Source organism: Cnuibacter physcomitrellae (genome assembly GCF_014640535.1).
Lineage (GTDB): Bacteria > Actinomycetota > Actinomycetes > Actinomycetales > Microbacteriaceae > Cnuibacter > Cnuibacter physcomitrellae.
In genome coordinates, this window is record NZ_BMHD01000002.1 from 226,217 (window position 1) to 281,138 (window position 54,922).

The 54,922-nt window shown below is 71.7% G+C and carries 54 protein-coding genes and 1 tRNA gene (1 of these 55 only partly in view); 26 read left to right on the top strand and 29 right to left on the bottom strand.

Annotation, left to right across the window (positions count from 1 at the left end; all coding sequences use genetic code 11):
• Window positions 1-368, bottom strand: the 5' portion of a protein-coding gene (locus tag IEX69_RS17920; protein WP_085018937.1) for a DUF1684 domain-containing protein. It extends 346 nt beyond the left edge of the window; 368 of the gene's 714 nt are visible here — the first part of the coding sequence; it begins with the start codon at window positions 366-368; its stop codon lies beyond the left edge, outside the window.
• A gap of 99 nt (window positions 369-467) precedes the next feature.
• Between IEX69_RS17920 and hrpA the strand changes: the two genes are divergently transcribed.
• From hrpA to IEX69_RS17935, 3 genes are all read left to right on the top strand, one after another.
• On the top strand, window positions 468-4,391 hold the full coding sequence (hrpA, locus tag IEX69_RS17925) for an ATP-dependent RNA helicase HrpA (protein ID WP_085018936.1): 3,924 nt from the start codon (window positions 468-470) through the stop codon (window positions 4,389-4,391).
• A gap of 58 nt (window positions 4,392-4,449) precedes the next feature.
• Complete coding sequence (locus tag IEX69_RS17930; protein WP_085018935.1) at window positions 4,450-5,655, top strand: MFS transporter; 1,206 nt, start codon at window positions 4,450-4,452, stop codon at window positions 5,653-5,655.
• A gap of 72 nt (window positions 5,656-5,727) precedes the next feature.
• A complete protein-coding gene (locus IEX69_RS17935) occupies window positions 5,728-6,537 on the top strand; it encodes an aldo/keto reductase (RefSeq protein ID WP_085021373.1) in 810 nt (269 codons plus the stop codon).
• A 28-nt stretch (window positions 6,538-6,565) separates the two neighbouring features.
• Here the strand turns inward: IEX69_RS17935 and IEX69_RS17940 are convergent, their stop codons facing one another.
• Entirely contained in the window at window positions 6,566-6,760 is a 195-nt protein-coding gene (locus IEX69_RS17940) for a hypothetical protein (RefSeq protein ID WP_085018934.1), read from the bottom strand.
• A gap of 209 nt (window positions 6,761-6,969) precedes the next feature.
• Between IEX69_RS17940 and IEX69_RS17945 the strand changes: the two genes are divergently transcribed.
• Entirely contained in the window at window positions 6,970-8,058 is a 1,089-nt protein-coding gene (locus IEX69_RS17945; protein WP_157127113.1) for a DUF4349 domain-containing protein, read from the top strand.
• Between the two features lie 20 nt (window positions 8,059-8,078).
• Here the strand turns inward: IEX69_RS17945 and IEX69_RS17950 are convergent, their stop codons facing one another.
• On the bottom strand, window positions 8,079-9,233 hold the full coding sequence (locus IEX69_RS17950) for an acyl-CoA dehydrogenase family protein (RefSeq protein ID WP_085018932.1): 1,155 nt from the start codon (window positions 9,231-9,233) through the stop codon (window positions 8,079-8,081).
• Between the two features lie 9 nt (window positions 9,234-9,242).
• Window positions 9,243-9,770 carry a gamma carbonic anhydrase family protein gene (locus IEX69_RS17955; protein ID WP_085021372.1) on the bottom strand — a complete coding sequence of 176 codons (528 nt, stop codon included), beginning with the start codon at window positions 9,768-9,770 and terminating at the stop codon, window positions 9,243-9,245.
• Between the two features lie 98 nt (window positions 9,771-9,868).
• Between IEX69_RS17955 and IEX69_RS17960 the strand changes: the two genes are divergently transcribed.
• Window positions 9,869-10,267, top strand: coding sequence for a DUF3592 domain-containing protein (locus IEX69_RS17960; RefSeq protein WP_085018931.1), 399 nt, complete (start codon window positions 9,869-9,871; stop codon window positions 10,265-10,267).
• Window positions 10,264-11,532 (top strand): low temperature requirement protein A, encoded by a 1,269-nt coding sequence (locus tag IEX69_RS17965; protein WP_217348679.1) that lies wholly within the window; start codon window positions 10,264-10,266, stop codon window positions 11,530-11,532. Before IEX69_RS17960 ends, IEX69_RS17965 begins: the two co-directional genes overlap by 4 nt.
• Before the next feature lie 6 nt (window positions 11,533-11,538).
• On the opposite strand, the gene IEX69_RS17970 is transcribed toward IEX69_RS17965, so the two are convergent.
• The gene (locus IEX69_RS17970) at window positions 11,539-13,230 is read right to left on the bottom strand and encodes an AMP-binding protein (RefSeq protein ID WP_085018930.1); all 1,692 of its coding nucleotides are present in this window, start codon (window positions 13,228-13,230) and stop codon (window positions 11,539-11,541) included.
• 32 nt (window positions 13,231-13,262) lie between these two features.
• On the opposite strand from IEX69_RS17970, the gene IEX69_RS17975 reads away from it, so the two are divergent.
• Window positions 13,263-13,415, top strand: coding sequence for a hypothetical protein (locus IEX69_RS17975; RefSeq protein WP_157127112.1), 153 nt, complete (start codon window positions 13,263-13,265; stop codon window positions 13,413-13,415).
• 26 nt (window positions 13,416-13,441) lie between these two features.
• Here the strand turns inward: IEX69_RS17975 and IEX69_RS17980 are convergent, their stop codons facing one another.
• From IEX69_RS17980 to IEX69_RS17995, 4 genes are all read right to left on the bottom strand, one after another.
• The gene (locus IEX69_RS17980) at window positions 13,442-13,645 is read right to left on the bottom strand and encodes a hypothetical protein (RefSeq protein ID WP_085018929.1); all 204 of its coding nucleotides are present in this window, start codon (window positions 13,643-13,645) and stop codon (window positions 13,442-13,444) included.
• A gap of 72 nt (window positions 13,646-13,717) precedes the next feature.
• Window positions 13,718-14,488, bottom strand: a complete 771-nt coding sequence (locus IEX69_RS17985) for a hypothetical protein (protein WP_085018928.1) — start codon at window positions 14,486-14,488, stop codon at window positions 13,718-13,720.
• A gap of 108 nt (window positions 14,489-14,596) precedes the next feature.
• Window positions 14,597-15,838 carry an FAD-dependent monooxygenase gene (locus IEX69_RS17990; protein WP_174604413.1) on the bottom strand — a complete coding sequence of 414 codons (1,242 nt, stop codon included), beginning with the start codon at window positions 15,836-15,838 and terminating at the stop codon, window positions 14,597-14,599.
• Between the two features lie 20 nt (window positions 15,839-15,858).
• A complete protein-coding gene (locus IEX69_RS17995; protein WP_085018926.1) occupies window positions 15,859-17,382 on the bottom strand; it encodes a DUF7059 domain-containing protein in 1,524 nt (507 codons plus the stop codon).
• 65 nt (window positions 17,383-17,447) lie between these two features.
• Between IEX69_RS17995 and IEX69_RS18000 the strand changes: the two genes are divergently transcribed.
• Window positions 17,448-18,992, top strand: a complete 1,545-nt coding sequence (locus IEX69_RS18000; protein WP_085018925.1) for a carboxylesterase/lipase family protein — start codon at window positions 17,448-17,450, stop codon at window positions 18,990-18,992.
• An 89-nt stretch (window positions 18,993-19,081) separates the two neighbouring features.
• Entirely contained in the window at window positions 19,082-19,846 is a 765-nt protein-coding gene (locus IEX69_RS18005) for an HAD-IIB family hydrolase (protein ID WP_085018924.1), read from the top strand.
• Window positions 19,847-19,868: 22 nt separating this feature from the next.
• Here the strand turns inward: IEX69_RS18005 and IEX69_RS18010 are convergent, their stop codons facing one another.
• A complete protein-coding gene (locus IEX69_RS18010; protein ID WP_229756452.1) occupies window positions 19,869-21,467 on the bottom strand; it encodes a cation:proton antiporter in 1,599 nt (532 codons plus the stop codon).
• A gap of 73 nt (window positions 21,468-21,540) precedes the next feature.
• Here IEX69_RS18010 and IEX69_RS18015 point away from each other — a divergent pair, with 73 nt between their 5' ends.
• Complete coding sequence (locus IEX69_RS18015) at window positions 21,541-22,305, top strand: sulfite exporter TauE/SafE family protein (RefSeq protein ID WP_217348678.1); 765 nt, start codon at window positions 21,541-21,543, stop codon at window positions 22,303-22,305.
• Window positions 22,306-22,366: 61 nt separating this feature from the next.
• Here the strand turns inward: IEX69_RS18015 and aceB are convergent, their stop codons facing one another.
• Together aceB and aceA are read right to left on the bottom strand one after the other, a co-directional pair.
• Window positions 22,367-24,016 (bottom strand): malate synthase A, encoded by a 1,650-nt coding sequence (gene aceB / locus IEX69_RS18020; RefSeq protein WP_229756453.1) that lies wholly within the window; start codon window positions 24,014-24,016, stop codon window positions 22,367-22,369.
• 22 nt (window positions 24,017-24,038) lie between these two features.
• The gene (gene aceA / locus IEX69_RS18025; protein ID WP_085018920.1) at window positions 24,039-25,325 is read right to left on the bottom strand and encodes an isocitrate lyase; all 1,287 of its coding nucleotides are present in this window, start codon (window positions 25,323-25,325) and stop codon (window positions 24,039-24,041) included.
• 163 nt (window positions 25,326-25,488) lie between these two features.
• Between aceA and IEX69_RS18030 the strand changes: the two genes are divergently transcribed.
• Entirely contained in the window at window positions 25,489-26,958 is a 1,470-nt protein-coding gene (locus IEX69_RS18030; RefSeq protein WP_085018919.1) for a helix-turn-helix transcriptional regulator, read from the top strand.
• Between the two features lie 43 nt (window positions 26,959-27,001).
• Here the strand turns inward: IEX69_RS18030 and IEX69_RS18035 are convergent, their stop codons facing one another.
• Together IEX69_RS18035 and IEX69_RS18040 are read right to left on the bottom strand one after the other, a co-directional pair.
• Complete coding sequence (locus tag IEX69_RS18035) at window positions 27,002-27,265, bottom strand: type II toxin-antitoxin system RelE family toxin (protein ID WP_085018918.1); 264 nt, start codon at window positions 27,263-27,265, stop codon at window positions 27,002-27,004.
• Complete coding sequence (locus tag IEX69_RS18040; protein WP_217348677.1) at window positions 27,265-27,549, bottom strand: type II toxin-antitoxin system Phd/YefM family antitoxin; 285 nt, start codon at window positions 27,547-27,549, stop codon at window positions 27,265-27,267. Before IEX69_RS18040 ends, IEX69_RS18035 begins: the two co-directional genes overlap by 1 nt.
• A gap of 128 nt (window positions 27,550-27,677) precedes the next feature.
• On the opposite strand from IEX69_RS18040, the gene IEX69_RS18045 reads away from it, so the two are divergent.
• From IEX69_RS18045 to IEX69_RS18055, 3 genes are read left to right on the top strand one after another with little or no spacing between them, the layout of a single operon-like run.
• Window positions 27,678-27,935, top strand: coding sequence for a BatC protein (locus tag IEX69_RS18045; RefSeq protein ID WP_085018917.1), 258 nt, complete (start codon window positions 27,678-27,680; stop codon window positions 27,933-27,935).
• The gene (locus IEX69_RS18050; protein ID WP_085018916.1) at window positions 27,932-29,188 is read left to right on the top strand and encodes a cupin domain-containing protein; all 1,257 of its coding nucleotides are present in this window, start codon (window positions 27,932-27,934) and stop codon (window positions 29,186-29,188) included. Before IEX69_RS18045 ends, IEX69_RS18050 begins: the two co-directional genes overlap by 4 nt.
• On the top strand, window positions 29,185-30,120 hold the full coding sequence (locus IEX69_RS18055; protein WP_217348675.1) for a ferredoxin family protein: 936 nt from the start codon (window positions 29,185-29,187) through the stop codon (window positions 30,118-30,120). Before IEX69_RS18050 ends, IEX69_RS18055 begins: the two co-directional genes overlap by 4 nt.
• A 118-nt stretch (window positions 30,121-30,238) precedes the next feature.
• On the opposite strand, the gene IEX69_RS18060 is transcribed toward IEX69_RS18055, so the two are convergent.
• The gene (locus IEX69_RS18060) at window positions 30,239-31,621 is read right to left on the bottom strand and encodes an NtaA/DmoA family FMN-dependent monooxygenase (RefSeq protein WP_085018915.1); all 1,383 of its coding nucleotides are present in this window, start codon (window positions 31,619-31,621) and stop codon (window positions 30,239-30,241) included.
• A gap of 57 nt (window positions 31,622-31,678) precedes the next feature.
• On the opposite strand from IEX69_RS18060, the gene IEX69_RS18065 reads away from it, so the two are divergent.
• The 5 genes from IEX69_RS18065 to IEX69_RS18085 all read left to right on the top strand — a co-directional run bounded on the left by IEX69_RS18065 (window position 31,679) and on the right by IEX69_RS18085 (window position 35,644).
• The gene (locus IEX69_RS18065; protein WP_085018914.1) at window positions 31,679-32,272 is read left to right on the top strand and encodes a helix-turn-helix domain-containing protein; all 594 of its coding nucleotides are present in this window, start codon (window positions 31,679-31,681) and stop codon (window positions 32,270-32,272) included.
• Between the two features lie 77 nt (window positions 32,273-32,349).
• The gene (locus IEX69_RS18070; RefSeq protein ID WP_085021368.1) at window positions 32,350-32,826 is read left to right on the top strand and encodes a hypothetical protein; all 477 of its coding nucleotides are present in this window, start codon (window positions 32,350-32,352) and stop codon (window positions 32,824-32,826) included.
• Window positions 32,823-33,449, top strand: coding sequence for a dihydrofolate reductase family protein (locus IEX69_RS18075; RefSeq protein WP_085018913.1), 627 nt, complete (start codon window positions 32,823-32,825; stop codon window positions 33,447-33,449). Before IEX69_RS18070 ends, IEX69_RS18075 begins: the two co-directional genes overlap by 4 nt.
• 75 nt (window positions 33,450-33,524) lie before the next feature.
• On the top strand, window positions 33,525-34,385 hold the full coding sequence (locus IEX69_RS18080) for an Fpg/Nei family DNA glycosylase (protein ID WP_085018912.1): 861 nt from the start codon (window positions 33,525-33,527) through the stop codon (window positions 34,383-34,385).
• Between the two features lie 77 nt (window positions 34,386-34,462).
• Window positions 34,463-35,644 carry an SGNH/GDSL hydrolase family protein gene (locus tag IEX69_RS18085; protein ID WP_157127111.1) on the top strand — a complete coding sequence of 394 codons (1,182 nt, stop codon included), beginning with the start codon at window positions 34,463-34,465 and terminating at the stop codon, window positions 35,642-35,644.
• A gap of 24 nt (window positions 35,645-35,668) precedes the next feature.
• Here IEX69_RS18085 and IEX69_RS18090 read toward each other — a convergent pair whose 3' ends face one another.
• From IEX69_RS18090 to IEX69_RS18110, 5 genes are all read right to left on the bottom strand, one after another.
• Window positions 35,669-37,366, bottom strand: a complete 1,698-nt coding sequence (locus tag IEX69_RS18090; RefSeq protein WP_174604412.1) for a LuxR C-terminal-related transcriptional regulator — start codon at window positions 37,364-37,366, stop codon at window positions 35,669-35,671.
• A gap of 198 nt (window positions 37,367-37,564) precedes the next feature.
• Window positions 37,565-37,735, bottom strand: coding sequence for a CsbD family protein (locus IEX69_RS18095; RefSeq protein WP_085018909.1), 171 nt, complete (start codon window positions 37,733-37,735; stop codon window positions 37,565-37,567).
• A gap of 80 nt (window positions 37,736-37,815) precedes the next feature.
• Window positions 37,816-38,205, bottom strand: coding sequence for a VOC family protein (locus IEX69_RS18100; RefSeq protein WP_085021367.1), 390 nt, complete (start codon window positions 38,203-38,205; stop codon window positions 37,816-37,818).
• An 11-nt stretch (window positions 38,206-38,216) separates the two neighbouring features.
• Window positions 38,217-38,498 (bottom strand): ArsR/SmtB family transcription factor, encoded by a 282-nt coding sequence (locus IEX69_RS18105; protein WP_085018908.1) that lies wholly within the window; start codon window positions 38,496-38,498, stop codon window positions 38,217-38,219.
• An 82-nt stretch (window positions 38,499-38,580) separates the two neighbouring features.
• Window positions 38,581-38,883, bottom strand: coding sequence for a GNAT family N-acetyltransferase (locus tag IEX69_RS18110; RefSeq protein WP_174604411.1), 303 nt, complete (start codon window positions 38,881-38,883; stop codon window positions 38,581-38,583).
• A 628-nt stretch (window positions 38,884-39,511) separates the two neighbouring features.
• Between IEX69_RS18110 and IEX69_RS18115 the strand changes: the two genes are divergently transcribed.
• Window positions 39,512-40,174, top strand: coding sequence for a hypothetical protein (locus tag IEX69_RS18115; RefSeq protein WP_157127110.1), 663 nt, complete (start codon window positions 39,512-39,514; stop codon window positions 40,172-40,174).
• Window positions 40,175-40,336: 162 nt separating this feature from the next.
• On the opposite strand, the gene IEX69_RS18120 is transcribed toward IEX69_RS18115, so the two are convergent.
• The 7 genes from IEX69_RS18120 to galU all read right to left on the bottom strand — a co-directional run bounded on the left by IEX69_RS18120 (window position 40,337) and on the right by galU (window position 46,879).
• Window positions 40,337-40,409, bottom strand: a tRNA-Ala gene (locus IEX69_RS18120).
• 36 nt (window positions 40,410-40,445) lie between these two features.
• Window positions 40,446-41,780, bottom strand: a complete 1,335-nt coding sequence (locus IEX69_RS18125) for an acyltransferase family protein (protein ID WP_085018906.1) — start codon at window positions 41,778-41,780, stop codon at window positions 40,446-40,448.
• Window positions 41,781-41,912: 132 nt separating this feature from the next.
• Window positions 41,913-42,869, bottom strand: a complete 957-nt coding sequence (locus tag IEX69_RS18130) for a hypothetical protein (protein ID WP_085018905.1) — start codon at window positions 42,867-42,869, stop codon at window positions 41,913-41,915.
• Complete coding sequence (locus IEX69_RS18135; RefSeq protein ID WP_157127109.1) at window positions 42,866-44,407, bottom strand: sensor histidine kinase; 1,542 nt, start codon at window positions 44,405-44,407, stop codon at window positions 42,866-42,868. Before IEX69_RS18135 ends, IEX69_RS18130 begins: the two co-directional genes overlap by 4 nt.
• Window positions 44,404-45,192, bottom strand: a complete 789-nt coding sequence (locus IEX69_RS18140; protein ID WP_373284503.1) for a response regulator transcription factor — start codon at window positions 45,190-45,192, stop codon at window positions 44,404-44,406. Before IEX69_RS18140 ends, IEX69_RS18135 begins: the two co-directional genes overlap by 4 nt.
• Before the next feature lie 85 nt (window positions 45,193-45,277).
• A complete protein-coding gene (locus tag IEX69_RS18145) occupies window positions 45,278-45,934 on the bottom strand; it encodes a GNAT family N-acetyltransferase (protein ID WP_085018903.1) in 657 nt (218 codons plus the stop codon).
• Between the two features lie 54 nt (window positions 45,935-45,988).
• Entirely contained in the window at window positions 45,989-46,879 is an 891-nt protein-coding gene (galU, locus tag IEX69_RS18150; RefSeq protein ID WP_085018902.1) for a UTP--glucose-1-phosphate uridylyltransferase GalU, read from the bottom strand.
• 85 nt (window positions 46,880-46,964) lie between these two features.
• Between galU and IEX69_RS18155 the strand changes: the two genes are divergently transcribed.
• Genes IEX69_RS18155 through mscL form a run of 3 tightly spaced genes read left to right on the top strand, consistent with a single transcriptional unit; the run spans window position 46,965 to window position 48,452 of the window.
• Entirely contained in the window at window positions 46,965-47,549 is a 585-nt protein-coding gene (locus tag IEX69_RS18155) for a 5-formyltetrahydrofolate cyclo-ligase (protein ID WP_085018901.1), read from the top strand.
• 19 nt (window positions 47,550-47,568) lie between these two features.
• Window positions 47,569-47,919 (top strand): FmdB family zinc ribbon protein, encoded by a 351-nt coding sequence (locus tag IEX69_RS18160; protein ID WP_085018900.1) that lies wholly within the window; start codon window positions 47,569-47,571, stop codon window positions 47,917-47,919.
• 23 nt (window positions 47,920-47,942) lie between these two features.
• The gene (gene mscL, locus IEX69_RS18165; RefSeq protein ID WP_085018899.1) at window positions 47,943-48,452 is read left to right on the top strand and encodes a large conductance mechanosensitive channel protein MscL; all 510 of its coding nucleotides are present in this window, start codon (window positions 47,943-47,945) and stop codon (window positions 48,450-48,452) included.
• Window positions 48,453-48,531: 79 nt separating this feature from the next.
• Here mscL and IEX69_RS18170 read toward each other — a convergent pair whose 3' ends face one another.
• Window positions 48,532-48,720: a hypothetical protein gene (locus tag IEX69_RS18170; RefSeq protein WP_085018898.1), complete on the bottom strand. Its 189-nt coding sequence runs from the start codon at window positions 48,718-48,720 to the stop codon at window positions 48,532-48,534.
• A gap of 23 nt (window positions 48,721-48,743) precedes the next feature.
• Window positions 48,744-52,511: an AAA family ATPase gene (locus IEX69_RS18175; protein ID WP_085018897.1), complete on the bottom strand. Its 3,768-nt coding sequence runs from the start codon at window positions 52,509-52,511 to the stop codon at window positions 48,744-48,746.
• A gap of 132 nt (window positions 52,512-52,643) precedes the next feature.
• Between IEX69_RS18175 and IEX69_RS18180 the strand changes: the two genes are divergently transcribed.
• From IEX69_RS18180 to IEX69_RS18190, 3 genes are read left to right on the top strand one after another with little or no spacing between them, the layout of a single operon-like run.
• On the top strand, window positions 52,644-53,747 hold the full coding sequence (locus IEX69_RS18180; RefSeq protein ID WP_085018896.1) for an LLM class flavin-dependent oxidoreductase: 1,104 nt from the start codon (window positions 52,644-52,646) through the stop codon (window positions 53,745-53,747).
• On the top strand, window positions 53,744-54,166 hold the full coding sequence (locus IEX69_RS18185; RefSeq protein ID WP_085018895.1) for a nitroreductase/quinone reductase family protein: 423 nt from the start codon (window positions 53,744-53,746) through the stop codon (window positions 54,164-54,166). Before IEX69_RS18180 ends, IEX69_RS18185 begins: the two co-directional genes overlap by 4 nt.
• Window positions 54,167-54,226: 60 nt before the next feature.
• Entirely contained in the window at window positions 54,227-54,892 is a 666-nt protein-coding gene (locus tag IEX69_RS18190; RefSeq protein ID WP_085018894.1) for a histidine phosphatase family protein, read from the top strand.
• Window positions 54,893-54,922 lie beyond the last annotated feature (30 nt).

The following is a 54,922-nucleotide window of genomic DNA, read 5'->3' on the forward strand; positions in this document are numbered from 1 at the left end:
TCGTCGACGGCGGGCGTGAACACCCCGTGCGTCTTCCACTCGGCGTCGAGAGGGAAGACGTCGATGCGGTCGAGGGACGTCCTGCCCGGGCTGTCTGGATCGAACACGCGGAGCGCGATCTGGTCGTCGCGCTGCATGTGCTTGAGCAGGACCCCGCCCAGCAGCGCCTCGCCGCCGGCCTCGATGGTCAGGTCGTCGCCGACGATGTCGCCGCGTTCGACGTGCCACTCACCCGGCAGCCCGGGCAGTGCCTGCGGTGTCGTGCTCAGCCAGTGCGTCGCGACGAGCGCCGCGATGCCGAACTCGCCGTCGACCGCGGCCCATCGCTGCTGCCGCCACCGGTTCCATCCGTCCGAGAACTCGCTCACCCCTCCACCCTAGGACGAGCGCGGCCGGGCCGGGCGCTCCTGGTGCGGACGCCGGAGGGCCGCCCCCGCGGCGGCCACCGGCGGTAGGATGGAGGGCTCATGTCGGACGCCTCGACCCTCCCCCGCATCGTCTTCCCTCCCGAGCTGCCCGTCAGCCAGAAGAAGGACGAGATCGCGCGCGCGATCGCCGAGAACCAGGTCGTCATCGTCGCCGGCGAGACCGGCTCGGGCAAGACGACGCAGCTGCCGAAGATCTGCCTCGAGCTCGGCCGCGAGCACATCGGTCACACGCAGCCGCGCCGGCTCGCGGCGCGCACCATCGCGGAGCGCATCGCCGAGGAGCTCGGCCAGGAGGTCGGCGGACTCGTCGGCTATCAGGTGCGCTTCACCGACCGCGCGTCGGCCGACACCCGCATCAAGCTGATGACCGACGGCATCCTCCTCAACGAGATGAACCACGATCGGCTGCTCAGCCGCTACGACACGATCATCATCGACGAGGCGCACGAACGCAGCCTCAACATCGACTTCCTCCTCGGGTATCTCAAGCAGCTGCTGCCCCAGCGCCCCGACCTCAAGGTCATCATCACGAGCGCCACGATCGATCCCGAGAGCTTCGCGAGGCACTTCGCGGATGCGGAGGGCACTCCGGCGCCGATCGTCGAGGTGTCGGGCCGCACCTTCCCGGTGGAGATCCGGTACCGGCCGCTCTCGCCCGACGACGGCGACGACACGGACCCGGGCAGCGACACGGACCCGGGCGAGGACGAGGGCGCAGACGAGGACACGGACGTCGACGCCCCGCGCCTGAGCGGTCGTGCTGCGAAGCGGAGGACCGCGGACGCCGGCGGCCCGGCCCAGGATCGCGACCTGTTCGACGCGATCGGCGACGCCCTCGACGAGCTCGCCCGGGAGGCGCCGGGCGATGTGCTCGTGTTCCTCTCGGGCGAGAACGAGATCCGCGACGCGGAGGAGGCCCTCCGCGGCCGGCTGACGGCGCAGGGCGGCGCCGCCGGGCGCACCGAGCTGCTCCCCCTGTACGGCCGGCTGAGCGCCGCCGACCAGCACCGCGTCTTCGAGCGCAGCGGCACGCCCGGCGTCAGCCGTCGTGTGGTGCTCGCCACGAACGTCGCCGAGACCAGTCTCACCGTGCCGGGCATCCGCTACGTGATCGACGCCGGGACCGCGCGCATCAGCCGGTACAGCGTCCGCGCGAAGGTGCAGCGCCTTCCGATCGAGCCCATCTCGCAGGCGTCCGCCCGCCAGCGTTCCGGCCGCTCGGGCCGGACGAGCCCCGGCATCGCCATCCGCCTCTACTCGGAGGCTGACTTCGAGCGGCGACCGGAGTACACCGATCCCGAGATCCTCCGCACCGGCCTCGCCGCCGTCATCCTGCAGATGATCTCGCTTCGTCTCGGCGACATCCAGGCCTTCCCGTTCCTCACCCCGCCCGACTCCCGCGGTGTGAAGGACGGACTCGACCTGCTCGCCGAGCTCGGCGCGATCTCGCCAGGCAAGCCCGGGTCCGACGGCCCGCGGCTCACCCGGGTGGGGCGCGACCTCGCCCGCCTCCCGATCGAGCCTCGGTTCGCCCGCATGGTCGTCGAGTCGCGGCGCACAGGGAACACCCGTGAGATCCTCGCGATCGTCGCCGGTCTCACCATCCAGGACGTCCGCGAGCGACCCCTCGAGCGGCGTCAGCGCGCCGATGAGCTGCACGGGCGGTTCACCGACCCCACGAGCGACTTCCTGTCGCTGCTGAACCTCTGGAACCATCTCGAGCAGAAGCAGGCCGAGCTGTCCTCGAGCGCGTTCCGCCGGATGTGCAAGGCCGAGTACATCAACTACCTCCGGGTCCGCGAGTGGCAGGACCTGTACCGGCAGCTGCGTCGTCTGGCGAAGCCGCTGAGCCTCGAGATCGGCGAGCCGCGGGTGGACCCCGACGGCATCCATCGCGCCATCCTCAGCGGGCTGCTGAGCCACATCGGTCTGCGCGACCTCGAGAAGCGCGACTACCTCGGCGCCCGGCAGACGCGGTTCTCGATCTTCCCGGGCTCGGCGCTGGCGAAGAAGCAGCCCGCCGCGGTGATGAGCGCCGAGCTGGTCGAGACGAGCAGGCTGTTCGCGCGCATGAACGCGGCGATCGACCCCGCGTGGGCGGAGCCCCTGGCGCGCGACCTCCTGAAGCGCACCTACTCCGAGCCGCACTGGGAGAAGAAGCAGGGTGCCGCGGTGGCGTACGAGCGGGTCACCCTCTACGGGGTGCCGATCATCCCGCGTCGCCGTGTCCAGTTCGCGCGCATCGACCCCGCGTACGCGCGCGAGCTCTTCCTCCGTCACGCCCTCGTCGACGGCGAGTGGGACTCGCAGCAGGCGTTCGACCGGGCCAATCGGGCCTTCCGGAAGCAGCTGGAGCAGCTCGAGGAGCGCAGCCGACGTCGCGACATCGTCACCGGCGACGAGGCCGTCTTCGACTTCTACGACGCCCGGATCCCCCGCGACGTCGCGACCGTGCGCGACTTCGAGGGCTGGTGGCGCAAGGCCCGGGCCGACGATCCCGACCTCCTCACGATGACGATCGAGAACCTCCTCCCCGAGGGGGCGCCGGAGGTCGACGAGGAGGAGTATCCGACCAGCTGGCGTCAGGGCGACCAGCGGCTCGCGCTCGCCTACCGGTTCGAGCCGGGCGCCCGCGACGACGGGGTCACCGCGACCGTGCCGCTCGCCCTGCTGCCACGGCTCCGTCAGTCCGCGTTCGAGGCGCAGGTGCCGGGCCTCCGACGCGACCTGGTCATCGCGCTCATCAAGTCGCTGCCGAAGCGGCTCCGGGTGCGTTTCGTCCCCGCCACCGACTGGGCGGCGCGCCTCCTCGAGACCCTCGAGGCGGAGGCCCGCGGGTCCGGCGCCGACGTGTCGCAGGCCGACTTCCTCGAGCTGCTGGCCGGCGCCATGACCCGCCTCGGTCACGAGCGGGTCACCGCCGCGGACTTCGACCGCGGCCGCATCCCCGAGCACCTCCGCGTCACCTTCCGCGTCGTGGACGATCGCGGGCGGACGATCGGCGAGGGGAAGGACCTCGAGGAGCTGCAGGAGCGGTTCCAGGACCGCGCCCGGTCGAGTGTGGCCAAGGTCGCCACCGCTGCCCGCCGCGATCCGATCGAGCGCACCGGCCTCACCCGCTGGGACGTCGGCGACCTCCCCGATCACGTCGACACGAAGGGGCAGGGCGGCGTGGTCCGCGCCTATCCGGCGCTCGTCGACGAGGGCTCGAGCGTCGGCGTCCGCCTGCTCGCGACCCCGGCGGACCAGGCCCGCGAGACGCCCGCCGGCGTGCGGCGCCTGCTCGTGCTCGCGGTGCCCTCACCCGCGAGCTACGTCAAGGAGCACCTGACGCAGAACGAGCGGCTCCTGCTCGCGACCGCCCCCTACCCGAGCGTGCAGGCGCTGCTCGACGACGCGATGCTCGCCTGCGCCGACGACGTGCTCCGGCGGATGCACCCCGATGGCGTCGTACGCACGGCGGGAGACTTCGAGGCGGTGCGCGACGAGCTCTCGCGATCCGTCCTCGCGCTCCTCGACGACGCGGTGGGCACGATCGTGCGCATCCTGGAGGCCTGGCGGCGCACGGAGCGAGCGCTCAAGCAGGTGACGAGCATGTCGCTGCTGTCGGCGCTGGGCGATGCGCGCGAGCAGGTCGCGGCGCTCCTGCCGAAGGGGTTCGTGTCGCTCACCGGACTCGCGCGCCTCCGGCATCTGGTGCGCTACCTCGACGCGGTGACCTACCGCCTCGAGCGACTCCCCGACAATCCCGGTCGCGACCGCGCCTGGCAGAACGAGGTCGAGACCGCCGTGGCCCGACTGAGGGACGCCGGCGGCAGCATCCCCGCGGCTCCGTCGGCGCCCGCGCACCTCGTGCGCGCTCGGTGGCTGATCGAGGAGCTGCGGGTGAGTCTCTTCGCCCAGCAGCTCGGCACGGCGGAGCCCGTGTCGCTGCAGCGCATCCAGAAGGCGCTCGCCGGCTGAGAGCCCGGGCCGAGCGGCCCGGCACGATCCCAGGTCGACACGATAAGATGGTCAGCTTGTGAGTTCCTATGCCGATCTTCTGAGAACCCGCGGAGTCGCGCGCATCATCGCCGCGCAGCTGACCGCCCGGTTCCCTTTCGGCATGCTCTCGCTCGCCTTCCTCCTGCACATCGAGCACACCTGGGACTCGTACGGCGTGGCGGGACTGGTGCTGGCCGCGCTCAGCATCGGTCAGGCGATCGCCGGTCCGCTGACCAGCCGGCTCATGGGGCGGCTCGGCATCCGGCCGGTCATCGTCGTCACGATGATCGTCTGCGCCCTCGGGATCGCCACCATCGCCCTCGTCAGGCTGCCCGTGCCCGCGGCGATGGCCGTCGCGTTCGTCGCCGGACTGGCCACACCGCCCGTGCAGCCCGCCGTGCGCACCATCTACCCCAAGCTCGTGAACTCGCGCCAGCTCACGCCGCTGTTCTCGCTCGACGCCTCGGCGCAGGAGATCATCTGGGTCCTCGGCCCCGTCATCGCGACGGTGGCGGCCACCCAGGTGTCGACCGTGGCGGGCATCCTGCTCGCCGTGGCGTTCCTCGTCGTCGGCGGCACGTGGTTCGTGGCGAGCCCCGAGGTGGGCCGGGTGCGCATCCCCCGCAGCCGCCGCAAGCTCGGCGTGGTGCTGAAGAAGCCGGCCGTGCTCCTCGCGACGATCGTCGGGTTCCTCCTCATCGCGGCCTGTGCCGCGATCGAGGCGGGTGTGGTCGCCACCTTCGGCGAGGGCGGCGTCGAGGCCGGCCTCGTGCTCGCGGTGTTCTCGATCGGCTCCCTCGTCGGCGGTCTCTCGTTCGGGCACCGGCCGATCGGCCCGTGGGCCCTCGCGCTGCGGATGGGGGTGGTCTTCGTCGGAACCGCGCTCGCCGCCCTGTGGCTCAACGTGTGGTGGATCGGGGCCCTGCTCTTCCTCGCAGGCGTCGGCATCGCACCTGCCCTCGCCGTGATGTTTGCGATCGTCTCATCGAGCGTGAAGTTCTCCGACACCGCCGAGGCGTACGGTTGGGTCGGCACGGGTCAGCTGATCGGCGCTGCGGTCGGATCGGCGGTCGCCGGCTTCCTCATCGACGGCGTGGGTCCGACGGGGGCGTTCGTCGCCGCGGCCGGGATCGCCTTGATCGGCTTCCTGGTCCCCGCCCTCGGACGACGGTGGCATCCGGATCTCCGCGGCCGTGAGGCGGGCCCGATCCCCGACACCGAGCCGGTCACGGTCACGAGCTGAGTGCCCGCCGGGCCCGGGGCTCGCTGGCCTACGCTGGATCGGGTGACCACTCCCTCCGTCCCGCTCCTGACCATGAACGACGGGCGCAGCATCCCGCAGCTCGGCTTCGGCGTGTACAAGATCCCCGACGAGGAGGCGACGGAGGCGGTCCTCACCGCTCTCGAGGCCGGCTACCGGCACATCGACACGGCGAGCTTCTACGCCAACGAGCGTGCCGTGGGCGAGGGCATCCGGCGCAGCGGACTGCCCCGGGAGGACGTCTTCGTCACGACGAAGGTGTGGAAGGACGACAACGGGTACGACTCCGCGCTCCGCTCCTTCGACGAGAGCATCGGCAGGCTGGGGCTCGAGTACGTCGACCTGTTCCTGATCCACTGGCCCGCACCCCGGAACGACCGCTACGTCGAGACCTGGCTAGCGCTCGAGAGGCTCCGCGACCAGGGCCGGGCCCGCTCCATCGGCGTCGCCAACTTCCACACCAAGCACCTCGACCGCCTGGCGCGGGAGACCGACACCGTTCCCGCGGTGAACCAGGTGGAGCTGCACCCGTGGCTCCCCCAGGCCGACGTGCGCTCCTACGACGACGCGCACGGGATCCTCACGGAGGCCTGGTCGCCGCTCGCGCGCGGCTACCTGCTCGACCCCGAGCGGATCGGGCCGATCACCGCGATCGCCGAGAGGCACGGCAGGACGCCCGCGCAGGTGATCCTCCGCTGGCACGTCCAGCTGGGGAACGTCGTGATCCCCAAGTCGGTGACGCCGTCGCGCATCCGCGAGAACCTCGACGTCTTCGACTTCGAGCTGGACGCCGACGACCTCGCCGCGATCGCGACGATGGAGACCGGGGAGCGGACAGGCAAGGACCCCGACGACAACAACTGACGCCGGGGTCCCAGGAAGTGCTTCGCGATCAGTCGCGCAGCGACTCCTTGTAGTCGTTCTTGGCCTTGGTCGCGTCGCGTTCCGCCTCGGCGCGCTTCACGTCGTTCTCGGCCTTCGCCTCGTCGACGCGGTCGCTGATCCGCTCCTTGGTGTCCTCCACCGTTCGGCTGATCTTCTCGCCGGTGGCCTTCGCTGCGTCCTTCGCGTCATCCAGGAATCCCATGGCGCTCCTTCCTCGAGCTGGTAGGCAGCCGTGAGGTCTGCTCGTCGCTCACCATACGACGGTCGACCCCGGTCCGCTCGTGACCTCCCCGTGATCTCCCAGCCGACATCCGGCCCGCTGATAACGGACTCATCACCGACCCATAACGATCGTGTGACCATCGACCCATCCGCAGGCGCGGGTCATGCTCGATCCCTACAGTGACCGGCATGAGAAGACTCCCCGTCCTCGCCGCCGTCGTCGCGGGTGTGCTGCTGCTGTCCGGATGCTCGGCGTCGTCATCCCAGAGCTCGTCGTCAGGGGGTGGCGGGATCGCCCAGGAGGGCGGACCGGCGCCGGCACCGGGCGACCGCTCGGGTGCGGCTGACGGTTCCGCGCCCTCCGACCTCCAGGCATCCGGTCAGAAGGTCGTCACGACGGGCTGGGTCACGATCACCACCGACGATCCCGTGGCCTCCGCCGAGCGGGTCGTCCAGCTCGTCGAGCAACTGGACGGACGGATCGACAGCCGCAACCAGCAGGCCGGAGCGGAAGGACAGCCGGCCTCGGCGCAGCTCACCCTCCGCGTTCCGGCCGACCAGGTCGACCAGGCGCTGGAGGAGCTGAAGGACATCGGCTCGATCGACTCCGTGTCGCTGACCGCCGACGACGTGACCCTGCAGTCGCGCGACCTCGACGCTCAGATCACCGCGCTCCGAGCATCGATCGACCGCCTCCTCGCCCTCGTCGGCAACGCCGCCACGACCTCCGACCTGATCGAGCTGGAGACCGCGATCTCCGACCGGCAGACCCAGCTCGACAGCCTGACGGCGCAGAAGCAGTACCTCGACGACCAGGTCGCGTACTCGACGATCACGCTCACCCTGCAGACCCCCGCCGCCGTCCCCGAGGTCGTGGCCGGCGACTTCTGGAGCGGTCTGGCCGCGGGATGGGCCTCGCTCACCACCGCCGCGGCGGGCTTCCTCGTGGTGCTCGGCGTGCTGCTCCCCTGGCTGGTCCTCGCCGGGATCGTGGTCACGGTGGTGCTTCTGCTCGTCCGGCTCCGCCGCCGTCGTCGCGCGGCACGGGTGGCGACGGGCGTGCCGGTGGCCCCGCCCGCTCCGCACCACCCGAACGGGACCTTCCCCGTCGCACCGCGGGTGCCTGCGCCGTCCGCATCGTCCCAGGGCACTGCCGCCGCACCGGCCGCGAGCCCGACGGCGGCCGCACCGGCCGCGACGGCGACGGTGGATCCCGCGGCTCCCGCCGCTCCCACGGCTCCGTCGTCCGACCCGGAGGAGGGCCGGACGGATGCCTGACCGAGCGGGACCGAGCAGGCTCAGTCGGGCGCGGGGCCGAGGAGTGCGTTCGCGACGGTGTTGTGCGCCGACTCCCCGTCGGAGGGGTGGAAGATCCCGGCGATGACGTCGCGGTAGAGGCGGCCGAGCTCACTCGAGGACGCGATGGCGGAGCCGCCCGACACGCGGAGCGCCTGGTCGACGACGAAGCGCGCGCTCTCGGTCGCCCTCACCTTGAGCCCCACCAGCCGGGGGAACCAGGCGGCGCCGTGGTCGACGAGCAGGTCGACGTCACGGGCGAGGGCCGCGATCTGCGGCGGGATCCCGTCGTGCGCGATCCCCGCCTCGGCGACCTTCCACCGGATGTCGGGATCGTGCGCGTACGGACGCCCGTCGTACTTGAGCGACCGGCGGCGCTGCGCGGCCTCGACGGCGAGCACCACCGCCCGCTGCGACAGACCGGTGTAGACCGCGGAGAGCAGGATCTCGAAGCAAGCGAAGATCGCGAAGATCAGCGGATCGGCGCTCGGACCCGCGGGCAGCCGGCGGAACACTCGCTCGGCGGGCGCGACGGCCCCGTCGAGGACCGTGGTGCGGCTCTGGCTGGCGCGCATGGCGAGGGTGTCCCAGTCGTCGAGCGTGGTCACCCCGGCGGTGTCGCGGTCGAGGAACGCATGGACCAGCAGCGGCCGGTCGGGCTCGGTGTCGTCGAGGCCGAAGACCCCGAGCCGCGTCCACGCGGGGGCGAGCGAGGTGAAGATCTTGCGGCCGGTGAACGCGTAGCCGCCATCCGGGCGCGGCTCCGCACGCGTGGTGGACCCGAAGAGCACGAGGTCGTTGCCCGCCTCGCTGTTCCCGAACGCGAACACCTCACCCCGCGCCGCGTCGTCGAGCACCCAGGCGAGCGACGCATCCCCCCGGTCGAGCAGCACCTTCGCCACGCCGGTCCAGACGAGGTGCATGTTGATGCCGAGCGCCGTCGCGGGCGCCGCGGTGGCGAGCCGGGTCTGCTCGGCGGCCACCCGTTCCAGACCGAAGCCGAGCCCGCCCCGTTCGACCGGCGTGAGCATCCGGAGCCAGCCGATCTCGGCGAGGTCGCGGAGGTCGTCGTCGAAGAAGGTGTTCTCGCGATCGTGCACGGCCGCCCGGGACCGGATGCGCGCGAGCAGGTCGTCGTCGAGGATCGACTCGGTCACGTCGGCGCCTCAGTCCGGGGAGCCGCCGGCGAGCGCCTCGGCATGCCCCGCGGACAGTCGCAGGTAGGTCTCCGCGTTGCGGCGGATCTTCTCCTGCTCGTCGTCGGTGAGCTCGCGCCGGACCTTCGCGGGCACCCCGGCCACGAGCGACCGCGGCGGTACGACGGTGCCCTCGAGCACGACCGCGCCCGCCGCGATGAGCGACCCCGCTCCGATGACCGCGCCGTTCAGGACGGTGGCGCTCATGCCGACGAGCACGTCGTCCTCGATCGTGCAGCCGTGGAGCACGGCCCCGTGGCCGACGCTGACGCCGGCGCCGATCGTCGTCGGGATCCCGGTGTCGCAGTGCACGACCACGTTGTCCTGGAGGTTGGACCGCTCACCGAGCGTGATCGAGTCGGTGTCGCCGCGCAGGACGCTGCCGTAGAACACGCTCGCGCGGGGATGGACGGTGACCGCGCCGATGAGGGTGGCCGTCGGCGCGATCCACGCGCTCTCGTCGACCACGGGGGCGGCATCGCCGAAGGGGATCCTCATGACCACCCACTCTAACCAGTCGCCCCCGCCGTGCCCACGCCGTCACCGGCCTCGCGCCGCGGTCGCTCCGACCGCCGCGCGCTCGATACAGTGGCAGCATGGACGATCCCGTGGCCTCGGTGTCGCTCATCGTCGAAGCCTTCAGCTGGATCGGGCTGGCACTCGGCATCGTGCTGCTCGTCATCGGCCTGCTGCGGGGTGCGTTCTTCCGGGGGTGGCGGAGGACGGACGGCGTGGTCGTGGTCGACGAGAGCGGACGCCGCGCCTACCGCTGGCTGGGCGACGACGCGGTGCTGTATGAAGCGCCCGCCGACGACGATGACACGCAGGTGCTCGATCCCGGCGACGGGATCACCGTCTACGTCAGCCCGCGCGATCCCTCCGTCGGCAGGATCGACGACCCTCGCCACGAAGGACGCGCGCTCCGCATCAGCGGGAGCATCCTGCTCGGGCTCGGCGTGATCTCGTCGGTGGTGTCCCTGGTGCTCAGCGCATGAGCACCCCTCGGTCGAACGAGCGGGCGAGCGCTTCGCGGTCGAACGAGCGGGCGAAGGCACGGCGGCTCGCCGGCCTCGTGCCGGTGGTCAGGATGCGCGGCCGCGACGTCGACGAGCGAGGCCGCGTGTCGAGTCCGCTCGAGCTGCTGTTCGACCTCACGTTCGTCGCCGCGGTGTCCGCCGCCGTCGGACCGTTCGCCCACGCGATCGAGGTCGACCACGTGGCCGAGGGCATCGCTCCCCTGCTCATGGTGTTCTTCGCCATCTGGTGGGCGTGGCTGAACTTCACCTGGTTCGCCTCCGCCTACGACACCGACGATGTGCCGTACCGCCTCCTCACCATGGTGCAGATGGGTGGGGTCCTCGTGCTCGCGGCCGGGGTCCAGCAGGCCTTCGAGGTGGGCGACTTCACGCTGCCCACCATCGGGTACGCCATCATGCGGTTCGCCATGGTGGCCCAGTGGCTCCGAGTGGCGGCCTCCGACCCGGAGAGCAGGGCGACCGCCCTCCGATACGCGATCGGCATCAGCATCGTGCAGGTGCTGTGGATCGTCCGGCTCTTCGTCACCCAGGGCTTCCCCGGATGGCTGCTCGTCGTCGTGTTCGTGCTCCTGGCGCTCTGCGAGATGGCGGTGCCGCTCGTCGCGGAGCGTCCGAGGCTGACGCAGTGGCATCCGCACCACATCGCCGAGCGATACGGCCTGTTCGTGATCATCCTGCTGGGCGAGTCGGTGCTGGCCTCCACGGTGGCGGTGCAGCAGATCGTCAACGCGGGAGCGGCGACGGGACTGTTCGTGCTGCTCGCCGCCTCGGCTCTCGCCCTGCTCTTCGGGCTGTGGTGGATCTACTTCCTCGAGCCCGCCCACGAAGGGCTCGAACGGCGGAGGAGCCTGTCGTTCTGGTGGGGGTACGGGCACTACGGCATCTTCGTGGCCCTCACCGCCGCCGGTGCGGGGCTCGAGGCCGCCGTCGTGTCGATGGAGGGGCACGAGGGCGTCGATCCCACCGTCGTGGGATACGGCGTGGCCGTCCCCGTCGCGGTCTTCCTCGTCCTGATGTGGGGTCTCTACCGCCCGCTCACCGGCCCGACCGTCATCCCCCCGGCGGTGAGCCTGGGCGCGGCGGCCGTGGTGCTGCTGCTGCCGCTGGCCGCGCACTCGGTCGGCATCGCCGTCACGATCCTGCTCATCGCCCTCACCGTGGCCACGGTGGTGGCGACGACGATCGTGTATCGGCGGTTCCGTCCGCCGGTGTCCGTCGACTGAGCCGGATCAGGCCTTCTCGTCCTCGAGGAGGGCACGGAGGTCCTTGCGGAGCACCTTCCCCACGTTCGACTTGGGCAGCTCGTCGCGGAACACGATCCGGTGCGGGCGCTTGTACCCCGCCAGCTCCGACTTGAGGAAGGCCTTCAGCTCGTCCTCGGTGAGCGTGGGGTCCTCCTTCACGACGAACAGCACCGGGGTCTCCCCCGAGCGCTCGTCAGGCACGCCGACGGCTCCCGCATCCTTCACCTTCGGATGCGACATGGCGAGCTCCTCGAGCTCCGACGGGTAGACGTTGAAGCCCGAGACGACGATCATGTCCTTCTTGCGGTCGACGATCGTGATGAAGCCGTCGTCGCTCATGGTCGCGATGTCGCCGGTGAGCAGCCAGCCGTCCTGGAGGACGGCCGCGGTGTCGTCGGGGTGCTTCCAGTAGCCCTGCATCACCTGCGGGCCGCGGACCGCCATCTCCCCCGTCTCCCCCAGGGGCACGGGCGAGCCCTGCTCGTCGCGGATCTCGATGTCGGTCGACGGCAGCGGCAGCCCGATGGTGCCCACACGCGGAGTGGCCCACACCGGGTTCACCGACACGACCGGCGACGCCTCGGTGAGCCCGTAGCCCTCGAAGAGCGACGTCCCCGTCACGCCCTTCCACGTCGCCGCCGTGCTGGAGCGGAGAGCCATCCCGCCCGCCACCACGAGCTTCACGTGCGAGAACGTGAGCTGACGGAAGTCACCGCTGTCGAGGAGCGACTGCGCCAGGGTCGACACCAGGATGAGCACCGTCGGCCGGTCGGTCGCCAGCGTCTTCACGAGGCCCTTGGTGTCGCGGGGGTTCGTCACCAGCACGTTGTGGAGGCCGTAGCCGAAGAAGGTGAGGCAGTTCACCGTGAAGCAGAAGATGTGGTACAGCGGCAGCGCCGCCAGGACGGTCTCGCCGCCCTCGTCGAGGACCAGGCTCATCGGCGCTAGCATCTGCGCCTGGTTCGACAGCAGGTTGCGGTGCGTGATCACCGCCGACTTCGTGCCGCCCGTGGTGCCGCCGGTGTACTGGAACAGGGCCGTGTCGTCGAGCCGCACCTCGGGCATCGCGACGCCCTCGTGACGGCGGCCGGCCTTCATGGCGTCGGTGAACCGGGTCACCTGCGTGAGCCCGTGCTTCGGCACCAGCCTCTGAATGCGCTTCACGGCGAAGTTGACCACGGTCCGCTTGACCGGCGGCAGCATGTCGCCGACGCTCGTGAGGATGACGTGCTTCAGCGAGGTCTCCGCCAGCACCTTCTCGAGCTTGTCGGCGAAGTTCTCGAGCACGACCACGGCCACCGCGCCGGAGTCGACGAACACCTTCTTCATCTCGCCCGGCGAGTAGAGCGGGTTCGCGTTGACGACGACGAGCCCCGCCTTGAGGGCGCCGAAGATGGCGATCGGGTACTGCAGCAGGTTCGGCATCTGCAGCACGATGCGCTCACCCGGCGCGAGGCCCAGCTCGCCGACGAGGTAGGCGGCGAAGCGGTCCGAGAGCGCCGCGACGTCTCGGAACGACAGCGTCGAACCGAGGTTCGAGAAGGCCGGCTTGTCGCCGTATCGTTCGCTCGCCCGGTCGACGAGATCGCCGACGGAGGTGCTGGTCAGGTCGCCGATGGTGGGGGCCAATGCCTCCGGGTAGCTCTTCAGCCACGGACGGCTCTCGTAGTCGTTCATCCCGCCCTCACGCTACCCGGTATCGTCGAGGCATGGAGAACGACGACGACGACTTCGACGATCGACCGTCGGGGTTCCTCGGTCGCCTCGGCCGCGCTCGCGTGCTCGCCTGGGTCGTCATCATCGGACTCGTCGCGCTGAGCATCGGCGCGATCTCGTTCCTCGTGGTCCTTCAGGGCAGCTGAGCGGCGCTCGTGCCCCTCGGAGCGCGCTAGCCCTCGACGGCCCCGTCGGAGGCCACGTTCTCGTCGATCTCTCGATCCCACTCGGCCGCCGCGGCCTCAGCCTCGGCGCGCGTGTCGAACGGCCCGAGGTTGGGCGCGTCCGGGAAGTCGTCCGGGTTGAGGTCGGTCACCACGTAGAACGTCAGCGCACCGTCCTGCTCGTGCTCGACGATGCGGAGGTCATCACTCATGATCCGACCCTATCCGTCGGAAGGGCTCCCGTCGTGCTGCAGGAGGCGAGAGCCGCGTTCGAGCGTTCGGGACTAGAAGTCGAAGCCCCCGCCGAAGTCGCCGCCGCCGAAGTCCCCGCCGCCGAAGTCGCCTCCGCCGTCACCGCCCCAACCGCCGTCGCCGCCCCAGCCCGCATCGGCGTTGACGTCGCCGGCACCGGCGTCCGTCCCGCCCGCGTCGGCCTGGTCCGCTCCGGCGCCCTGGTCGTCGCCCGTACCCTGGTCGCCGCCGTCCTGGCCGGTCTGATCCCCCGCGGAGCCCTGATCGGCCTGCATGTCGGCCGGGTTCGGCAGGAAGGCGCTGACGAGCGCCGACCCGATGACGTAGCCGGCGACCGACCCGAGCAGCGAGCTGGCGAACATCCCGCCGAAGCCCATGCCGCCCCCGCCGCCCTGCGGCGCCATCGTCCGCTCGAGCGTCCCGGGCTGGCGCAGCTCCGATCGGGTGGCAGCCTGGGCGAGCGATCGCGGGTCGTCGCCGCGCGGCGCCTCCCCGGCGGGTGCGTTCTCCGACAGCTGGCGGAACAGGAGCGCCCGCTGATCAGGGGTGAGCTTCGTGAAGGCCTCCTCGTGCACCTGCTCGATCGTCTCGGGCGGCGCGGTGCGCAGGAGGTAGCGGTACCGCTCGACCGCGATCTCGTCCTCGCTGCGCGCTGACCCACCCGGGGCCGACCCGCCCTGCGTCTGCGCACCGGGAGCCGGTGCGGTCTGAGGCTGATACCCCGGCTGGTCGTACCCCGCGGGCGGCGTGTAGGCGGCCCGAGGCTGCTCCTCGCGGCCCAGCAGACGGTCGAGGAATCCCATGGTGATCGCTCCTTCGTGGATCGGTCACCCCATCCTCGACCGCTCGCGTGTGAGCGGGCTGAAGGCGGCTGTGCGCTGCCTGTGCGCCATCCCTGCGAGTCCTGTGCCTCAGCGGAGCATGACCCCGCGAGCCGTGCCCGCATCCCTCGCCAGGATGCGCTCCGCACGGACGCCCCGCCGCATCAGACGGGGGACGAGGGAGCGCAGCACGGGCAGCACCGTCCGCAGCGCCGCTCGTTCGAGCCGGGTCGGCGGGCGGTGGAGGCTCTGGCGCGAGGCGAGCCCGGCGAGCGCGGCGTGGAAGGTGAGCTGCAACGACTGGACCGCCTCGGCTGCGGCCGTGCGGCGCCGCCCCACCGCGGCGAGCTCACGGGCGAGCGGTAGCCCGTCGAGCAGCGGTCCCGCGAGGCGGTTGGCCGCCACCACGGCGTCCTGCACGGCCAGGTCGGTCCCCACCCCGCCGAGCGGCGACATCGGATGCGCGGCCTCGCCGATCACCAGCAGGCCAGGCCGATGCCACTCCTCCAGCCGCGACACGTCGATCGTCTCGGCCGTGAGCTCGCTCCAGCTCCCGATCGACCCGAGGGCCGCCGACGCGGACGGGACGGCCGCGCGTATCGCGGCGACCGCGGCCTCGAGGCCGGCGGCCCGGAGTCGCGCCGCGCCGCCCGTGTCCAGGAGCAGACCGAGCCGAGCCGAGCCGTCGTCGACGGCGCCCACCACGATCCGGTGCTCTCCGACGTGTGCCGGCGTGAAGACGTGCTGCCGCGCCGGAACGCGCACCCACACCACGTCGACCGGCCCCGCGATCGGCGTGAGGACGAGTCCTGCCGCCGCACGGACGAGGGAGCCCCGCCCGTCGGCGCCGATGGTCAAGCGGGCGCGGATCTCGAGGTCGCCCCGGTGATCTCGAGCCGTCACCCCCGTGATGGCCTCGCCCGCCCGCCGCAGGCCCGTCGCGACCGTTCCGGATCGCAGCGACAGCGTGGGCACCGCGCCCGCCGCCCTCGTGAGCGCGCCCAGCAGGTCCCGTCGCGGCACGGCGACCGGTCCCTCGGCATCGGCGGGATGGGGGCCGTCGAGGTGCAGTCGGATGCCGTCGACCACGAGGTCCACGGTGGAGACCGCCGTCCGCGGCAGGGCGCGCATCCCGTCCGCACCGAGGAGCTGCTCCAGGGCCTCGAGCGTCGAGGCCCCGAGCAGGTCGGCGCCTCGTTCCTCGAGGGGGCTCTCGCGACGCTCGACGACCTCGACCCGGACGCCCGCGCGGGCGAGCAGCAGTCCGAGCAGCATCCCGGACGGTCCGCCGCCGACGATGCAGACATCGGTCTCGTGCACCCGAGTCGCCATGCCCTCCATGCTACGGACCCTCAGCCGACGGGCACGAGCATGCCGTCGTCGAGGAGCTCGCGCACCCGGGGCAGCACCGAGTCGCGGATCGCCGGCTCGGGCACGTCGAGCACCTCCGCGAGCGCCGCGACGATGGCCCCGAGGGCGAGGTCGCCGTCGCTGGCCCCGACGAGCCCGGCCAGCTCGGTGGTGAGGTCGATCCGACGGGCGAAGCCGCCGCCCTGCACCAGCGTCATGACGACGGGGTCGTCGCTGCCCGGCCAGTAGTGGCGCTCCTCGGTGATGTCGGAGGCGTAGGCGAGGCGCGCCGCCAGCACGCCCTCGTCGTCCCGGGCGGCCGACCAGTCGTGGCCGATGAGGCAGGCGGAGAGGTGCTCGCCGAGCCCCACCCGCGACGCTCCCCCACCGTCGGGCAGGCGCTCGTACCGCGCCAGCGTCGGCTCGCCGACGGGCCGGCGGAGGAGCACGTAGCCCAGTCCCACCGACTGCACGCCGCGGTCGGCGAAGTCGTCGAGCCAGGCGCCGTAGAGGCGGTCGAACGCCGCCGTGCCGGGCAGCGTGCCCCCGTCTCGGATCCACGTCTCGGAGTACGTCGCGGCGTCCTGCCGCTCCCGCTCGACGACCCAGGCGTCGAGGGAGAGGGGCTCGATCCAGGAGCGCACCCGGTCGAGCCCGTCCTCGTCGGCGCGGTACTCCCAGTTGCCGAGCAGCTGGGCGATGCCGCCCGGCGCGAGATGCTCGGCGGCGCCCTGGATCACCGCTCGCACCAGCGCGTCGCCGACCCGGCCGCCATCGCGGTACTCGTACCGGGGCACCCCCTCCGTCCGCGGGGTGATCACGAACGGCGGGTTGGACACGATCCGGTCGAACCTCTCGCCCGCCACCGGGTCGTAGAGGCTGCCGTGCCGCAGCTCCACGCCCTCGATGCCGTTGAGGTCCAGGTTGAAGCGCGCGATCTCCAGCGCCCGCGCGGAGATGTCGGTCGCCACGACCCGGCGGGCGTGGCGCGCGGCGTGCATCGCCTGGATCCCGCATCCGGTGCCGAGGTCGAGCACGAAGTCGACCGCACCGGGCACGGCGAGCCCGGCGAGCGTGGTCGAGGCCCCGCCGATCCCCAGGACATGGTCCTCGTCGAGGGGACGGCCGAGCACCGCCTCCCCCAGGTCGGAGCGGATCCACCACTGACCCGCCCCGAGGGCGTCGGTGAACTCGTAGGGGCGCAGATCCGCGAGGGGCACCACCGACTCCTCGGTGGCACGCACGAGCCCCAGGTCGACGAGCCCGTCGACCCCGGTCCGCGGCGCCGCGCGGTGGGCGTCGTCCCGCGAGACTGACCGCCCGAGCACGAAGAGGTCGGCCAGGATGCCCGCGGGCGTGAGCGCGTCGCTCTCGCGGAGCCTGTCGATGGCCCGGCGGGCCGGGAGGAGGCGTCCGCGGAAGAGCGCCTCCGCGGCGGCGCTCCCCCACAGCGCGTCGACCGCCCCGACCTGGAAGCCGGCGACGGTGAGGTCCTCGCGGAGACGGGCGAGCGTGTCTGCGGTCATCCCCCCATTCAATCGCCCCCGATGCTCTTCTGCGCGCCCGTCGGGCGTCGCTACAGTGAGGGACCATGACGACCCTCTCGCCCGACGCGCTGGTCGTCGAGACCTCGAGCGGCGCCCTGCGCGGCATCACCGACGGCACCGTGCGGTCCTGGCGGGGCATCCCGTACGCGGCGCCTCCCGTCGGAGCCCTGCGCTTCCTCGCCCCCCGTCCGGTCGAGCCCTGGTCGGGCGTGAGGGACGCGGTCGCGTTCGGACACGCCTCCGTGCAATCGAAGAGCCCGGCGGTCCGGCTTCCTGCCGACGTGTCGATGTCGGAGGACTGCCTCACCCTCAACGTGACCGCGCCGGCCGAGCACGACGGGCCACTGCCCGTGATGGTCTGGATTCACGGCGGCGCGTACTTCGCCGGATCGAGCGCCCAGGCGCTCTACGATCCCGCCCATCTCGTCGCCGAGGGGGTCGTGGTCGTCACCGTCAACTACCGGCTGGGAGCCCTCGGCTTCCTCGACCTCTCGTCGCTCTCGTCGGGCGCCGCGACCTTCGACAGCAACCCGGGCCTGCGTGACCAGCTCGCCGCGCTCCGCTGGGTGCAGGACGAGATCGCGGCGTTCGGGGGTGACCCCGGCGATGTCACCCTCTTCGGCGAGTCGGCCGGTGGCGGATGCGTCACGACGCTCCTGACCTCGCCCGCGGCCGCGGGCCTGTTCCACCGCGCCATCGCGCAGAGCTCGCCCGCCACGAGCGTGTACTCCGCCGAGCGCGCGGCGAGGGTCGCCCGCCGCTTCCTCGACGTCGTCGGGATCGACGCCGACCGACCGGAGCTCCTCCGCGAGCGGGCCGCCGAGTCGCTCGCCGACGCCGCGTTCGCCCTCATCGGCGACGTCGCGAGGGACGTCCCCGGCACGCTCGCTCTCGCTCCGGTGGTCGACGGCGACATCGTGCCGGTGCATCCGATCGAGGCCTACAGCGCGGGCACGCAGCTACCGGTGCCGCTCATCATCGGCACCAACCGCGACGAGGCGTCCCTGTTCAAGCTGATGAAGTCGCCGCTCATGCCCGTCACCGAGGCGTCCGTGGCGGCGATGTTCGAGGAGCTCGCGGCCGAGCAGCCCGACCTGGGTGATGCCGCAGAGCGCATCGAAGGCGCCTACCCGCACTATCCCCGACGCCGCACGCCGTCGGAGCTCTCGCGCGACGCCGGCTTCAGGATGCCGTCGATCTGGCTCGCCACGGCGCACTCCCGGGTGGCCCCCACGCGGATGTACCGGTTCGATCACGCCACCCCGATGCTGAAGCTGCTCGGGATCGGCGCCACGCACGGTGCGGAGCTCGCCTACGTCTGGGGCAACTTCGAGGTCGCCCCGAAGGACCCGACGTTCCGTCTCGGAGGCCGCAAGGAGGCCCACCGGCTGTCGGAGTCGATCCGACATCGCTGGACGGCCTTCGCCTCCTCCGGCACGCCGAGCGCCGGCGAGGGCGCCCCGGAGTGGCCTCTCTACGACGAGAGCACACGCAGCACCCTGATCTTCGATCGGGGCGAGACCGTGGTGGACGACCCCGACGCCGAGGTGCGCAGCGCCTGGGGCGACGAGGTCATCGGGTTCTCCTGAACCGCATCTGCGACAATCGACCGACACCGAGTGGCGCGATCCGCGCCCGCGCGCCGGTGAACCCCATCCGTCAGCTGAGAGGACACGCCGTGCCCACCGACCGTCTCGTCGCCTTCGACCTCGACGACACCCTCGCCCCGTCGAAGACCCCGATCGATCCCCGCATGGCCGCGCTCCTGCTCGAGCTGCTCCGCGAGGTCGAGGTGTGCGTCATCTCGGGCGGCCAGTTCGCGCAGTTTTCGAGCCAGCTCGTCGCGAACCTCCCGGATGCCCCCGCCGAGCTGCTGGAGCGTCTCCACCTCATGCCGACCTGCGGCACTCAGTACTACCGCTTCCGCGACGGCGGATGGCAGCAGGTCTACGCGGAGAACCTCACCGACGACCAGAAGCAGCGCGCGATGACCGCGGTGGAGGAGGAGGCGAAGCGCCTGGGCCTCTGGGCGGAGAGGTCGTGGGGCCCGATCCTCGAGGACCGCGGGTCGCAGATCACCTTCTCCGCGCTCGGCCAGTCGGCGCCGATCGAGGAGAAGGTCGCCTGGGACCCCACCGGCGAGAAGAAGGAGAGCCTCCGCGCGGCCGTCGCGCCCCTCCTGCCGGATCTCGAGGTGCGCTCGGGAGGCTCCACGTCGGTCGACATCACGCGCCAGGGCATCGACAAGGCCTACGGGATGTCGAAGCTCGCCGAGCTGACCGGGATCCCGCTCGACGACATGCTCTTCGTCGGCGACCGCCTCGACGAGGGCGGCAACGACTACCCCGTCAAGCGCCTGGGCGTCCGCACCGTCGCGGTCGAGGGCTGGACCGACACCGCCGAGTTCGTCGAGGGCTTCCTCGCCGAGCGCGCCGGCGCCTGAGCCTCCCCGGCCTTCCCCGGGATCACTCCGTGGGGCGGGGCCGTCCGACGTCGAGCTCCGTCTCCTCGACGTCGATCCGGGCGAGTGCCGCGCGCACCGCGCGCTCCTGGTAGCGGCCCTCCTTGCGCGCCTGGAGGATGGCCTCCCGCTCGGCGGCGATCATGTCGCGGCGGAGCCGGTTGTAGGAGCGCGGCAACGGCTCGGCCTCCTCGGGCGCCGGGTTGTCGAGCGCGTCCGAGAGGAACTGCGCGTTGGCCCGGAGCCGGTCGACGACCCGCTGGTCGACCGAGTCGTCCAGCTGCTCCTCGAGCTGGCGGAGGCCCGCCGTCTGGGCCTCCGCCAGCAGCATGTGCTTCTCGGTCGTCTCCTGCGAGTAGTCCGGCGCCGGCAGGCGCAGTCGCCGGATGACGAGCGGCAGGAACGCGCCCTGCACGAGCGTGCCCACCACGACCACCAGGGCGAGGAGCTGCAGCAGCGCCCTCCCCGGCGTCTGGTCCGGGAGCAGGAAGACCGCGGCGAGCGTCACCACGCCTCGGATGCCCGCGAACGAGACCGCGACCCCGGTGCGGTAGCTCCAGCCGCGCTCTCGCAGCCGAGCGGGGCCGAACCGGTAGATCGACGTGGTGAGCATCATCCACACGAACCGGGAGGCGAACACGGCGAACAGCAGCACCACGCTGATGAGCACCACGTCCCAGAAGCCGATCCCGATCTCCACCGCGCTGCCGAGGATGGACGCCACGCTCAACCCGATGAACAGGAAGACGGCGTTCTCGAGGAGGTACTGGATGGTGCGCCAGTTCAGCGCCTCCGCGATGCGGGCCTGCGCGGTCTGGATGACGGGTGACCGGAACCCGAGGTAGAGCCCGGCGACGACGACCGCGAGCACACCCGATCCGTGCAGCTCCTGAGCCGGGATGAAGGCGACGTAGGGCACGACCAGCGAGAGCGAGGCGTCGAGCACGGCGGAGTGGAGGCGCCGCCGGATGAAGCCCACGACGAACCCGACGACGAGCCCCATCCCCACGCCCACGATCACGGCGATCGCGAACTCGAGGATGACGTCCCCCGGCGTGACCGTGCCCGGTCCCCCGCTCGCGGTGCTGATGATGGCCGCGATCGCCGCGTTGAGCGCCACCAGCGCGGTCGCGTCGTTGAGGAGGCTCTCCCCCTCGAGCACCGTCACCAGCCGGCGCGGCAGGTTCACCCGACCGGCGATCGCGGTGACGGCGACCGCATCCGTCGGCGCCACGACCGCACCGAACGCGAACGCGGCCGAGAGCGTGATCATCGGCACCGCGATCCACGCCGTGAGCCCCACCGCGACGACGGTGAAGGCCACGAGCCCGACCGAGAGCAGGAGGATGCCGTCGCGGCGAGCGCGGACGTCGGTGAACGAGGTGCGGATCGCGGCCGCGTAGAGCAGCGGCGGCAGGATGCCGTAGAGGATCAGGTCGGGCTGCACCGCCAGCTGCGGGACGCCGGGGATGAACGACACCGCCGCCCCCACCACGACCAGCGCGACGGGCGCAGACCAGCCGACGCGACCGGAGAGCCCCGTGACGGCCACGGTGACGACGACGAACGACACCACCCAGATGATGATCGTGACGGGATCCATACCCGCCATTCTGACGGTCCCCCGCCCTCGACGAGAACGGGCGCCTCGACCGCGCATCTGGAAGGGTGATGCTGTGCCCGACGTGCTCACGATCGCCTACCTCGTCACCGCCGGTGCGGTGGCCGGCATCGTCGGCACGGCCGGCGGGATCACGTCGCTCGTGTCCTACCCGGCGCTGCTCGCGATCGGCATCCCGCCGCTGGCCGCGAACGTGACGAGCTCGGTCGCCCTCCTCGGCAGCGGCGCCGGATCCGCCCTGCGGGCCGGCCCCGACCTCTCGGGTCACGGCGGCACCCTGCGGCGGTGGCTGCCCGGGTTCGCCCTCGCGTCGCTGGTCGGCGCCGTGGTGCTCGTGGTGACGCCCGGCCGGGTCTTCGACCTGCTGGTGCCCTTCCTGGTCGCGGCCGGTTCCGCGGCCCTGCTCCTGCAGCCGCGGCTCGAACGGTCCCGTGGCGGACGCCCGCTGCCGCCGGGCGTGGTCGGCATCCTGGGGGCCGCGGTCGCCTTCTACAACGGCTACTTCGGCGCGGACTCGGGGATCCTGGTGATCGCGCTGCTGCTGGCCACCACCGAGTCGGTGCTCCACCGCGCCAACTCCCTGAAGAACGTCATCCTGGTCATCGCCGACGTCGCGCCGGCGGTCCTCTTCGCCCTGACCGGGACGGTCGTCTGGCACGCCGTGTGGCCGCTGGGCCTCGGCGCGCTCGCCGGCGGCCTCATCGGACCGTCTATCGCGCGCCGGGTGCCGGCGTCGCTGCTGCGCCGACTGATCGCCCTCTGCGGGTTCGCGCTGGCGGCCTTCCTGCTGGTCTCCGCGCTCCGCGTCGCGGCCGCCTGAGCCGGGCGACGCGACGCAGGCCGCCGCGGCGAGCCCGAGAGCCCGTCGCGGCGGCCCGGTCTCACGCGGCGACCTCCTGCGGAACCCCGGCCGCCTCGTCGGAGGGGGTGTCGACGAGGTAGTGGGCGTAGGCGGGGATGGTGAGGAACGTCGGGAACTCGTCCTCGAGCGCGACCATGCGCACGATCGCGGCGGCGTCGTCGAAGCGGTCCTCGTCCGTCCTCGGCGTCGTGGCGAGCTGCTGGTCGATCAGCACCGAGACCAGGTCGCGCGTGATCCGCGTGCCCTCCGTGGTGCGGATGCGGTGGTGGATCCACTGCCACAGCTGCGAACGGGAGATCTCCGCGGTCGCCGCATCCTCCATGAGACCGTCGATGGCGGCGGCGCCTGTGCCGCGCAACCAGCTCTCCACGTAGCGGAGCGCGACCGACACGTTCGCCCTGACCCCCGCATCCGTCACCTCGTGATCGATCGACGACAGGTCGAGGAGGTCGCCGGCGGTGACCCAGACGTCCGTGCGCTGACGCTCCACCTGGTTCGGACGCTCGCCGAGGACGGCGTCGAACTCGGCCATCGCGACCTCGACGAGGTCCGGATGCGCGACCCACGACCCGTCGAAGCCGTCGGTCGCCTCGCGGTGCTTGTCGTCGGACACCTTCGCGAGTGCGCGGCGTGTGGCCTCCGGGTCACGCCGGTTCGGGATGAACGCGCTCATCCCGCCGATGGCGTGCGCTCCCCGACGGTGGCAGGTCGCGACCAGGAGCTCGGTGTACGCGCGCATGAACGGCACCGTCATCGTGATGCGGTCGCGATCCGGGAGCACGAACGCCGGCCCGCGGTCGCGGTAGGTCTTGATGAGGCTGAAGATGTAGTCCCACCGACCGGCGTTCAGGCCCGCGCAGTGGTCGCGGAGCTCGTAGAGGATCTCCTCCATCTCGAACGCCGCCGTGATGGTCTCGATCAGCACCGTGGCGCGGATCGTCCCGCGGTCCAGACCGAGCGCGTTCTCGGAGAACGTGAAGACGTCGTCCCAGAGCCTGGCCTCGAGGTGGTTCTCGATCTTCGGCAGGTAGAAGTACGGCCCCCGTCCCGACTCGATCAGCGCCTGGGCGTTGTGGAAGAAGTAGAGCCCGAAGTCCACGAGCGACCCTGACGCCGGCTTCGTGGACCCCGCCCGGTCGGTGTAGGAGAGGTGCTTCTCCACCAGGTGCCACCCGCGCGGACGCAGGATGATCGTCGGGGTCTCGAAGCCCACCCGGTACTCCTTGCCCTCGGGCGTGGTGAAGTCGACCTGGCCGCGGATGGCGTCGTAGAGGTTCACCTGCCCGCCGATGATGTTGTGCCAGGTGGGGCTGGTCGCATCCTCGAGGTCGGCGAGCCACCCCTTGGCGCCGGAGTTCAGCGCGTTCACGGTCATCTTGCGGTCGGTCGGACCGGTGATCTCGACCCGGCGGTCCTCGAGCCCGGGTCCGGCGCCCGCGACACGCCAGCTGCGGTCCTCGCGGATCGAGGCGGTCTCGGGGAGGAAGCGGAGGTTCCGGCCGTTCTCGATGGCCTTGCGGACGCGCATCCGCTCGAGCAGCCGCTCGTGCCGGCGGCCGGCGAACTGGTCGTGGAGGCGCGCGACGAAGTCGAGCGCGGCAGGGGTGAGGATCTCGTCGTAGCGCTCGTCGGTCTCGCCGAGCACCGTCATCCTGGTGTGTGCGGTCATGGTCGTGTCCTTCATCGTGGGATCAGTGGAACTGCTCGGACTCGGTCGAACCCACCAGCGCCAGGGTCGCGCTGGTCGGGTTCAAGGCCGTGGCGATCCGGTCGAAGTAGCCGGTGCCGACTTCCCGCTGATGCTTGGTCGCGGTGTATCCGTCGGCCTCGGAGGCGAACTCGGCCTCCTGCAGCTCGACGTAGGCGCTCATGTGCCGCTGGGAGTAGTCGCGGGCGAGCGTGTACATGGAGTGGTTGAGGGCGTGGAAGCCCGCCAGGGTGATGAACTGGAAGGCGTAGCCCATGCTCGCCAGCTCGCGCTGGAAGCGGGCGATGGTGTCGTCGTCGAGGTGACGCTTCCAGTTGAACGACGGCGAGCAGTTGTACGCGAGCCTCTTGCCCGGGAACTCGCGGTGGATGCTCTCGGCGAAGGTGCGCGCGAGCTCGAGATCGGGCTCGGCCGACTCCACCCAGAGCAGGTCGGCATAGGGCGCGTAGGCGTGGCCCCTCGCCAGCACCGTCTCGATGCCGGGTCGGGTCTCGTAGAAGCCCTCCGCCGTGCGCCCGCCGGTGAGGAAGGGCCGATCGCGCTCGTCGACGTCGCTCGTGAGCAGGTTCGCGGCCAGCGAGTCGGTGCGCGCGATGATCACGGTGGGCACGCCCGCGACGTCGGCGGCGAGGCGAGCCGCGTTCAGGGTGCGGATGTGCTGGCTCGTGGGGACGAGGACCTTGCCGCCCATGTGCCCGCACTTCTTCTCGCTGGCGAGCTGGTCCTCCCAGTGCACCCCCGCCGCGCCGGCCGCGATCATGCTGCTCATGAGCTCGTAGGCGTTGAGCGGCCCGCCGAATCCGGCCTCCGCATCCGCCACGATGGGTGCGAGCCAGTCCCTCTCGGGCAGTCCCTCCGCGGCCTCGATCTGGTCGGCGCGGAGGAGCGCGTTGTTGATGCGGCGGACCACGTTCGGCACCGAGTTCGCCGGGTAGAGGCTCTGGTCGGGGTAGGTCTGACCCGAGAGGTTCGCATCGGCGGCGACCTGCCATCCCGAGAGGTAGATGGCCTTGAGGCCCGCGCGCACCTGCTGCACGGCCTGGTTGCCGGTGAGCGCGCCGAGCGCGGGCACCCACTCCTCGGTGTTCAGCAGCTCCCACAGGCGCTCGGCTCCGCGTCGAGCGAGCGTGTGCTCCTCGCCGACCCGTCCGCGGAGGGCGACCACGTCCTCCGCGGAGTAGTCCCGCTCGACCCCGTCCCACCGGGCCTCGGTCTTCCACGAGCTCTCGAGCTCGGCGGCGGTCTGCGTCTGGTCACCCGGCCTGGTCATGGTGTGCTCCTTCGTGCTGTGCGGTGTGTGACTCCGCAGCGGGTCGAAATGCTGCGTGAGTTCGACTATCGGGGCCGGACGAGGACGACTGGACGGATTCATCGGCAGAAATTCACGTGTTCTTCTGCTTGTCGGAAGAAGGGCCGTATGTCAGGGTCGGTGCATGACGCTGACGTCGCTGACCGCATCCGACGATGGAGTCATGCCCGACTCGCTCACCATCGGCCGCCGCATCCGCCAGCTGCGCACCGAGCGCGGACTCACCCTCGACGACCTCGGCGTCGCGATCGGGCGAGCCGCCTCGCAGGTGTCGGTAGTCGAGAACGGCAAGCGCGAGCTGCGGCTGGGCGAGCTGCAGCGCTTCGCGACCGCGCTCGACGTCACCCTCGACGATCTCCTCGACGCCAGCCCGCCGTCACGCCGGGCCGCGCTCGAGATCGCGCTCGAGCGCGTGCAGCGGGGCCCCCTGTTCGCGAGCCTCGGGCTGCCGCCCCTGCCCGTGCGGCGGTCGCTCTCGGACGAGGCGATCGAGACCATCCTCGGCCTCCACTCCGAGCTCGAGCGGATCCACACCGAACGCGCCGCGACCCCGGAGGAGGCCCGCCGCGCGAACACCCAGCTGCGCGGCGCGATGAGGCTGCGGCACAACCACTTCCCGGAGCTCGAGGCGGCCGCGCGCGAGCTGCTCGACGCGGTCGGGCACACGACCGGACCGCTGTCGCAGCGGCTCGTGTCGGAGCTCGCCGCGCACCTCGGGTTCAGCCTGCACTACGTGCCCGACCTGCCGTCGTCGGTGCGCTCCGTGCGCGATCTCGAGCACGGCCGCATCTACGTCCCGCTCAGTCAGCGACCGGATGCGGACCCGCGCTCGGTCGTGCTGCAGGCGCTGGCCGGTCACGTCCTGGGGCACGGGGTGCCGCAGAGCTACGCGGAGTTCCTCGAGCAGCGAGTGGAGACGAACTACCTCGCCGCGGCCCTCCTCGTCCCCGCCGCGGGCGCGGTGCCCCTCCTCGTCGCCGCCAAGGAGGCGCGCGAGCTGTCGGTGGAGGATCTCCGCGACGCCTTCGGCGTGAACTACGAGACCGCGGCGCATCGGTTCACGAACCTCGCGACCGAGCACCTCGGCATCCCCGTCCACTTCCTCAAGGTCGACTCCGAGGGCACCATCTCGAAGGCCTACGAGAACGACAGCGTGCTCTTCCCGACGGATGCGCTCGGCGCCGTCGAGGGGCAGACGGTCTGCCGCTACTGGAGCGCGCGGCAGGTGTTCGACGTGGCCGACCGCTTCAGCCCGTACCACCAGTACACCGACAAGCCGACCGGCACGTACTGGTGCACGTCGCGGATCCAGACGTCGTCGCGCGGCGAGTTCAGCGTCAGCGTCGGCACCTCCTTCGCGCACGCGAAGTGGTTCCGCGGCCGGGACACCACCACGCGGTTCACCTCGCGCTGCCCCGACGAGTCGTGCTGCCGCCGCCCTCCCGCGGAGGTGTCGAGCCGCTGGGCCGGCCGCTCCTTCCCCACCCCGCGCCTGAACTCCTCCCTCCACGCCGCGATGCCCACGGGCGCCTTCCCCGGCGTCGACACCACGGAGCTCTACGACTTCCTCACCCGCCACTCCCCCGCCGACTGAGGCGCCCGCCGGGCAGGCCCTCTCGTCGCTCGGGCGTCGGAGATCAGCTGCGGTAGACGTCGCGGCGGTGCGACACGGTGACGATCTGAACCACGACGCGATCGTCGTCGATCAGATAGATCACCCGATACTCGCCGCGTCGTGCCGAGTACATCGGCGCGAGCGGCTCCCGCAGTCGCTTCCCGACACGTCGGGGGTTCTCCGCGAGCGGACCGACGATGAACTCGAACGCGGCTGCTGCGACCGACTCGGGCAGCGACTCGGCGAGCGCCCGCTTCGCCGAGCGGGTGAACACGACCTCGTACATCACTCGGATGCGGTTCGGCGGTGCGCCATCGCCTCCCGGACGTCGTCGACCGAGTGCACGTCACCCACCTGCAGCTCCTCGAGCGCGACGTGGAGCGCCTGCACTCCGGGCTGATCGCTCAGGACGTCGATGGTCTCGAGGAGACCGTCGTAATCGTCCGCGCTCAGCAGGATCGCCATGCGGCGCCCGTTCCTCGTGACCTCGAACCGCTCGTGCGTGGAGTTCGCCGACTCGATGAGGCGAGAGAAGCCGGCGCGGGCGTCCGCGAGCGAGAGCGTCGTCATGTACAGGATTCTAGCGTAGTGACGGATGGTGTCCGCGCCGGGCAGGCCTGCGAGGACTCGCAGCGTCAAGGGGTGGCGGGCGGGGGCGGGGTGAGTAGGGTCGGGCATGACGGACGATGGGAGTCAGGATGAGCATCAGCGACGACGACATCACGGGCGGCGCAGCCGCGGGTGGCGAGGGCACCGCCGACGGCGGAGCGAACCCGAACGGACACGACGGCGGAGCCGACGGCTCGGCGTCGGCCGGGGAGGGCACCGCCGACGGCGGGGCGAACCCGGGCGGACACGACGGCGGGGCCGACGGCTCGGCGTCGGAGGGCGAGGGCCCGGCCGACGGCGGCGCGAACCCGAACGGACACGACGGCGGGGCCGACGGCTCCGCGTGAGCACCGACGTCGAGCGCGGGCCGAGCGATCGGCCCGCGCTCTCTCGCTGCATAGGAGTCTCGCCCGACACGTTCGCGCGGGAGTACTGGGGCGCCTCCCCGCTGCTCACGCCCGCCTCGGCTCTGCCGCGTGACTTCGACGACCTCTTCAGCTCGGCCGCGGTCGACGAGCTGGTGAGCCGACGCGGGGTCCGCACCCCGTTCATCCGCATGGCCCAGGAGGGCGACGTGCTGTCGCCCGGCCGGTTCACGGGATCCGGCGGGTTCGGGGCGGAGATCGCCGATCAGGTCGACTCGGCGAAGGTGCTGGCCCGCTTCGCCGACGGAGCGACGATCGTCCTCCAGGGCCTCCACCGCCTGTGGCCGCCCCTCATCGACTTCACGCGCGAGCTGGTCGACGACCTCGGGCATCCGGCGCAGGTCAACGCGTACGTCACGCCCGCCTCCTCGCGGGGCTTCGACCCGCACTACGACGTGCACGACGTCTTCGTGCTGCAGATCGCGGGCGAGAAGCACTGGCGCATCCACGCCCCCGTGCACGAGCATCCGCTGCGCGACCAGCCCTGGTCGCAGCACCGAGCCGCCGTCGCCGCCCGGGCCCAGGAGTCTCCGGTCATCGACGCCGTCCTCCGACCCGGCGACGCCCTCTACCTGCCGCGGGGGTGGATCCACTCCGCCGAGGCGCTCGGCGGCACGTCGGTGCACCTCACGATCGGGATGCCGTCGTTCACCCGCGACGACGTCCTGCGCTCGATCCTCGCTCGGCTCGGCGAATCGCCCGAGCTCCGACGCCCTCTGCCCCTCGGCGTCGACTGGACTGACGCCGCCGCCGTGCGTCCGCTCGTCGAGGAGACGCTGGAGGCGCTCCGCGCCGCACTGCCCGATGCCGACGAGCTGCCGGGCGACGTCGTGCGCCCGGTCGCCGACGCCCTCGCGGCCCAGCTCGCTGAGACCACACGCCCCGAGCCGGTCTCGCCGCTCGCCACGGTCGACGCGATCGCGCGCCTCGATGGACGCACGCGCGTGCGGTGGCGCGCTGGACTCCGGGCCCGGCTCGAGGAGTCCGACGGCCGCATCACGATCCGCTCGCGCGAGGGTTCGCTCTCCCTTCCCGCCGAAGCAGCGGACGCCCTCCACCGGCTCGCCGCCGGCGGCCCGATCGCCGTGGCCGACCTTCCCGGGCTCGACCCGGAGTCGGCCGTCGTCGTCGCCAGGCGGCTGCTGCGGGAGGCGGTCCTGGTCCTGGCGCCGTGAGCGCTCTCGCGCTCCCGAGCACGGGGCTGGGTGGCACAGCCTGGGAGCCCTGCAGCGACCGTTCGCGCGAACGCGACGATCCGCTGTGGGGCACCGCCGGCCGGGGACTGCGGTGGTTCCTGGTCGAGCTCGCGAGCGGATGGGGTCCCCGCGCGCTGCTGGATCCGCCCTTCGATCCGCAGCTGGGCGGGGCCCTGGTGTCGCGGACCGAACGGGCGGGCATACGACCGCTCGCCATCCGCAGGCCCGGCCGCCGCGACGCGGTGCCGCGCTGGCGCTGGGCCGTCGTCGACGCGCGTCCCGGGTCGGAGTCGGTGCGCTGGGGCGAGGTGGATGATCCGGATGACCTGCTCGACGTCCCGCTCGACGGATCGGCGGGCGTCCTCTCGGACCGCCCGATCTTCGCCGTGTGCGCCCATGGGCGCCACGACCAGTGCTGCGCGGTCCGTGGCCGGCGGGCGGCCCTGGACCTCGCGGCGGCCTTCCCCGAGGAGACGTGGGAGTGCTCGCATCTCGGCGGCGACCGCTTCGCCGCCACGATGGTGCTGTTCCCGCACGGCCTCGCCTACGGTCGCATCGACGACGCCGACGTCGCCGCGATCGCCCAGGGCTACCTCGACGGCCGCGTCGCCGAGCCGTGGTTCCGCGGCCGGACGTCTCTGTCGCACCCGGTCCAGGCCGCGCAGCACTTCGCCCGCGTCGAGTCCGGAGACGACCGCCTCGACTCCTTCGCTCCGCTGGCCGAGGGAGGGAGCCTCCACCACCGGGACGTCGGCCACCACGTCGTGGAGCTGGCCGGCGCCGACGGCGGCCGTGTCGTGGTGGAGCTCGCGGAGACGCTGTCCGCCCCGCTCCTCTCGACCTGCGGCACCACGCGTCCGGGCCGCGTCCGCGAGTGGGCGCTCACCTCGCTGCGCACCCTTCCCGCCTGAGCATTCCGCGCGAGAGTGACCGCCGAAAGGTCGCCTGAGAGCCGAGACGACGCTCATAGAGCCTCATGCGCGCTCTCAGGCGACCTTTCTGCGGTCATCTCGCGACGTCGGGGTCGCGTCAGGCGCCGACGGGAGCCGTGCGATACGCCGCGCCGGGGTGCGAGGCGGGCAGGTGCGCGGTCCCCTCGGGGAAGAGCCGCTCGCGCAGCGTGTCGCCCTCGTACTCGCTCCGCGCCAGGCCGCGGGCACGGAGCACCGGCAGCACGTGCTCGATGAAGTCGTCGTACGTCCCGGGCGTCATGTGCGGCTGGATGAGGAACCCGTCGGCACCCGTGATCCGGACGAACTCCTCCACCTGGTCGACGACGTCCTCGCCGGTGCCGACGAAGACGCTGCCGTTGATGCCCGTCACGCGGAAGTCCTCGATGATGTCGCGCACGAGCGGCGCCGGCTTGCCGTCGCGACCGAGGTAGCGCTGCAGGTTGGAGAGGCCGAGCTCGGTGCTCTGTTGCGTCAGCGGCTTGTCGGGGTCGAGGGCGAGGAGGTCGACGCCGGTGTTCCCCGCGAAGATCGCGGCGGCACCCTCGGGGGTCGACATCGCGAGCATCTCCTCGTGCGTGGCGCGCGCCTGCTCCGACGTGGCTCCGGCCAGGAACAGCGCGCCGACGAGCACCTTGATCGAGTCGGGCTCGCGTCCCGCGGCGACCGCCGCGTCGCGGATGCCCTGGATGTTGCGCGCCACGCGCTCCGGGTCGCCGCCCGCGACGAACACCGCCTCCGCGTGCTTGCCCGCGAACTCCATGCCGCGGCCCGAGGTGCCCGCCTGGACGAGGAGCGGCGTGCGCTGCTTCGACGGCGGCATGTTGAGCAGTCCGTCGGCCCGGAAGTACGGACCATCGTGGTGGATGACGCGCACCTTCTCCGGGTCGGCGTAGACCCCCGCCGCCTTGTCGCGCACGAGCGCGTCGTCGTCCCACGACCCCTCCCACAGCTTCAGCGAGAGGTCGACGTAGTCGTCGGCCATGTCGTAGCGCTCGTCGTGAGGGATGAGCGGCTTGCCCATGAGCGCGGCCGCCGTCGCTCCGGAGGAGCCCGTCACGATGTTCCAGCCGATGCGACCCTCGGTGAAGTGGTCGAGCGTGGCGAACCGGCGGGCGTTCGCCGCCGGGGGCTCGACCGTCGTCGACGCCGTGACGACGAAGCCCAGCCGCTCCGTCGCCGCGGCGAGCGCCGAGATGACGGGCATCGGGTCGCCGTGCGGGATGCCGCGCCCCTCGCGGACCGACGCCGGGATGAGCTCGCCGTCCATCGCCGGGAAGCCGTAGCTGTCGGCGAAGAAGAGGAAGTCGAGGCGAGCCTCCTCGAACTTCTTCGCCAGTCGGATCCAGTGCTGCAGCGAGGTGAAGTCCGCGGAGGTGTCGTCGGGATGCTGCCAGGCGGAGCCGATCGTCCCGTTGGGGCCGATGTACTGGAAGATCGCGAGCACGAGAGGAGAGGTCATACCGATATTTATGACATAAATATTGTTACGCTCGTGTGAACAGTGAGAGGGGACGCGGTGGCCGCATCCACCCGGAGGTCGACGTCGCCGCTCGACGACGACGCCGTCGTCATGGGCGAGCGCATCCGGTCGGTGCGGCACGAGCGCGGCCTCACGCTCGTGGAGCTCGCCGGCCTGACCGGGATGTCGCAGCCGTTCCTCTCGCTGGTCGAGCGCGGGCACGCACGGCTGAGCCTGACGTCGATGGCCCGGGTGTCGGATGCGCTGGGCATCCGCCAGGGTGCCCTGCTGGCCCGTGAAGCGACCGATCGCGAGGAGCTCGACGGCGTCGACGTGGTGCACGGAGACCACCGCGCCTCGCCGGTCGCAGGCTCGCGGCGCGCGTGGCAGCTGGCGCAGCTGCCCGGCGGGCTCTTCGGCACGGAGATGGTCGGGACGGAGCGCGACGGGGAGTTCGCCGCACACGCCGAGGAGGAGTTCGTGTACGTGCTCGACGGCGTCCTCGAGGTCGAGCTCCACGACGGATCCGTGCAGACGCTGCGCCGGGGCGACTCGATCGCCTTCGCCTCGGGCCGACGCCACCTCTGGCGCGCCGTCGACGACGACGGCTACCGGGTGCTCACCGTGACCTCTCCCCCGGGCGGCCCCTGAGGTCGACCCGGACCGAGCCCGGGCCGAGATCGGCCGAGCCCGGGCGGTGATCGGGACCCGACGGTACGGTGGGCCGCATGAGCGAGACCGACGGACCCGACCCCGCCCACCGCCGACCGGAGGGCCTCGACGACGCCACCGTCGAGGCACTAGGCAAGCTCAGCGAGGCGCTCGAGGTCATCGAGAACGCCCGTGGGTTCCTCTACGGGTTCCACCGCATGACCGGCCAGGCCGACCTCGCGCTCGGCGAGGCCGTGGCCCTGTTCCGCGACGCGGGGCACGAGGAGATCGCCGATCGGCTCGAGACCGAGCTCGTCGGGCGCAACGTGCTCGAAGGGCGCTGGACCTTCCAGATCGTCGAGGAGTTCGACGACGGCTACTGGGCCGCGTTCCGGGAGGCGGAGCGCCGTGCCCGCGACGAGCTCGCGGAGGGTCGGCGCCACCTCTTCGAGGCCGAGATGAAGGAGGACCGCCGCACGCACGGTCGTCGCCACCACGAGGCCCTCCCCGACGACAGGTCCACCCCGGACCGCGAGGCCCCGGGCTCGCGATGAGGCGGCTCGTCTACTACGTCGCCACCACGATCGACGGCTTCATCGCCGAGCCGGATCGCGGCGACCCCACGGGTCGCGCCTCCTTCCCGGTGACGGACGACGTGGTGCGCTTCATCGTGGAGACCTACCCGGAGACGCTCCCGGCCGCGGTGCGTGCCGCCCTCGGCATCGACGATCCCGGGCGCTCCTTCGACACCGTCCTCGAGGGACGGGGGTCGTACGAGGTCGGGCTGGCGGCCGGTGTCACCGACGCCTACCCCCATCTGCGCCACCTGGTCTTCTCCTCGACGCTCTCCGGGACACCGGACCCGGCGGTGGAGCTCGTGGTCGGCGACGCGGTCGAGCGCGTCCGCGAGCTCAAGCGCGAACCCGGCCTCGACCTCTGGCTCGTCGGAGGAGGCGGCCTCGCGCACTCGCTCCTCCCGGAGATCGACCGTCTCGTGCTCAAGGTCACCCCGGCGGTGATCGGAGCCGGTGTCCCGCTCTTCGACGGACCGTTCACCCCGCACTCCTTCCACCCGACCGAGGAGATCCGCCTGCCGGGTGGTGTGCGGGTGGTCACCTACGACCGGCAGGCCGCCGCAGACCCGGCCGAGACCGTCGAGCCGGCAGCCGGGGAGTGACCACGGGCATCCGCCCCCGGATGCGCTGAGCGCGAACCCTGGCCGCGTGTCGGATGAGCGGTGCACACTGGACGCATGCCTGAGCTCCCCGAGGTGCAGGCGCTCGTGACCGACCTCCGCGGCCGGCTCGTCGGGCGCCAGGTCGATCGACTCGACGTGGTGTCGTTCGCCGTGCTCAAGACCTTCGACCCGCCCGTGTCCCAGCTGCACGACCAGTCCGTCCTCGACGTGCGCAGGCACGGCAAGTTCCTCGACCTCGCCATCGGCGACCTCCATCTGGTGATGCACCTGGCCCGGGCCGGATGGGTGCGCTGGCGCGAGGCCGCGCCCAAGCCGGCCGGGCGGCCCGGCAAGACCGCGCTCGCCGCGCGGCTCGTGCTCGACGACGGCTCGGGCTTCGACGTCACGGAGGCAGGCACGAAGAAGAGCCTCGCGATCTACGTGATCCGCGATCCGTCCGAGGTCCCGGGGATCGCGCGCCTGGGGCCCGACCCGCTCGACGAGTCCTTCACGGAGGAGCGGTTCGCCGAGATCCTGGCCGGATCCGGGAGGTCGCAGATCAAGGGCGTGCTGCGCAACCAGTCCCTGATCGCGGGCATCGGGAACGCGTACTCCGACGAGATCCTCCACGTGGCGCGCATGTCCCCGTACAAGCCCGCCGCGATGGGGTCCGACGACGTCGCCCGACTCTACGAGGCCCTCCAGACCACCCTGCGCGAGGCGCTGGAACGGGCCGACGGACTGGCGGCATCCGAGCTGAAGGCCGAGAAGAAGTCCGGTCTCCGGGTGCACGGGCGCACGGGCGAGGCATGCCCGGTCTGCGGCGACACCATCCGGCAGGTCACCTTCGCCGACACGAACTTCCAGTACTGCCCCACCTGCCAGACCGGAGGGAAGCCCCTCGCCGATCGCGTCCTGTCACGTCTGCTGAAGTGAATCCCCCTTTGTGGGGGCGCGGCTCACCGCCCGGTCACCCCTAGAGTGGCCTGGACCACAAGGGTGAGGGGACAGGCGTGACACGTCGATTCGGCATGATGACCATGGCAGCGGGATCGGCGGCACTGGCCGTCGCCGCCCTGGTGGCGATCCCTGCGACGGCGAACGCCGCTCCGCAGGACACCGCCCTGGCGGGGCTCCAGTACGTCGCGCTGGGCGACTCCTACTCCGCAGGCTACGGTCTCACGCCGCTGACCGGCGAGCCTGTGCCCGGATGCGCGCAGGCCGCGGTCGACTACCCGCACCAGCTCGCGGCCGCGTACGACCTCGACCTCACCGACGTCACCTGCGCGGGCGCCTGGGCCACGAACATGACCACTCCGCAGGTCACTCCGGCGGGCACCGCCGACCCGCAGGTGGACGCCCTGAGCGCTGACACCGACATCGTCACTGTCACCCTCGGCGGCAACGACCTCGGCTTCGCCGACGTGGCCGCCGCATGCCTCGCGCTCAGCCCCACCGGCCCGGTGGCGGGGACGAACCCCTCCGATCCGTTCCAGGCGTCGAACTGCGAGAGCATCTTCGTCCAGAGCGGGGTCGACACGCTGGCACAGCGCCTCGCCGACGTCGTCGTGCCCGACATCGCCGCTGGGCTCGCGGCGATCAGGGCGAAGGCACCGAACGCGCAGGTGTTCGTCGTCGGCTACCCGGCCATCACCCCGGATGCCGACCACACGCCGACCGGACCGGCCGGTTGCTGGACGACCCCGCTCGACAACCTCCAGCCCGTCCCCGACAGCTTCCCGTTCACGACCACCGACGTGCCGTATTTGCACCAGATCGAAGAGGAGCTCGACCTCGCGGTCCAGGCGCAGACCGCGGCCGCCGGGGCCGGCTTCACCTACGTGCCGACGTTCGAGGCCACGCTCGCGCACAGCGCCTGCGCTCCCGCCGACGAGCAGTACGTCGAGGGCGTGACGCTCGCGAGCGACCTCACCTCCGCCGTGCCGGGGTCGCTGCACCCCAACGCGACCGGCGTCGCGTTCATCGCGGGGCAGCTCGCGCCGCTGTTCGAGGCCGCCTTCCCGGCTCCCGCCCCGCCCGCGCCGACCGCGAGCCCCGCTCCCACGTCGTCCGCCGCGGCCCTGGCGAACACCGGATCCGAGCCACTCCTGCCGCTCGGCCTCGCCGCCGGGGCGCTCCTCCTCGGCGGCCTCGCCGCGGCGAGCGCCCTGCGCCGGACGCGAGTCGGCCGCTGACCCGCGCGGGCCGGGCGGGCTCTGTCAGCCGCCCGGTCTCTCGGCCCGGAGCATCCTCGTGATCTCGCGTCGCGTGCGGAGGTCGAGCCTGACCAGGATGTTCGCCACGTGGAAGTCGATGGTCTTGCGCGAGAGGTGGAGCATCCCGCCGATCTCGGCGCTGGTGTGGCCCTCCGCCACGAGCTGCGCCACGCGGCGCTGCTGGTCGGTGAGCGCGGCGAGCACGTCGCCCGACCGCTCGGCGAGGGCGTCGCTGGTCGAGCGGATGATCCCGGTGCAGAGCGCGGCGAACCCCTCCGCTCCCAGGGTCAGCAGCTCGGCGCGCGCGTCCTCATAGTGGGTCAGCCCCTCCACCGGGTCGCCCAGGAGCGACACGTGGGTGCCTGCGACGATGCGCACCCAGGTGCGGCCGAGCGGGTCGTAGTCGCGGTCGAGCGCGTCGACGGCGAGCTGGGTCAGCCGCAGGGTCTCGGCGGTCTGCCCGTCGATGCGGGCGAGGATCGCGGAGTGGACGAGGCAGTACGCGCTGTCGGCGACGGCACTCCGGGCCCAAAGAGCGTGCAGCGCGCGGTACTCGTCGAGACGATCGAGGTGCCACAGCGCCAGCGCACGGAGGGCCGTCCACTCGGTCTCGTCGAAGACGGTCCGGTGCTGCTGCTGCTCGATGTCGTCGAGGGTGTCGTGGAGGGCCGCCCAGTCGTTGCGTCCGATCGAGCCGGCGACGAGCGCGTGCGACGCCAGAGTCGAGGCGATGAACGGGATCGGATGCGGCGCGCTCGTCGGCACCGACCTCGCGAGGCGCAGGGACTCCCCGAGTCGGCCGCCGAGGGCGGCCATGACGGCCCGGACGGCGGGCACGAGATGGTCGGGGACCGCGTCGACCTCGGACGGCTCAGCGAGCTGCTCGGCGAGGATCCTCGCTTCCTCCCACCGCCCTTGGCGGGCCCTCACCAGCGCCAGCTCCGCTCGAGCCCAGCGGGCGAGAGCGGGCCGCGCGGGCGCGAGCAGAGGAAGCGCGGCCGACAGGGAGGAGGCGGCTCCGCGCAGCTCTCGTCGCCCGTCGAGCACGCTCCCCTGGGCGAGCAGAGCGAACCCGTGGACCGCGCCGAGCATCCGAGCCGAGCGAGCCGGGGCGAGAGCGGTCGTCAGCGCCTCGAGCGCCGCGGAGGGAGCCGACGGCGCCCTGCTCGTGTGGAACTCCACGAGCGCCGACACACCCCTCAGATCGAAGCGGATGCCGGAGAGCACGTCCTCGCGGCTGCGTCCGTCCGACCGGGCGGAGTCCTCGGTGAGGTCGTCGAGGCCCTCGAGAAGGCGCGTCGTCCGGTCGACGCCCGCGACCGCATCCGCCCAGGATGCCGAGCTCGCCGCCTGCACCGTGGCATCGGCGGCCACCTGCGCGGCCAAGACCACGGCCTCGGCGTCGAGGCGCAGAGCGCTCCCGACGACACCGTCGAGGAGCACCTCCGCCCCTCGACGGTCGCCGGAGTGCAGGGCGTCGGCGGCGTCCACGAGGTCGAGGATCGCGTCGTCCAGGCCGGTGAGCAGGTCGGAGTGGGGCTTCAGGCGATGTACGCCGCCCGTGCGGACGGCCGTCGTCACCGCACGGAGCGCGAGCCGGCGTCGGTGCGCAGGATCGTCGACGTGGGCCACCCAGCGCAGGGAGGCGTCGAGGGCGTCGCCGGGCTCGACCTCGAGGCGCGGGTCGATGTCGTCGCCCATCCAGACCCTCTCCGTCCCCACCACGGGACGGAGCCGGATACGGGTGGACCCGCCGGCCATCGTTGTCCCTCCCCCGACGATACCGGCCCGGCGGTGGGGACGGGAGGCGCTCACCGTGCCCGTGCGGGCTCCAGGACGGCGCCGGACAGGCGGGAAGGGCGCTCCCCGTGCGGCGGAGCGCCCTTCCTGAGGTGAGTCCTACTTGAACGCGTCCTTGACGTTCTCGCCGGCCTTCTTGAAGTCGGCCGAGGTCTGGTCGGCCTTGCCCTCCGCCACCTTGGAGTCGTCGTCGGTCGCCTTGCCGAAGGCCTCCTTGGCCTTGCCGCTGACATCCTGGGCCGCGTTCTCGATCTTGTCTCCGAGTCCCATGGCTGCTCCTTCCGCTTGTCGTCGGGCGCTCGCTGCGCCTACGGACCAGCCTGGCCCTGCCCCGGACATCCGCCAGCAGGTCACATGGTGTTCTGAGCCAACTGGATCAGGTTGCCGCACGTATCGTCGAACACGGCGACGATCACGGGGCCCACGTCGGTGGGCGGCATGGTGAACGTGATGCCGAGGGCCAGCAGCCGCTCGTACTCCGCCTGCGCATCCTCGACCCCGAGGACGCAGTACGGGATGCCGTCGGCGACGAGGGCGTCGACGAACGGGGGCACCGCGGGGTGGGCCTTGGGCTCGAGCGAGATCTGCGTGCCGTCCGGCCGGTCGGGGTCGACGATCGTGAGCCAGCGGTGCTCGCCCAGGGGGACGTCGGCCGCGACCTCGAAGCCGAGCGCGGAGGTGTAGAAGTCGAGGGCCCGTTGCTGGTCGTCGACGAAGATGGACACGGTCTGGAGCTTCACGGTCTCGCCTCTCACGGTCTTGACCCTCTCTGGGGCCACCGCTCGGCGATCTGCGCGAGCGGGGTGGTGTCGATGGTGTGCACCCGGTAGCGGCCTCGACGCTCGGAGCGCACCAGCCCCGCCTGCTCGAGCACGTCGAGATGCTGCGTGACCGCCTGACGCGTGAGCGTCAGCCCGTGCCGCATCGAGAGCGTCGAGCACAGCTCGAAGAGCGTCTGCTCGTCGCGCTGGAGCAGCACGTCGAGCAGCAGCCGCCTCGTCTCGTCCGAGATAGCCCGGTACACGTCGACCACGCGGTCACCTTATGCAAGTCACGGCTTGCCCGTCAAGGGCCCCGTCGGCCCGCGGGTGCGGTGGGCGCGGAAAACTCAGGGGCTAGGGCCCCTCGTCCCGCCATCGTGGACGAGGGGGCTCATCCCCTGAATTTTCTCCGGCACCCTCACCGAGCCCCTGTGTGGGCGCGAGCGTCAGCCACTCCTCGTCGACGACGTAGCCCAGGGCGAGGCTGGCGCCGAGGCTCGCCGCGTTGCCCGCATCCCCGCCCGTGCGGAACCGTGTCTGCCCCTCGCCGAGGAGCGCCAGCACGGACGCCGCCTTCACCGCGGCCCCGATCCCTCGCCCGCGCCACGGGGCGTCGACCACGGTGAAGTCCGTCTCGACCACGTGCGGCTCGACCACGACGAACGTGGGCCGACGAGGCTCCCCCGCTCGTCGAACGCTCCCCACCCGCGTCGCGTTGGCGAGGGGGTCGCGCCCTCGGCCTTCAGGGGCGCGTGGGCGGTGGCCACGTCTCCGGGGTAGTCGCCGAGCGTTCGAGCGTCCAACGCCAGCACCGCGGTGGCATCGCGCGCCAGCAGCTCACGAAGGACGACGGCGTCGGCGACGCGCGACATCCGGTCGATCAGCGGCTGTCTCCCGACCGCCCCTGCGTTCAGCTCGGCCGCCCACGATCTCGCCACGACGATCCATCCGGCTCGTGCGAGCGCTGCTTCCTCCGGCGAGCCAGCCCGCACGACTCGACGCGGAGCGGAATCGACGGGAGCCTGCACCTCGCCGATTCTGTCACCCGGGACCGTCCGGGTGGCGCCGTTCAACTGCGGGGGGGGCGCCTGGGAGACGTAGTCGACCACGGTCTTGGGGCAACGGCGAGCGACAGTGCGTCGCCGCTGCTGGTGCCATGATGTCCTCCGGGGTTCTTCGAAGGACGGGGGGATGGACATTGAGGGCTCTGTGCACGACTGTCGATAGCGACAATGGACGGACGATCGGCGGCGTCGAGATCGGACGCACCTACACGGTGGTGAGCATGACGGTGTCTCCCACTGGGTCGTACCTCCGCCTCATCGATGGCGCCACCCCCGGCGTCTACCCTGGGTCGAGCTTCGAGATCGTCGACGGCGAACTCCCCGGCTCCTGGTCGGCGAAGGTCGAGGGCGACGGTCTGTTCACGCTCGAGCCGACAGCCTGGGGCATCCCTGACTTCTGGGTCCGATACTTCGACGGCGACCCCCTCGCAGTCGCGCTCTACGCCGCCGAGCTGCCCCTCCTCGACGGCAGACGACCTGCGGACAGGCGCGACCTGCCGACCTGGCTCGTCGCCTACACGGAGGTGACGGAGGTTCTCTCGTGGCAGCGGCTCTTCGAGGCCCTGGACGACGCGGGGCCATCCGACCGCGCTACTGCGGCGGCGCTGGTGACGCTCACCGGATCCACGAGCACGAGCTTTCCGCTCCACCTCCTCGACGCGGAGCTGCTGCACGCCCGACTGTTCCTGTGGCTCACAGATCATGGCGCGCGGCATCTCACGACCGAACTGGATCGGCTGCTCTACCGCCTCCGTTGGACGTCCGGACCATCGCTCCGCATCGCGCTTCTCGACGAAGAGAACCAGTCTCGTGCCACCGCGGTCTTCCTCGACGAGTCCGAGTTGCAGGTGATCGGGGCCTGTCGACTGTACGTCGCCGAGTGACGCCGGGCGGCTCGGCCTCGATGGCGGCGACCCGCCCGCCACGCGAGCTCCGCACCGACGCTCGGGTCATCGCCGGCACCGCGGACCGTGTCGCGCTGGTCGAGAGCGCCAAGCCCATCGCCCCGGGAAACGAGAAGGGCCGCCCGGAGGCGGCCCTGTCGGTGGAGCTAAGGGGATTCGAACCCCTGACCTTCTCATTGCGAACGAGACGCGCTACCAACTGCGCCATAGCCCCGCGGTCGCGTGCGCGACAGCCCAAACAGTCTACGTCTCAACCGGGCCTCGACGCCAATCCGGGCTCCGACCGGGTGGCGAGGCGGCTCCCCCACCGGCCGAGGAGGAGCACGGACACCGAGAGCAGCACGCTGCCGATGATCGCCAGAGGGAGGTCCATGAAGAACTGGAGCACCAGGAAGGGCGGGATGAACGCCAGCACCGCGGCGATCGCGATGACGGATCGCGGTGGGGTGGGTCCCACCTCGCGCGGCGCCTCCCAGCGCCCGACGAGGAACGAGAGACCGTAGAGCGCCACCAGCGTCACCACGAAGAGCACGGGGCGCGACCACCACCAGGCGGTGCTCGCCGGCGGCGGGCTGAGCGGCGGCACGAGGAGCATCAGGCCCGTGATCGCGAGGATGACGGGCAGGTGCCAGAGGTAGATCGTCATCAGGCGCGACCCGACGAGGAAGACGATCCCGCGCGCGACGTGGGTGTTCATGAGAGCCGCCAGCGCGGGCCGCAGCAACCGCAGGGCGCAGGTCTGCGAGATCGCGAGGGCGATCAGGGGCAGGGTGGGCGGGTTGAGGTTCGTCAGCATGTCGGGCGCGTAGGGGCCCCAGACGGTCATGGGCACGAGGGTCGCGAAGGCGATGAGCCCGATGAGGGCGAGCGTCCACCATCGGCGGGCCGCGAACCAGCCGTCGGCGTACCAGAACCCGATCTGCTGCACGAGCAGCCAGACGAAGAACAGGTTGATGAGGCCGACCGACTGCACGCCGCTGGTGAAGCGGGCGACATCCACGAGGATCGCCCCGGCCAGCAGCACGACGAGGGTGGCCCGCGGGGCCGTCGCGTGCATCCGCACCATCACCGGCACCAATGACTGGCAGAGGATGTACGCGGCCAGGAACCAGAGCGGGGAGGCCGCTCCCTGCACGGCGACGTCGACGATGGCGGGATCGACGCCGAGCAGCCGCGCGCCGCCGATCACGACCGCGTAGAAGACGAAGAGCGGCAGCGCCGGCTGAGCCAGGCGCAGCACACGGCTGCGGACGTACTCCCCCGCCGTACCGCCGCGCCGCGTCAGACTGCGCCACGCGGTGAGGGAGGCGAAGCCGCCGACCACGAAGAACAGCGGCATGATCTGCCCCACCCACGTGACCGGAGCGAACCACCACTGGGCCTCGAGCGGTCGCGAGATCTCGAGCGCGCCATCCGGCCCGAATCCCACCCCCACCATGAGCAGATGGATGAGGACGACGAGCAGCACGCAGAAGACACGGGCGAGGTCGAGGGTCAGATCGCGCTTCGACAGGTCGATCGACGAGGCGGCGGAGGCGACCTTCGTCGGGCGGCTCGGCACGGTCGGCGGGGCGGCGTCGTCCATGCCCTCATCCTATGAGGGCGTGTTCCTCGCCCACGTGTCGCCATGCTGAGGTGGTCTCGCCACGTCGATCGGTGTGGCGAGACCACCTGAGCATGGCGAGAGACGAGGGAAGGGCGATGCTGCCCAGCGGGATCAGCCGGCGCGGCGGCGGGCGAGGATCTCGTTGAGGTCGAGCTCGGGCCGGACGTCGTCGACGATGCCCATGCGGGCGAACCGCGACGGAGCGGTCCGCGCCGGACGCTCGACCGGAGCGACGGGCGCCGCCTCGGGCTCGATCGACTCGACCTCCGCCGTCGCCTCCTCCGCGGCGGCCTCCTCCGCCTCGAGGCGGCTTCGGAGGGCGTCCTCCGCGGCGGCAGCGGCCCGCAGCAGCGTCTCCTGGTGGTCGATGCGCTTCGCCGGCGCCGCCGATGCCGGGGCGGGCTCGGCGACCGGAGCGGGCGGAGCCTCGACCGCGACGGCGGCCTCGACGTCGGCGAGGTAGCGCGGCTTCGGCAGGGCGATCGGCGTCCAGGTCGACCGGGGCTCCTCGATCTCGGGGAGGACGAGCTCGGGCATCGGCTCGTCGGCCACGTCGTCGTAGACGTCGGCCATGGTCACGGGGGCCGTGGACGAGGCGGGAGCCGGAAGGCGCAGACGCCGGCCGGCCCGCGAGAGACGGGCGAGCACGACGATGCTGAGCACGCCGACGACCGTGCCGACCACCGCGACGGCCCAGGCGCCGGTGTAGACGGCCTGCATGCTGCCCAGCACGGAGCAGCTCAGCGAGATCACCAGCACGAGGCTCGCGACGGCGCGGGTGCGGCGAAGCCGATCGGCTGCTCTGATCGCCGCGGGCACGGCCTCCGCCTCCGCGCGCTTGAGCAGCCGCTGCTGCTCGTGCACGGTGCGGGCGTTCACCTCGAGCCGGACCTCGTCGGGCATCTCCGACGTCTCGGCGAGGATGCGCAGCGTCTGCTGCAGGCGGACGGCGTTGCGCTCGGTGGCGAGGTACTGCCGACTCCGGAACCAGGAGGGCAGCAGGTACACCAGCCACAGCACGGCAGCGAGGGCGATGACGAGTCCGCCTCCCAGCCAGTCCGTGCTCATGCCGACAACGGTATGGCCGATCCGGTGCTGTTCTCATGACCTCCGGGCGCGTGTCGAGGAAGCGCATCCGGAGAAGCGGGCAGCAGGACGACGAGGCGGGCTCCCGCCGCCGTCGTGTCGGCGGCGACGGAACCGCCGTGGGCCTCCACGATGGACCGGACGATGGCCAGCCCGAGGCCCGTGCTGCCGGCTCTGCGCGACCTCGAGCCGTCTCCCCGCACGAACCGTTCGAACAGCTCGGGGACGAGCTCGGCCGGGAAGCCGGGACCGTCGTCGGCCACGGTCAGCTGCACCCGGGCGCGGCCGTCCACCGGCTCGACGGTCGTCGTCACCGTGGTGCCGGAGGGCGTGTGCACCATCGCGTTCGAGAGCAGGTTCGCCACGACCTGGTGCAGTCGTTCGTGGTCTCCGCGGACGAGCACCGGCTCGTCGGGCACGTCGGCCGCCCATTCGTGGTCGGGCGAGGCCGCGCGGGCGTCGCTCACGGCGTTAGCGACCACCTCGGCGAGGTCGACGTCGTCGATCCGGAGGTCCTGCCCCTCGTCGAGGCGGGCGAGCAGCAGCAGGTCGTCGACGAGCGAGCCCATCCGGCTCGCCTCCGCCTCGATGCGCTGGAGCGAGTACTCGGTGAGCTCGGGCAGCTCGCCGCTCTCCTGGCGGGTGAGCTCGGCGTATCCGCGGATGGCCGCCAGCGGAGTGCGCAGCTCGTGGCTGGCGTCGGTGACGAAGCGGCGCATCCGGCGGTCGGTCTCGGCCCGCACCACGAACGCGCGGTCGACGTTGTCGATCATCAGGTTGAGCGCGGCGCCCACCTGCCCCACCTCGGTGCGGGCGTCGGTGTCGACCGCGTCGACGCGCTGCGCGATCGAGACGTCGCCGCTGGCGAGGGGCAGCGCCGCGACGCTCGCGGCGGTCTCCGCGACACGGTCGAGCGGCCTCAGCGCGAGCCGCACCACCACCAGCACGCCGACGACGATCACGAGCAGCGCGAGCACCGCGAGCAGCACGATCACGACGGTCTGCTGCGTGACCGCGGCCTGCGCGACGCCGAGCGAGATCCCGGCGACGAGGGTCGAGCCGTCGTCGCGGGTCGTCACGTCGATCCGGTAGTCGCCGAGCCCCGGCACGTCGACCGTCCGCCGCCCGTCGCCCTGATCCGCGGCCGCCTGCACCGCGTCGGCCGCCGCGGGGCCCAGGGCGGTCGCGTCGGCGTCGGTGAACGAGGCCGACTCCACCACCGAGCCGCCGTCGAGGTAGGCGATGATCGTGCCCGGCCCGAGCCCGACGTACGAGGTCATCGGCTTGGAGTAGCCCGGTCCGCCGTGGCCGCCGGGACCGAACTTGTCGACGGAGTGCTCGAGCGCCGCCGCCGAGCCGGTGAGCTGGCTGTCGACCACCGTCGTCACGGACGAGCTCAGCGTGGCCACGTAGCCCGCACCGATCGCGGCCAGCACCGCGGCCACCACGACGGTCACGCCGATGGTGATCCTCGCGCGGAGCGTCAGCGGCGCCCGCCCGCGGGCCGTCGCACCGGTCACGTCGTGGCTCGGAGCACGTATCCCACACCCCGGACGGTGTGGATCATCTTCGGCCGGCCGAGGTCGATCTTCTTGCGGAGATACGACACGTAGAGGTCGACGATGCTCGCCTTGCCCGCGAAGTCGTAGTTCCACACCCGGTCGAGGATCTGCGCACGGGTCAGCACCCGCCGGGGGTTGCGCATGAAGTAGCGCAGCAGCTCGAACTCGGTCGTGGTGAGGGAGATCTGATCGCCGCCCCGGATCACCTCGTAGCTCGCCTCGTCCAGCACGAGGTCGCCCACCTCGATGCGGGTGACCTCGAACGGCTCCGCCTGGGCCGTCCGTCTGAGCAGGCCCCTGAGCCGGGCGACCAGCTCCTCGAGGCTGAACGGCTTCGTCATGTAGTCGTCGCCGCCCGCGGTGAGCCCGACGATCCGGTCGTCGATCGAGTCGCGCGCGGTGAGGAACAGCGTCGGGGTCGAGTCGCCGCTCTCGCGCAGCTGGCGCAGGATCGACACCCCGTCGATGTCGGGGAGCATGATGTCGAGCACGATGAGGTCGGGTCGCGCCTCGGCGAACAGCGAGAGCGCCTCCCTGCCGTCGGCGGCGACGTCGACGATCCAGCCCTCGTAGCCGAGGGCCAGGCTCACGAGGTTGGTGAGGACCGGCTCGTCGTCGACGAGCAGCACCCTGATCGGGCTGCCGTCGGGGCGGCGGATGCGCGGCAGCTTCGCCAGCACGGCTCGCCGCTTGCCCGGATCCGGCAGGGTGCCGGCGGACTCGGAGGGCGGCGGGATCGTCACCCCCCGATTATCGGACAGCGGCGCGGGGGCCCACCGAGTCGGGTCGGGCATTCATGGAGACCTCAAATGTTCTCTGATCGACCGCTCAGCGGCGCGGGTCGATCGGAAGCTGCTGGGCGGCCGCGGCGCGCTCGGCCTCCGGCACGGAGCCCTCCCCCGCCGGCACGTCGCCCGTCTTCCACCGCTTCAGCACCCCGCCGGCGAGCTCCTCCCGGACCAGGGCGAAGCAGAAGTGGTCGCGCCAGTCGCCGTTGATGTGGATGTAGCGGCGCCGGAGTCCCTCGTAGCGGAAGCCGAGCTTCTCGACGACACGCAGGCTGGGGCCGTTCTCCGGGCGGATGCAGATCTCGACCCGGTGCAGTCCCACCGAGTAGAAGCAGTAGTCCGTCGCGAGCGCGACGCCCGTCGGCGTGATGCCCTTCCCGGCGAAGCGCTCGGAGACCCAGTACCCGATGCTGGCCGAGGCGACGGATCCGTAGCTGATCGACGACACGTTCAGCTGGCCGGCCAGCTCGCCCTCCCACTCGAGCACGAAGGGCAGCCCGAGCCCCGCCCGCGCGTTGGCGAGCAGCGATCGGATGCTCGTGCGGGTGTCGAAGGACGACGGCCCGTGAGGGCTGGTCGCCTCCCACGTGCGCAGCCACGACCGATTCTCCACCAGCTCGCGCTCCAGCGGACGGGCGTCGCGCACGCGGATGGGACGGATCGAGATGGGGCCGTCGCTCAGGGTCGGTATGAACATCGCTCGAACACTACCGCGTCGTGGTTCGGATGCCGGGGCTCCAGCCGCCCGGTTCTACAGACCGGCGACGAAGTCCTTCAGCCAGGGGCGGAGGTCGGGGCCCAGGTCCGAGCGGTCCGTCGCGAGCTGCACGATGGCCTTGATGTAGTCGAGCTTGTCGCCGGTGTCGTATCGGCGGCCTCGGAACACCACGCCGTAGACGCCGCCCGCGATCGAGTCGTCGTCGGCCAGGGTGAGCAGCGCATCCGTCAGCTGGATCTCGCCGCCCTTGCCCGGGGGCGTCTTCTCGAGGATGTCGAACACCTCGGGCTGGAGGACGTATCGGCCGATCACGGCGAGGTTGGACGGCTGGGACCCCTGCTCGGGCTTCTCGACGAGCCCGGTGACCTTGACCACGTCGTCCTCGTCGGTGGCCTCGACGGAGGCGACTCCGTAGAGGTGCGTCATCGACGGGTCGACCTCCATGAGGGCGATGACCGTGGCTCCCTTGGCCTCCGTCACCTCGAGCATGCGCTTCAGCAGCTCGTCGCGGGCGTCGATGATGTCGTCGCCGAGCAGCACCGCGAACGGCTCGTTCCCCACGTGCATGCGAGCGCGCAGGACGGCGTGGCCGAGTCCGAGCGGATCACCTTGCCGCACGTAGTGCATGTCGGCGAGCGCGGTCGACTCGTTGACCACGCGGAGCATCTCGCCCTTCCCCTTCTGCTCCAGGGTGGACTCCAGCTCGTAGACGCGGTCGAAGTGGTTGTCGATCGCCGTCTTGTTGCGGCCGGTCACCACGAGCACGTCGGACAGACCCGCGTCGACGGCCTCCTCGACCACGTACTGGATCGCCGGCTTGTCGACGACGGGCAGCATCTCCTTGGGCATCGCCTTCGTCGCCGGCAGGAACCGGGTGCCGAGGCCCGCCGCGGGGATGACCGCCTTGCTGAGTGGTTTCGCCATGCGATCCAGCGTATCGACGTTGCGGCGCGGGAGGAGGGCCCTTGCGGAAACACCCGTGTCACACAGCGCGCCTAGACTCTCCGGTATGACGGCAGACGTCACCGATACCAAGCGCGCACTGCGCGCGGAGCTCCGCGAGCGACGACGCACGCGGACGTCGAAGCAGGTCGAGGAGGCCACGGAGGGCCTCACCCGGAATCTGGTCGCCGTCGCCGAGACCTACGGGGCGAGGACCATCGCGTCCTATCTCTCCTCGCCCACCGAGCCGAACACGCGTCCGTTCCTCAACTGGGCCGTCGCGGGCGGGCGTCGGGTGCTCCTCCCCATCGGCCGCACCGACGGCCTGCTCGACTGGACCGAGGGCGACGGCGAGTCCGAGACGGAGGGCCTCCATGGCGTGCCGGAGGCCGTGGGCGAGATCCTGGGCCCGATCGCCATCAACGACGCCGACCTGATCGTGGTGCCGGCGTCCGCCGTCGACGGCCGCGGCATCCGCATGGGCTGGGGGCGCGGCTACTTCGACCGCACCCTCGGGTCGATGGAGCGCTGTCCTCCCGTTTTTGCGCTCGTGTACGACGATGAGATCCTTGACGAGGTCCCGCGGGAGGTGCATGACGCTCCGGTCGACGGGGCCGTCACCCCCACCAGGATCGTGCGCTTCACGCACTGAACGCCCGCGGAGACCAGCCGTGCCCACGTATTCGTATCGCTGCACCGAGTGCGGCAACGCCTTCGACATCCAGCAGTCCTTCACCGACGACAGCCTCACGGAGTGCCCCGCCTGCGGTGGCCGCTTGCGCAAGGTCTTCAGCCCGGTGGGCGTGACCTTCAACGGATCGGGCTTCTACCGGACCGACTCGCGGAGCTCCTCGTCGAAGGGCTCGTCGTCGAGCGGCTCGTCGTCGGGGTCCGACTCGGGCTCGAGCTCGTCGTCGTCCACCTCCGGCTCGAGCTCCTCCACGAGCGGGTCGTCCGCCAGCGGATCGTCGTCCTCGAGCGGGTCGTCCTCGAGCGGCAGCGGGTCGTCCTCCGCTTCCTGACGGGGCTCCGTAGGCTGGATCCCATGTTCAAGGGATTCAGGGAGTTCATCCTCCGAGGGAACGTCATCGACCTCGCGGTCGCCGTGGTCGTCGGCGCCGCCTTCACCGCGGTCGTCAACTCGATCGTCGCCAACCTGATCAACCCCCTGATCAGCGGCTGGTTCAATGCCAGCGACCTCGACAACGCCCTGGTCGTGCAGTTCGGCGAGGCGCAGATCAAGTTCGGAGCCGTCCTCGGTGCGATCCTCCAGTTCCTCATCGTCGCCGTGGTCGTCTACTTCGTCTTCGTGCTGCCCATCAACCACCTGAAGAAGATGGCCTTCTCCCTCAAGAAGACCCCGGCCGAGTCGCTGCAGGAGGAGAAGGAGGAGCTGCCGCCCACCGAGACGGAGCTGCTCATCGAGATCCGCGACCTGCTCGCCCACGGCCGCCCGTCCGCCGCCCAGCCGAGCGGCGCCACGACCTCCCCCACGTCGCTCACGGTGACGGACGAGCCCCCGCACGGCCGGCACGGCGGCCCCGCCACCTCCTGACCCCCTCCCCCGGGGCCTTTGTCCACCAGATGCACCTTCCCGCGTCGCTGAAGGTGCTTTTGGTGGACAAAGCCCGAGGTCACCAGTGCGGAGGGACGTCGCGCCTCAAGCGCTCGTCGTTCTCCCCGCGGGCGGACGGAGCGTCCGCGTCCTCGGCGGCGCGCACCGGCTCGACCCGCGGGAGGTCCTGAGGCGTCGGGTCGCTGCCCGGCACGGGGTCGGTGATCACACGACGGCGACCGGCACGTCGGATGCGGGGCTCGTTCACCCCTCGATCCTGCCGGATGCGGATCAGATCCGGCTGATCGGCCCGGTCGCCATGGCGTCGGACTCGACCAGGGCGAGCTCGCGCACGCCCAGCACGGAGGAGATCCTGGCGGCCACGCCCTCCGGGTCGGAGAACAGCTCGAAGCTGTGCACACGGAGGTAGTGCCACCCGAGGCGGCGGAGCATGTCGGGCCGCAGCCTCAGGGACTCGCGGAGGCTCGCGGAGTGGACCACCGCATCCGTCTCGATCGCGATGGCGCGCTCGTCGTGCGACGCGACGAGCGTGAGCTTGCCGCGGTGCTCGAACGCCACCGAGAGCCCGCGATTGCCCAGGCGTCGTGCGAGGTCGATGAGCAGGGCGTCACCCGGGCTCGAGAACGTGTCGGGCGTCGGGCCGCTCTCGGCCTCGGTGAGGATCTGCCGGAGGGCGACGACGCCGTAGTTCATGCGGTCCTCGTCGATGTCGGCCGGAGTGAAGCAGCTGACGATGTCCATCGACCGCCGGGCCCTGGTCATGCCGACCGCGAGCAGCCGCTCGCCACCGGGACGAGCGAGCCCGCCGAAGTTCGTGAGCACGCGGCCGTGGGCCGTCTTGCCGTAGCCGATCGAGAAGATGACCCGGTCGCGGCTCTGCGCCACCGACTGCTCGAGGGTCGCCACCATGAACGGCTCGGCGCGCTCCTTGAGGATGAAGTCGGCGAGGTCGCTGCGCTTGGCGAACGCGGCGAGGACGGCCTGTTGGAGGCGTACGGCATGCTTCGACGACGCCGTGATGACCATGAGCGACTCGCGCGGGTGGTGGATGGCGTGGTCGAGCACGAGGCCCACCACCTTCTCGACCTCCGCGTCGACGCTCTCGACGGCTCCCGACTCGGGATCGGGCATCCCGCCGCGACCCTCGACGTAGTGGAGCGCGAGGCTCCCGTGTCCGAGGTACGTGCCCGCCCACGGCAGCGAGTCGATCTTGCCGCCGTAGAAGCGGTGGTTCACGAGTTCCGCGAGGTCCTCCCCGCCGGCACGGTAGCTGCGGGTGAGCGACAGCGTCGGCACGAGGTCGGCGAGCTGGGCGAGCGCGGAGTCGGAGTGCAGCCCCTCGACGGTGGCGGCGTCGGGAACCGGTCGCTGATCGTCGACCGACCTGACGGCGGTCTCGAAGTACGACGGGGTCTGGGTCACGGGGTCGCCGAACGCGACGATCTGCCGGCCGCGACGGATCGCGGGCACGTTCTCGGCGAGCGTCGTGGCGCCGGCGTCGACCAGCACGACCGTGTCGAACGCGATCGCGTCGCTGATCTGCGGCACCTCGTAGGGCGACGCGAGCCAGACCGGCGCGAGCGCCTTCGCCAGGTGCGGAGCGGTGCGCTCAAGCCCGACGCTGGTCACGTCGTCGGAGCGCAGCATCGTCTTGAGTCCGGCGGCCTCGTCGGGGTGGTCGACGATGCCGACACTCCAGGTCTCGGCGAGCTGCCAGGCCAGGAGCTGGCCGTTCATCGAGGCGTGTGCCTCGTCGACCAGACGGAAGTCGCCCTCGAGGCGGTCGAGCACCGCCGTGTTCGCCCCCAGCAGGGCGCGGTCGGAGGCGAGCATCGTCTCGAGCACCGACTGCCACCAGGCGAGCTCGAGCTCGTCGGGGATGGCCGACTCGGGGACGTGACGGTTCGACAGGTCGACGAGGAGGGCGTCGAGGTCGAGCTCGCGCAGGGAGTCGAGGAGGTCCATCCGCTCCTGCAGGTTCGCCATCACCTCCGACTCCTCGGCGAGGCCCTCGATGCGCTCGATGAGCTGCTCGATGGGCAGGTTCGACAGCTCCTTGCCGGTGCCGACGAGGCCCAGCGGGATGTCGAGGAGCGCCAGGTCCTCGGTGACGCGCTGGAAGGCCATCTGCACCTCGTTGATCCCGATGGGGATCTCCGGCGGGATGCCCGCCGCGGCGAAGCGGTACCAGAGCGTGCGCTGCTGCTGGATGCGGCGGAGCGCGGCGTTCACGTCGGCGACGTGCACGCCCGGGCGCACGTACTCGCGAGCCAGCGCCTTGAGGCGCCGCCGCGAGGTCGACGACATCTGCGGGGCGTCGCGGCGGGCGGAGGTCGCGGCGATGAGGTCGGTGAGCGAGCGGTCGAAGACGACGGGCTGGAACTTGTCGAGGGTCTCGCGCAGGTCGGCGAGCAGCCGGAGGTAGACCCCGAGCTCGTTGATGGTGGAGAACGGCCGCATGCGCGTCTGCCCGATGAGCTCGTAGGCACCCGTGAGCAGGCTCGGCAGATCGTGGTGGCTGAGGCGCTTCGCGACGTCGTGCGTCCGGTGGGCGTCGTCGCCGGAGGTGAAGGAGGCGCCGTACCAGGGCGAGTCGTCGGGGCCGTAACGGAACTGGCCCAGCTCGGCCGCCTTGCTGAGGGTGCGCGCGGCCTTGGCGCGGCCCGTCGCGAGCGCCTCGAGGGCGGACCGCTCGAGTCGCGCGGTGGTCTTCGGCGGGTTCTGGAGCAGCGAGAGCCGGGCGAGCTCGCGCAGCGCGTCGAGCACCGACACCTTGAGCAGCGGGTCGACGCGCGACATCGACGTCCGGTAGTCGAGCAGCACGGCACGCAGCCGCACCAAGGCGTCGTCGATGTCGGCGACCTGCGGCGCCTCCGCCTTCTCGTTGCGGGCGATCGACTTGATCAGGTCGCGGCGGAGGGTCCGGGGCGAGACGGCCAGGCCCGGAAGGCCGACGTCGGAGAGCCTGCGGTCGATCCCGGTCAGGCTGAGCCGTCGCGGGCTCACGACGAGCACCCGCTTGTTCTGCGACACGAGCGCGCCGATCGCGTTCACGATCGTCTGCGTGCCGCCGGTCCCGGGCAGCGTCTTCACCACGAGCGAGTTGCCCGCGGCGATCTGGCTGATGACGTTCTCCTGCTCGCCGTCGGCGTCGAGCAGGAGCGTGTCGGTGGAGGGGGCGCGGTGGTCCTGAGGCGCCGGCTCGGCCGGGTGGTAGCCGTCCTGCACGGCGCGGCGGGCGGTGAGGTTGCCGGCGATCGCGTCGAGCACCGGGTGCTGGATGGCGCGCGCATCCGCCGCCATCGCGCTGGCGACGTCGGCGAAGGTGGAGACGACCAGACGCGGATGCACGGAGAACCACGGCAGGTGCGAGGTGAGCCCGCGCAGGCGGTCGATGACCGGCTGCGGCTTGAACACGCCCGACTGCTCGGCCAGCTCGACGAACGTGCGCTCGTCGATCGAGATCTGGAACTGCTCCGCGAGGGCGCGCACGAGCTCGGGGTTGACGTAGGCGCGGCCGCGCAGCTTGAGCTCGAAGTCGCGTCCGTAGCGTCGCACCGAGATGGGGCGCAGCAGCACCGGGGCGCGGAACGAGTCGTCGTCGGTGCGCCACTCGGCGAGCCCGATGGCGAGGTGCACGGCGTCGATGCCGCGCACCGAGCGCAGCTCGACGCCCTTGTCGGTGATGACGCCCGCCGCGAGCCGGGCGTTGCGCAGGGCCAGCTCGTCGCGGATCAGGTTCGACAGGAGGGTCGCGTTGCCCGTGATGAACTGCGCGAGCCCGCCGGGGTGGGTGGTGGACAGCTCGATCCGGGACCGTGGCGAGTCGTCGAAGTGGATCAGCGGACTCACGCCGCCGAGCTGGGCGATCTCGGCCCGCCACTCCTCCCGGGTAGGGTCGACGAGGCTCTCGGTCGTGAAGACCTGGCCCAGGGGAATCTCGGACGACGACGCGCCGTGACGACCCCAGGCCGTCTCGGCAGCGTCGGTCGCGGACGTCAGCTCGTCCGCGTCTCGTCTCTTATCGGCGCGCCACACACGGTCACCATACGGTCGTGCCCTCGCTGATCAGCGGAAACTCGCCGGATTTCGCCACATTCCCCTCGTGCGGGTGTCCTCGTCGATCCGGATCGGAATACCTCGCCCACGCGGGACGCTGTACAGAGGGTCATGACTCAGCTCTCCGTCCTCGACCTCATCCCGGTGCGCGCCGGTCAGACCACGGCGCAGGCCGTGGCCGCGAGCGTCGCCCTCGCCCAGACCGCCGACCGCCTCGGCTACACGCGGTTCTGGGTCGCCGAGCACCACAACATGCCGGCCGTGGCGTCCACCACGCCCTCGACGCTCATCGCCCACCTCGCCACCGCGACCGAGCGCATCCGACTCGGCTCGGGGGGTGTCATGCTCCCCAACCACGCGCCGCTGGCCGTGGCGGAGCAGTTCGCGCTCCTCGAGGCGATGCACCCGGGTCGCATCGACCTCGGCCTCGGGCGGGCCCCGGGCTCCGACCCGGTGACCGCCTACATGCTGCGCGGCCGGCGTGGGCCCGCGGATGCGGATCCCGCCGCCGACTTCCCGCAGGACGTCGAGACCGTGGCCGCGCTGCTCGGGTCCGACCGGGCGCCGGCGTCGGCGCCGTTCGGAGACGAGCAGCCCGGCGTCGGGCTGAACATCCGCGGCCGGAGCTACGAGCTGAGGGCCACGCCCCGGTCGACGAGCGCTCCCGAGGTCTGGCTTCTGGGGTCGAGCGACTACAGCGCGGCGCTCGCCGCCCAGCTCGGTCTCGCCTTCGTCTACGCCAACCACTTCGGGGCTCCCGGCATCGACCGCGCGCTCGACCTGTACCGTTCCGGGTTCCAGCCGTCGGAGGCGCTCGCCGCGCCGAAGACCCTGCTCACCGTCAACGCGTCGGTCGCGGAGGACGCCGAGGCGGCCCGTCTCGCCGCCCTCCCCCAGCTGATCACCATGGCGCGCCTGCGCACCGGCGGCACGCTCGGCCCCCAGCTCACCATCGACGAGGCTCAGGCCACGGCGCTGACCCCCGTCGAGGAGGCCTCCATCGCCGAGCAGGAGGAGCGCTGGATGATCGGCGAGCCCGCCGAGGTCGCCGACCGCATCCGGAAGGGCGCGGAGCGCTACGGCGTCGACGAGGTGATGGTGTCGCCCGCGGGCGGCGCCTGGGCGGCGCAGCCCATGACCTCGACCCCGTCCCGCGAGCGCACGCTCGCCCTGCTGGCCGCGGAGCTGCTCGTGTCTGACAAGCTGGCGGCATGAGCGACTTCAACACCCGGATCCTCGAGGAGTTCCGCGCGAACGGCGGGCGGGTCACCACGGCCGGTTTCGGCGACAGCCTGGTCATCCTCCATTCGATCGGATCCAAGAGCGGCACCGAGCGCGAGAGCCCCGTCCTGGCCCTCCGTCAACCCGACGGGTCGTGGCTGATCGCCGCCTCGAAGGGCGGTGCGCCCGACAACCCGGCCTGGTACTTCAACCTCGTCGGCACGCCCGAGGCCTCGATCGAGGTGCCCGGCGATGCCGGCATCGAGAGGGTCGACGTCGTCGCCGAGGTGCTGACCGGACCGGAACGGGATGCCGCGTGGTCGCAGTTCACCGAGCGGTCCGAGGGGTTCCGCCAGTACGAGGAGCGAGCCGCCGGCCGCGTGATCCCGGTCGTGCGCCTGACCCGCCGCTGACCGGACGAGCGGTGCCCCGACCCGGCGTCCCGACGACCCCGCTCGTCTAGGCTGGGGACGATGAGACTGCTGCTGATCAGACACGGGGAGACGCCGGAGAACGCCCGAGGGGAGATCAGCTCGGAGTACCCCGGGCCGGGGCTGACGGAGATGGGCGAGCGCCAGGCCGCGGCGATCCCGCAGGCTCTCGAGGAAGAGCCGATCTCGGCGATCTACGCCTCCACCCTCCTCCGCACGTCGATCACGGCGACCCCGCTCGCCACTCGGCGCGGCCTGCCCATCCAGGTCGTGGAGGGGGCGCAGGAGATCTACGCGGGCGTCTGGGAGCATCGCTCCGACGAGGAGGCGTTCCGGGGCTATCTCGAGCCGATCGTCGCCTGGTGGCACGACCGCTCCGTGCGCATCGAGGGCGGTGAGGACGGCCACGGCTTCTTCGCCCGCTTCGACGGCGCCGTCGAGCGGATCGTGTCGCAGCACTCCGACGACGAGACGGTGGCCCTCTTCAGCCACGGCGCCGCCATCCGGGTGTGGAGCGCGGGGACCGCGGAGAACCTCGACGAGGAGAGCTCGTCCGGCCTCCGCCTCGACAACACCGGCATGGTCGTCATGGAGGGGTCGCCCAGCGCGGGCTGGCGCATGACGCGCTGGTCCGGACAGCCGATCGGCGGGGCGTTCCTGGCCGACGGGCACCCGGATCCCGGCGGCGAGGGCGACATCGCCGACTGACCGGTCCGCCTCACCCGGGGCGTGGCTATG

Excerpts from the sequence above, each read along its gene's own strand:
- hrpA (WP_085018936.1), top strand. The coding sequence starts at position 468 with ATGTCGGACGCCTCGACCCTCCCCCGCATCGTCTTCCCTCCCGAGCTG.
- IEX69_RS17935 (WP_085021373.1), top strand. The coding sequence starts at position 5,728 with ATGAACGACGGGCGCAGCATCCCGCAGCTCGGCTTCGGCGTGTACAAG.
- IEX69_RS17940 (WP_085018934.1), bottom strand. The coding sequence starts at position 6,760 with ATGGGATTCCTGGATGACGCGAAGGACGCAGCGAAGGCCACCGGCGAG.
- IEX69_RS17945 (WP_157127113.1), top strand. The coding sequence starts at position 6,970 with ATGAGAAGACTCCCCGTCCTCGCCGCCGTCGTCGCGGGTGTGCTGCTG.
- IEX69_RS17955 (WP_085021372.1), bottom strand. The coding sequence starts at position 9,770 with ATGAGGATCCCCTTCGGCGATGCCGCCCCCGTGGTCGACGAGAGCGCG.
- IEX69_RS17960 (WP_085018931.1), top strand. The coding sequence starts at position 9,869 with ATGGACGATCCCGTGGCCTCGGTGTCGCTCATCGTCGAAGCCTTCAGC.
- IEX69_RS17965 (WP_217348679.1), top strand. The coding sequence starts at position 10,264 with ATGAGCACCCCTCGGTCGAACGAGCGGGCGAGCGCTTCGCGGTCGAAC.
- IEX69_RS17970 (WP_085018930.1), bottom strand. The coding sequence starts at position 13,230 with ATGAACGACTACGAGAGCCGTCCGTGGCTGAAGAGCTACCCGGAGGCA.
- IEX69_RS17975 (WP_157127112.1), top strand. The coding sequence starts at position 13,263 with ATGGAGAACGACGACGACGACTTCGACGATCGACCGTCGGGGTTCCTC.
- IEX69_RS17980 (WP_085018929.1), bottom strand. The coding sequence starts at position 13,645 with ATGAGTGATGACCTCCGCATCGTCGAGCACGAGCAGGACGGTGCGCTG.
- IEX69_RS17985 (WP_085018928.1), bottom strand. The coding sequence starts at position 14,488 with ATGGGATTCCTCGACCGTCTGCTGGGCCGCGAGGAGCAGCCTCGGGCC.
- IEX69_RS17990 (WP_174604413.1), bottom strand. The coding sequence starts at position 15,838 with ATGGCGACTCGGGTGCACGAGACCGATGTCTGCATCGTCGGCGGCGGA.
- IEX69_RS17995 (WP_085018926.1), bottom strand. The coding sequence starts at position 17,382 with ATGACCGCAGACACGCTCGCCCGTCTCCGCGAGGACCTCACCGTCGCC.
- IEX69_RS18000 (WP_085018925.1), top strand. The coding sequence starts at position 17,448 with ATGACGACCCTCTCGCCCGACGCGCTGGTCGTCGAGACCTCGAGCGGC.
- IEX69_RS18010 (WP_229756452.1), bottom strand. The coding sequence starts at position 21,467 with ATGGATCCCGTCACGATCATCATCTGGGTGGTGTCGTTCGTCGTCGTC.
- aceB (WP_229756453.1), bottom strand. The coding sequence starts at position 24,016 with ATGACCGCACACACCAGGATGACGGTGCTCGGCGAGACCGACGAGCGC.
- aceA (WP_085018920.1), bottom strand. The coding sequence starts at position 25,325 with ATGACCAGGCCGGGTGACCAGACGCAGACCGCCGCCGAGCTCGAGAGC.
- IEX69_RS18030 (WP_085018919.1), top strand. The coding sequence starts at position 25,489 with ATGACGCTGACGTCGCTGACCGCATCCGACGATGGAGTCATGCCCGAC.
- IEX69_RS18035 (WP_085018918.1), bottom strand. The coding sequence starts at position 27,265 with ATGTACGAGGTCGTGTTCACCCGCTCGGCGAAGCGGGCGCTCGCCGAG.
- IEX69_RS18040 (WP_217348677.1), bottom strand. The coding sequence starts at position 27,549 with ATGACGACGCTCTCGCTCGCGGACGCCCGCGCCGGCTTCTCTCGCCTC.
- IEX69_RS18045 (WP_085018917.1), top strand. The coding sequence starts at position 27,678 with ATGAGCATCAGCGACGACGACATCACGGGCGGCGCAGCCGCGGGTGGC.
- IEX69_RS18060 (WP_085018915.1), bottom strand. The coding sequence starts at position 31,621 with ATGACCTCTCCTCTCGTGCTCGCGATCTTCCAGTACATCGGCCCCAAC.
- IEX69_RS18070 (WP_085021368.1), top strand. The coding sequence starts at position 32,350 with ATGAGCGAGACCGACGGACCCGACCCCGCCCACCGCCGACCGGAGGGC.
- IEX69_RS18075 (WP_085018913.1), top strand. The coding sequence starts at position 32,823 with ATGAGGCGGCTCGTCTACTACGTCGCCACCACGATCGACGGCTTCATC.
- IEX69_RS18080 (WP_085018912.1), top strand. The coding sequence starts at position 33,525 with ATGCCTGAGCTCCCCGAGGTGCAGGCGCTCGTGACCGACCTCCGCGGC.
- IEX69_RS18090 (WP_174604412.1), bottom strand. The coding sequence starts at position 37,366 with ATGGGCGACGACATCGACCCGCGCCTCGAGGTCGAGCCCGGCGACGCC.
- IEX69_RS18095 (WP_085018909.1), bottom strand. The coding sequence starts at position 37,735 with ATGGGACTCGGAGACAAGATCGAGAACGCGGCCCAGGATGTCAGCGGC.
- IEX69_RS18115 (WP_157127110.1), top strand. The coding sequence starts at position 39,512 with ATGACGGTGTCTCCCACTGGGTCGTACCTCCGCCTCATCGATGGCGCC.
- IEX69_RS18125 (WP_085018906.1), bottom strand. The coding sequence starts at position 41,780 with ATGGACGACGCCGCCCCGCCGACCGTGCCGAGCCGCCCGACGAAGGTC.
- IEX69_RS18130 (WP_085018905.1), bottom strand. The coding sequence starts at position 42,869 with ATGAGCACGGACTGGCTGGGAGGCGGACTCGTCATCGCCCTCGCTGCC.
- IEX69_RS18145 (WP_085018903.1), bottom strand. The coding sequence starts at position 45,934 with ATGTTCATACCGACCCTGAGCGACGGCCCCATCTCGATCCGTCCCATC.
- galU (WP_085018902.1), bottom strand. The coding sequence starts at position 46,879 with ATGGCGAAACCACTCAGCAAGGCGGTCATCCCCGCGGCGGGCCTCGGC.
- IEX69_RS18155 (WP_085018901.1), top strand. The coding sequence starts at position 46,965 with ATGACGGCAGACGTCACCGATACCAAGCGCGCACTGCGCGCGGAGCTC.
- mscL (WP_085018899.1), top strand. The coding sequence starts at position 47,943 with ATGTTCAAGGGATTCAGGGAGTTCATCCTCCGAGGGAACGTCATCGAC.
- IEX69_RS18180 (WP_085018896.1), top strand. The coding sequence starts at position 52,644 with ATGACTCAGCTCTCCGTCCTCGACCTCATCCCGGTGCGCGCCGGTCAG.
- IEX69_RS18185 (WP_085018895.1), top strand. The coding sequence starts at position 53,744 with ATGAGCGACTTCAACACCCGGATCCTCGAGGAGTTCCGCGCGAACGGC.
- IEX69_RS18190 (WP_085018894.1), top strand. The coding sequence starts at position 54,227 with ATGAGACTGCTGCTGATCAGACACGGGGAGACGCCGGAGAACGCCCGA.